The sequence below is a fragment of the Bacillus cereus group sp. MYBKT111-2 genome (assembly GCF_051915205.1).
Lineage (GTDB): Bacteria > Bacillota > Bacilli > Bacillales > Bacillaceae_G > Bacillus_A > Bacillus_A paranthracis.
In genome coordinates, this window is record NZ_JBQAEG010000003.1 from 634385 (window position 1) to 675174 (window position 40790).

Here is a 40790-nt window from a genome sequence, read left to right on the forward strand (position 1 = left end):
ATCCCTTTGAGTTGATATCCCTTAACGGTTCTTTTATCATTTTCATCAATATGGTAGTTAGTAATGATACCCACACGTTTTTCATCAATTAAAACGAAGTTGTCTTCAAATAATGTAATTGCATATTGTGCATCGTTAGGAATTTTCAACTCGAATGTCCCAACATCTTCCCACACTCTCTTGAAATTCAACGATTCATAATCATTAATTTCTCCGATTTTTTCTAGGTCTGGTGTGTATATAATCATATAAGATTTCTCCTTTCTATACTCCTGCTGGCCTAAAGGAAACAGGACCCATAATCATCGATGCTGTTGTACTGGAAAAAACAGCTGTAAACACTAACATTCCATTCGACTTTAATTCCATAAATTGTGGCTTACCATCAACTGAAGTTGTTGAAAAATATAGATTACCTTCTGGTCTATAACCTTCATCAAGTTGTAATACAGCAATCTGATTTCCGTACATACCACCCCATGCGGACCCTTGCATATGGACCATTCCAAAATCATCTTTCCAATATCGGAATTTCTCATGCGCTCCCCCAATGTATTCAACATAATCTACCCATTGGTTGTAGAATTTTGGTGTTTTTCGAGGCTCTAACTGTTTCTTTGCATACAGTCCAGTCTGCCCTTGTAAATCTCCATATTTTCTTTCGTCAGTAATTTGAGTCACATCAATAAATGATTTCCCTTTTGTTATACGAACCTGTGCAAGGCTAATCTCATAAACAACTCCACCTCCCCACCATATATCATCCTGCTGTAAACTTGGAGGTACTGGAAGTCCTGCTGGTACGCCTTTTTTAACAAGCAATTCCATTTTTCTTGTGGCAAGATTCATTTGTATAACTACTCGATCTATACGATCTAGTGTTGCGTGTGCCGTATCATGAGTAAGTAGGAATGCTTCATCATTTATATACCCCTTACCCATTATCGTTGCGGCTCCAGGGCTTATAATAGTTTGCATGGTATTACCGAAGTAAGGAGAAACTTTTAAATCATTTATATATCCTTTAGAAACCCCGGTCCCAAACCACATATCGAATAATCTTGCGAAATCAGAAGAATTATAATCTTTTCCATCCATAAAAAGTGCATGTTGCGTCATAATACCGTCACCTCATTTTCTATATACCTGCAAAACGCTCTCTAAAACGTATCATTACTGTAGTGCTATCTTTTCCAATATCTGCGCTATAATCTAAAATATTTAACCCTCTTTGAAGTCGAAACTCGTTAAGTCTTACTCCTGGAGCTATCCAGTTGTATGCGTTTATTCTCGTTCCATCACTTTTTATTAGTTCTACTGTGTTATGCCCATATGTTGTATCAATTTCTAACCTCCACCCTGCTGGAACTTCTCTTTCTACCTTTATAGATTGCATGGTTGTTAAATTTGTAATTACTGGGGTCGTACAAGGTCCATAAATTGTAATATGCAATGGTGTTTCAACATCTCCATCATTTGTTGCAAATTTTTGTTCACCTTTTACCCCAAATTTAACAGTTGGATCAAAAGAAAAAGGAAACCTAAAAGTTGGTTTCCATGAAATCAATGGTATTTCTCTATCCTTTTCATTCTTCCAGTATGGATCAGGTGTATTAATATGGAGTAATCCTTGCTGTAAAATTTTATACTGTTCATCTTCCACACGATACTTTGGTAATGATTCTATAACAATCTCATTTTGAAAAGTTCCGTGCGGTAAAGTGATGGTTAAAATAAATGGACCTAGTTTTGGATTTAATATCCTATTTAAATGTCTGCGATATCCATAAACATCTGCAAGACTTTCTCCCTCAATATAAAATTCTAGTGGATATTGCATCTCCCTCATAGTAACAGCGCCTGTTGTAACACCGTCTTGCATATACCCTTGTGTACGAACTATATCTGCTTCACTTCCAGAAAGGTCGATTGAAACTAGTACATATGGTGGGAATGGTCCGAATTCTACTTTTTCACCTAAACGATTTTCAATCACTACACGTTTTCTCACATCGACCCTCCTAACATGAAAGCAATATCATTAATTGCTTTTTTCTGTTGCCTAATCACTTCAGATGTATCTTGATTATAAAAATGATTTACGATTTGTGCCGGCTGCCTTGTTGGTTTATCCTGATTATTGTTGCTCTGTCTATATTGAACAACATTCGGGTTATCGGATAATACTTTTCTCCATCCAGACAGATTACCCAAATCATTGATTGAAAGACCTTCAAAACGCTCCATTTGACGCCCGATTTCCGATACCATCTTGCGCATACTCTCAGGAATGTGTGTTATCCAATCGTTTTGCCAATCTCCATCTTCAAAAATTGCATTAAAATACTTTGTTAGTGGATCATCACCTTTAAAACTAAATATTTCTTCTGGTTTAATAGAACGAATACCATCCATAGCATCCGATACTGTATCTTGCAAAGCATCTCGTACCACAGAATATTGGCTTTTAATTCCCGTAGCAATTCCTTGCACCATTTGAACACCAGCAAACGCTAAATTATTAGTATGTAGCGTATTTACAAGGGACTTATGGGCATTTTCTCCAAGAGTACGACTCTCATCTTCTGCCATGTAGGACATTTTTCTAATACCAAGCGCGAATCCCTCACTAAAAGGCTTACCACCCTGATCACGTGTTAATCTCGATGGAGAGTTTACATGAAGTGTAGCCTTTAAAGCCGAAAATGCACTTTGAGCTAAAGCTGATGCTACATTTTTAACATTCCATTCTCCATTAGAAATACCTCGAGCAAACCCACTAGAAAATGCTTCGCCAGGGCTAATAGAACTAACACTTTTCAGACCAGAATTACCGCTTTCCGCTACATTAGAACCACTTGATCTCGCTTGACCTTTTGTATTTTCCATACCTTGGGCAAACTGGCCACCACCTTTTTGACCTTGTGGAGTACCATTGATTGTATTAAAACCAGTATGAGCCGAATTAACAGCCTCTAGAGCACTGCCCCTGATATAGCCTTTTTGATTAACAATACCGCTTCCAACACCTTGTCCACCTTGATTTCCTGCTGGGTTTCCGTTAATAGTACTAAAAGCTCCATGAGCGCTAGCAACAACCTGTAAAGCACTCCCTTTGATATAACCATCTTGACTTATTATTCCTTGTCCTAATTGACTACCACTCTTGTTTCCACCGCCACCATCTGTAGTACTTCCCATAATACTTTCCACAGCTTGTTTCTTTCCTGTTGCCGCATTCTCAGGAGATGTATTACCAGAAATACCATTAGCTTGTGTTTGACTAATATCAAATCCAACTTGCGTTAAATCTAACTTTGCACCATTTTTAACTAGTAAAGCTATTGCTTTCGCCGCAAGTTCAGCATTAATAGATCCATTCTGCATTCCTTGAACGAGTGTCTGCACATTAAATTGTCCAGATTCCCCCAAATCCACTTGAACATTACTTTTAATGTCTAGTCCCATTGTTTGTGCAACTTGTGGTATAGATAACGCGCCGATTTGCATCCCGTTAATTAAAGTTTGAATGTTATTCTGACCTTCTTGAGTTGTATCTACATTCACACCATTTTTCACTTGCTGTTGGAAGAACTGAAATACAGTATCAAAAGATAAGGTTCCGGTTTGAAGTCCTGTAATCCATGAATCCATTGTCATTTGCCCGTAGATTCCTAAATCAATTGTGGTATTACCTTGCATGTTTTTACTTAGAAACTCTCTCACTTCACCAGTATCTTTTGTTTTAATACCATCAATCCATTTTTGCATAGACTCAATACCACTTTGTGATAGGTCCACTTTATAAACTTCTTTCAGTTTATTGGCATTTGCTATTGCTACAGCTGAAGAATCTAATTCTCCCTTTTGAAGCTTCTGTAAAAATGTATCAATTGTGAATTGTCCAGCCGGTCCTAAATCAATTTTCATTTTGCCGTCAATTTCCTTTGCCATTGATTCGGCTAATAATCTTGATGATTCTGTACCCTTTTGCAATTCAGAAAGATACATCCCTATGCTCTCAATTTTAGATTTACCATATTGCAACTCGTATCGAAGTAACTTATCTTGATAATCTTTTTCAGCTTTTTCTTGATCACTTCTAAAGCGCTGCTCCAAATCAGCCGATTTTTCACGGAATCCATATGCCGCTTTGAACCTTTCGCTCCACCCTTTATCCTCTGCTTCTATCCTTTTAGCTTGTGATGCTAAAACCTCTGAATCTTCTTCTTTCATATGTTGCTGTAACACTTTAAATCCATCATTTCTGATAGTCTGTAAGTCATTTACATGCTTTGATTCATAAAGTGCAATAGCATCTAGTGTAGCTTTTCTTTCTTCAGGTTTAATTTCACCTAATTTAAACGCTTTTTCTACATTTTCACGCCAACCTTTTGTTTGTTTTTCTAAAGATTTAACACCATCTTCATATACTTTTATTATACTTTCGAATCGTTTTTTTCCAGCATCTAAAGATAGCATTCCGCCAGCTTCAATTTCTTTTGAAATAGACGTGATTTCCTTCGCTTTTGTATAGAATTGTTGAACGTTTTTATCAGCAACCTGTAAGGCTTGTTCAAATTTTTGAGCAAAATCTTTTGGCATTTTCATAGTATCTCCTTGATACCTTTTAATGCCCTCTTCTAAAATCTTTTCCGCTTGTGTAGCAACTTCAATCTCTTTATTAATGGATTCAATGACATTATTCTTAACTTGTTCTAAGGTTTGTTTTGCACCCTCAGGGACAGTACCCATTAACTGACTAAACATTTTATTAAAATCATTTTTCTTTCCTTCTAACTCTTTAATGACTTCATTTGTCATCCTTTGAAAAGCTTTAATAGTTTCGTCAGCTGCTTTATTCGCTTCTTCACCTGTTTTGAGTTTTAAATCCATCATATTATTAATGGCTTTATCTTTTAAATCAACATAAGCACCTGCCGCTTTACTTGTTGCATCACTTACATTCTGACCAAATTTAGCCATATTTGTTTGAGCTTGATTTGATTTTTCATTTAAATCAACTATCGCTATACCTAACGCACCTACCGCTAAAACAGCGCCTGTTATAGCTAGAGCAATCGGGTTCGCCAACAACGCCCCTATCCCCATAGCTAAGAACCCTACAGCTGTAGTTACGCCAGCTATACCAAAAGCTAACAAAGCACTTTTGGCGATCATTTGTTGCGTGGATTCGTCAAGATTATTAAACCAATCAACAACACCTTGCACACCAGATACTACATCAACTAAAATAGGTAACAACGCATCACCAAATGACTTTTTCAGAGTATCTACAGCGCCGCCTAATTGTTCAATTTTTCCTTTAGTTGTATTCATTTTTGTCTCAGCAACTTCTAATGCTGTTACCTTCGACATTTCTGTATACATATTTTTAACGCCATTAGCACCCTCTTTATAAAGTATATTAGCTGCACGAATAGCATCTGATCCAAACAATGTATACATATACGACTGTCTTTGCTCAGCCGTTAATCCTTGCATTGCCATTTGAAGAATTTCAGCAATATCGGACATTTCTTTCAAATTACCATTTGAATCGAAAAAGGCATTTGTCATAATACCCGTTTCAAAAGTTAATTTTTGAAACGCCTTCTCTGCTTTTTCAGACCCCGCCTTCACACCGGCTTGTTTTGCTGCGTATTCAGATAAAGCTCCAGTTACATCTTTAAATGAATTTGAAGTTGGTTTAATACCTTTTTCTCCAAGAAACTGCATTGCTTTTCCAGTATCGATTGTTATTAATCCCAAATCACTAAACATATCATAAGCTTCATTAGATTTAGGGATTAAGTTTGCCAGCATAGTTTTTAATGAAGTACCTGCATCGGAACCTTTCAAACCATTCTGTGCAAATAACGCTAAGGCTGTAGTTGTATCTTTAAAGCTAAGTCCAACACCAGCCGCAACCGCTGAAACCATTGATAACCCAAACTTCATTTCTCCAACACTAGTTGCTGAAGCATTTGCTGCACCAGCTAATAGATCAGCTGCTTGAGCTACTGATAAATTATCATCTTTAAATGCATTTAGAGCTGTAGAAGCAATTTCTGCTGCATCCCCCAATTCTAATTCCCCAGCTGTCGCTAAGTTCAAGGCACCTTCTAAACCGCCATTAATAATGTCCGTTAGGCTTACCCCTGCTTTAATTAGCTCCTCAATACCTTGCCCTGCTTCTACGGATGAATATTTTGTTTTTTCTCCCATCTCTACAGCAAGTTCGCTAATTTTCTTCATTTCATCGCCAGTTGCGCCAGAAACTGCTTGGATATCAGCCATTTTCTGCTCGAAATTCATAGATTCTTTTACAGCCATCGCAAGTCCAGCACCAATAACACCAGTCATGGCCGCAAAGGTAGTTCCAACTTGCCCGCCAACATCCTGCATTTTATTTCCTGTATCGCGCATTCGCTCTCCAGTACGATGAAGACGATTCTGTTGCTCGGCTAATTCGCGGTTAGTTTCTCTTATTTCATTTTGAATCCGCTCCTGAGCTGTTTCAGCACGATTCATAGCAATTGTATTGTTATCGATTTGTGTATTTAATCGCTGTAATGCCTGACCATTTGATGTGTATTCAGCTTGAAGTTGCTTCAATTCTTGTTTCAACTGTTTAGCTTCTTGTGAATTACGTCCAAAGTTTTGTACAGCTTGATTATATTGTGTTTCAAGCCTTTCCATCGATGCTGCCAATGTTAAATTGGATGCTTGTAATTGTTCTTGCTTTTGTCTTGCTTGTTCAATTTTTTGACGGTAATGTTCTACCTTTTGCCCTTGCAAAGTGAATTTTTCATTCAGATGCGTTAATTTGTTTTGTAGCTGATCTACAGAACTCCCAAGTAACCTTGCACGTTCACTCGTTAAATTGAACTCTGAATCTATTAAACGTAAACCGCGATTAATACCTGCAACACCATTTTCAAATCGTTGGGTGTCAAGTGTGACCCTTGCACCAATTTCCATATCTCCAGCCATTTATTTCACCTACCTTTATAACCAAGCTGGTGCTTGATCAGCTGTTCGAACAACATTTTTATCTTCTTGCTGGTGCTTGTATCCCATTGTTTTAAAAAAGAGAACTAAATCCATTTGATTTATATCCGTTTGAGATATACCAGAATCTTGAAGCATACTATAAATACCCAACATCATTTCTGTTGGTTTGAATGGCTCCTTCTGTTTCGTGGTTTCTTTTTTTTTGATGAATTTGTCTTCGAATCAATTGCATTGATAATAGCAACCGCTTCAGCAATACGTCCTACAATTGCTAGACAAATAGAGTAAATAATTGACGTTAGAAACCAAGCATGTATGCCATCAAGAAACTCCTCTACGGTGAAGCGATTACCAAATACTTTAACCACAAATTGAGTAGCCTCTTTTAACAAATCAAACGGAACAGTTTCAGCATTTAGCTTTTCTGTCCACTCTGCCGCTGCAAACGCATCAGTAGCCGAAATAAAATTAGGTAGAAAGAATGTTTTTTTACCAATAGATAGATTTAAAATTAATTTAAACGTTTCTGTTTTTTGTGTTTCTTGCATAATTGAGTCTCCTTCCATAAATAAAAGGCACAGCGTTATGCTGTACCTTTTTTATTAATTTATTAAGCGCTAGCTGGTGGGCTTGGTACCGTTTTGAACCAATTGGATGCAACTGATACATCGTAACCAACTTCTTCTTCATCTAAACGATGTCTCCAGTTCCCATCTGAACGTTGAATCGCTTTACATTTAATTTTAGCTGATTGGAAAGTTGGTTTATCTTCAGCTGTCTTGTGTTCATCTTCAGGAATTTCAAATTTAGTTTTATAGTAGCAATAAAAACGGTTTTTCCCATTATCTTTTGGAAGACGATATAATAACGCTACATATGGAGCAACGTCATTTACATTATCAATTACTTGACCTTTAATTATTTTTTTTCCTAATAATTCAGCGTAAGTAGATAATGAAATATCCGCCGTCTCTAATTCTATTTCTACACCACCAAAGGCACTAGCTGTTGCTAGTGGTCCACCTTCTGCATAAAAAGTTACAGATTCATTTTTAGGGGATGCTTTACCACTTACCGCATCTCCAATTTTCTTAGGTGTTCCATACGTAAACTTACCATCTGGTGTTTCTGTCAAAGGTGCATAATGCAAATCTCTAAAATCTACTGCAATTGCCATATTTGTTTTCCTCCTAAATTTTTAATTCCGTACGAAACCTCATACCATAATGATAGATTTTCGTATCTGGTTCATATAAATTTGCTGTTGTAATACGCTGAAACCCTATATTTTTCATAGAAGTATTTACTGCTTCTTTTAGATCACCCTTAACAGGGCTAAACGACCAGATATCTACTTGAAATAAAACAGTGCTAGCAGATTCCGCACCCTCCGCGTATCTGCTAGCACTGTTATCTAATTCAGAATAAGTAATCCATGTCTTTCCGTTATCATCACCACGAACCATATTGTAGATATATTCTCCACCAATTTTCTCTACAATAAAAGGATTCGTAAGAGCGCGTAACACATCTCTTTCTAAAAATCTCATACGATATGCAATGCCGATGCAAAGACATTTCGCATCTCATGAACTGCCTTTACTTCCGTGTGAGTTACTGTCTTTTCTATAAATCCTTTATGTGGTGGATGTGGCATTTTACTGGTTCCCCAGTTTTGGAATTTCATATAAAAGTGTGGAGAATTATCATCTTTCTCCCACCCCACACTAATTGATTTAACCCCATTCCGATTTTTTATTTTTCCGACAAGCACTTCGTCCTTTGCGTGTTTACCTGTTCTCCATGATTCTTTTGGTGAAGATGGTTTCGGATGCGCACTTACTGGACTTTCTACCTCTAAAGCATCTCTTACTACCTCAGCACCTTTCTTTAATGCTGAGTTTTCAATTGTTTTTACACTTCTTCCTAAAGCTTCAAAACGTTGAATTGCTTCTTGTATTCCAAAGGTTGTTACTTCTGCCATATAGATCGCTCCTCGCACACCAAGCATGTCTCTTGATGTTGTTCATCAACATCTACAACAGCTTTTATTTCAAAGAGTCGGTCATCATATAAGACTCGCATTTTCGAATCAATTCCCTTACGAAATCGCATAAAAAAATTCACTGTACGCACGGCATTTTCAGTATTTCCAGCAAATATTTCATAGTTAAATCCCTTTCCAAATGGTGTTTTTGCTCTTGCCCAAACAGTGACAACATCTTTCCATTCTGGTGGAATTGGATTCCCTTCTTCATCTTTTTTATTTGTAATTTCCTTTTGAATTGTTATTCGTTTATTTAATTTACTTGGATTCATGATTATCACCGTTATTATAGTCCCTTAATTGTAATATGGTAGTTTCTAATGACTGTTTTAACGCAGGGACATTTAATGATTTATCTTGATTCTCATAGTTTAATAAAACATGTGTAATTATCGCTATTTTGTAAAGGGCCTTTTCACTTTCAGGAACACCAGAACCTAGTAAAGCTTCTTTTGCTCCATCAATTAGAAGTTGAATAATCGTATCCTCTTCATTCCCATCAATTTTTAATTTTCCTTTTATAAGCTCCAGCATGCTATCACCTACGATCCTGAAGCACTTGTTTTCGCTGATAATTCATTGCTTAACGTTGAACTTAATCCGTTATTCCCAACAGCTTTCACTTGATAAGAATATGTTGTATCACCTGTTAATCCTGTATCTTTATAAGTTGTTGCTACTGACGTTCCTACTTGTTTACCATTACGTAATATTTGATATTCTCTAATGCCCCCATCATACACAACAGGAGACCAACTAATGTTGGCCGTTGTTACTGTTGTAGAATCAACTTTTAATCCTGTTGGAGTTTGGGGTGGATTAGGGTGTAGTCTGTACTTCTGCAATACGGAATGCGGATTTTAGTTTGATTTTATGGTCAAACCAAGCTGTTAACACAAATAGTTCAATACCTGTTTTCACATCTTTATCGCGATCATAAATCATATTTGGATCATAGTTGAAGTGGGAATATCGAAAATCACCCACAATAGGATTCACTGCTGAATCACAGAACTTAACTGGTTTTCCTAAAACTTGTTCTGGTTGAGCATTATATAAGGTTGCACTGCCATTAGCAAGCGTTTCAATTATTTCTAGATAATCTGCGTAGCGCATTTTAATAGTTGCATTCGCACGGAAATCCTCATGTAAATCTGCAACTGCTGACTTAATAGCTTTATATAAAGTTGCACCTTTAACAGCTTTAATACCAGCTTTATAGAATGACATAGACTCTTCCCCAGATTTAGGTGTTGTAGCGAATGCCACTTTCTTCTCTTTTGCTGCTAAACCACTTTCTAACGCTTGATCTACAGTTTGTACCAAGTTTGTATCTGTTGCTGCTAAAATAGTTTCCGAAATAGGTACAAACACCTTGAATTTATTACGTCCGAAGGTTACAACATCACCTTCCGCTTTTAATTCCTTTGCTGTTTCTGTATCAGCAATAAAATCATCATCATCTAATGTAAATGTAACTTTAGGGATTTCAAGATTCGTTACACTTGTAAATGTAGATACTTCCCTTAATGGATTTTTAACAAATGGTTCATGTAATAATTCATTCGTCATTGTGCTTGGGAGAATTTTTTCTCCACCTGTTGAATTCTTATCACCAAGAGCCGCTCGTGCTTCTTGTGATAAAGTACCACCGCGAATTGTAGCACGAACTAATTCTGCTTTCGCTGCAATTACCTTTTGTTTTGGATCTTCGATAGATTGTAAACCGGTTTGAGTTTGAAATTGTGCTTTTTGTTCAGCTTCCATCGTGTCATGTTGTTCTTTAATTACATTGAAACGCATTTGTAGGTCTTTCTTGGATTGTTGTAACACTTGAAGACTCTCCATAGTTGCGGATGGATCAATCGCCTTCTGAGAAAGTTCATTCTCTACTTTTTGGAGTTGCTGACCAATAGTAGATAAATTTTGTTTTAATTCAAATAATGTATTTTTTGAAAAGTATTGAAAGTTACCAAGAGATAATCGAAATTTATTTTTCATTTTCATGAATGAATTCCCCCTAAAATTGTGTTTATATAGTCCGCATTAGCTTTCGCTTCTTCGGCAATTTTTTGTCGTTCTAACATTTCGTTTGATGGTATGTTTGCTTGCGCATTAACTAGTTGTTGTGGAATATTTTTGTATTCCTTCATCCACTTTTCATCTAGACATGCTGCTGCATTATTTGCTGAGATAATTTCATCACAAAGTCCATACTCCATTGCTTCTTCAGCTGATAACCACGTCTCTGCATCTAGTAATTGTTTTAATGTATCTTCATCTAACTTGTCACCAGCACGAGTTAGATAGTGTTGTACCATCGATTGGTTAATACGTTCAATGTCATCCGCTGCTTTACGTAGCTGATTGGCATTTCCTGATGCGTATGTCCATGCATTATGAATCATCATCATTGAATTAGCATACATAATGATTTTGTCTGAAATCATTGGTAATACTGACGCACATGAAGCTCCTATTCCATCAATATAAGAGATAACCTTTGCCTGATGTCTCTGTAACATGGCGATAATAGCCATCGTTTCAAAGACAGATCCACCTGGACTATTGATGTAAAGGTTAATTGTTTCAATATCGTTACCTAATTCATCGAGTTCATTTTTGAACGTAATAGAAGATACTTCTCCATACTCTTCCCATGCATACTTTGTAATTTCTCCATAAATAAAAACATCAGCCGTTTTACCATTGGCGGATGCTTTCATTTGAAAAAACTTATTCTGTTTGTTCTTTGCCACCGTTTTTCACCCCCTTCCGTTGAGTTGGATCCATATCAATTGGATATAGATCACCACTTACCCAAAGTTTTGAAGCATTACCACCTACAGGTGGTTCATCTTCTTTTTGACGAACATCATCTTGTGATAACCATCCACTCCTAATTGCGGCTTGATAATAAGCTGTTCTTGAAGCTGTATCACCTCTTAACAGCCCTCCAAGGTTGAATTTAAAGTAGTGGCCTTCTTGCCGTTCCTTTTTATTCAGCAACTTACGGTTCATTTCTTGCTCATACTGACGAACAATAGGAGTCAAAGTCATTTGAACAAACTGAATCATCAGCTGTTCATTACTGCTATAACTTTGTCCTTCCGTATCATTTAAAAATGTAACCGGAACATTAAAAACGTTAGCAACTCGCGAACGAGTGATTCGTTCTGATGCTAACGTATCTGAAGCGAAGTATTTCCGCTGCATTTCTTCTATATTCACACCTGGTTCCCTGAATAAAATACCACCGTTCTCTTGATAAAATCTTCTAAAATCATCAATGATTTTTTGTCTCTTATCATTATCTACCTGTGTTGCATAATCCAAAATAAAACTATCTTTCTTCTGCATTTCTGACAAACTAAATTCTTGTACTGCCTTATCATATTCAAGAGTATTTCTCAAAACATCAATTGGACAAATACCTTTCCATCTTGAAATACCTGTGATGTGTTTGACATGAAACATGTTCATATTGTGGATGTAATATGTACCTTCAATCCCACGTACCTCATACCACAAATTATTATCATCCGTGTTTAAAAAAGGCGTTACATAAGCCGATTCAATAGGGATTAATGATTCCACTTGAAATCGAATGTCACGGATGATAGCTGCATAACCATTCCCAGTCTCATTTCTTGAAACTTCAATTTTATTTATCCATTCAAATCCGGTCATATTCGGATTAGGTTCATTCATCACAACATCAGACACTTGGTTAAAAACCGTATCATAATCCTTATAAAGCTTTAATGGCAAAGATGCTACTGTATTAGATAATCTACTAATCACACTGAAAATTGTCTCATTTGTAGCTAACTTTGCATTATCAATTCCCCAAAACTTCCTTCCAAACCAAGAAGTGAAGTTATACCCAGCACCTTTCCATCCCAATGAAGCTCCTTTAATGGCTCCCTTAAAACGATTAATCAGTTTCAATTTCTCACCGCCTTTCTATTTAAAAAGATCGTTAACTGATATAAATTCAATATTTCCATCACCTTGTAATTGAGATAACATAGGGATTACTTCTGTGTGAGCATTTAAAAACGCTGCAAAACCATCAATTTTTCGATATTTACTCTGTTTAGATGGTAAAAAGTTCCCGTTCCTGTCTTCCACAAGCTTTACATTGTTCATATACCAACGGAAAAGACGGTTTTTATTACTAATTATTTTTCCATCCAACAACAATTCTTTTACATCTTTTAATGCTGGGCTTAACGTTAAATGACCTTGCCGAACTGGTTCAGTTTTAAATCCATATACTTTCAAATCTTCATTTAAACGATAAGCATTTGCTGGATCATAAGTAATTTTCTTTATGAAATAGTGTTCAGATTGCTCAACAAACCAATCATAAACATACTCATATTTCACATACTCACCAGGGATAATAGTGAGCCATCCCTTTTCTTCAAACTCTTTAAAGCTAATATTCTCGTTATCACGATCAACTTTAGCCTGCGGAACCCAACTATGAGATAGTACAAAAACATTTCCATCATCTAAAGGAAACTCTAAACAAGCACTTGTAAAATCTTCTGTTGCAGATAAATCATAACCTGCAACACATTCTTTACCAGCTAATTCCTTTATATCAATAACTTCTTCATTCCTTTTTAATATCTCAATACCAACAAAGGACATTTCATCATTATCAACAAAGATGTTAAATTGTTTTGTAATCCAGTCATTCTTTTCAGCATCCGTATGCTTGTCTGTATTCCAATCATCAACAAGCGATGGAAGGTCTAGCGAAACTCCCATATTAGGGTTTGCTTTAATCCATAGTTCGGGATTCTCAATTTCATCTACACTATCCATTTCAGCCATGAAATAAAACTTTCTATCTTGGTCGATAATCCCTTCCAAAACATCCGTTGCAATTTCATAGTATTGAACAAGTGGTCCTTCAAGCTGATATCCTGCCGTAGTGATATAAACAATCATTGGTTGTTTACGCGCACCACGTGATTTTTTAATAACATTAATTAACTTAAAGTTTTTAAATTCATGTATTTCATCAAAAATACCAAGGTGTGTATTTAATCCATCTAGTTTTTTACTATCTGATGCACGAGGTTCAATTTTAGAATGCGTTTTATCATGAAAAATCCCTTTCTGATTTTCACGTAAATGTTTCCGAAGAAAGGGTGATTTTTGAACCATTGCACGACTTTCATCAAACAATTCTCCAGCTTGTTGTTTTGTGTTTGCTAAAACATAAACACGGGCACCTGGCTCATTATCTTTAGCAACAGCATAATTAGATAAACCAGAAATCATTGTTGTTTTTCCGTTTTTACGGCCAATAAAAATAAGTCCCTCTCGAAAGCGCCTATAACCTGTATCTTTATGAACCCATCCATACAAAGAACCTATAACAAAGTGCTGCCATGGTTGTAGAACTAACCTTTTATAGTCACCTTTTGACGGGCGACAGAACTTTTCGATATATCGTATAGGTCGATGAGCTTTTTCTTCATCGAATATCCAAGGGAACTCCTCAGTACCCTGTCTCTTCAAATCATTTAGATGACGTTGACAAGACAAGACATTTTTCTTACTAGCTTTTATGTTTCCATTAACAACTTGTTCTGCATACCAAGTTGTTCTTAGTTCAGGAGATGGATCTACTAAAATATAAAAATGTTGTATCTGTTCATTCCGCCAATTTTCATACCACTTTGCTATTTCAGATGGCTTAGAAGTCGTCGAAATCATCATCAGAATCTCCAGTTAACTCTTCCTGAAGTTTTTTACGGCTTGCCCCAGTCAACCCTAGCTCACCTAAATATTGACGGATTTGTTGTAAATACTTAGGTATCTCTGGTATCAAAGTGTGCTTAGTCAGATTTGTAGCACCAGCTTTATTTGTATACTCCATCGTCAGACCTTCTTTTTTAACATTAGCTGCCATCTCTCTAAACATTTGATAACTGAAGGCAATCGCTTCAACTACAATAGGATCATTGATATCAGCCTTTCCTTCAACTTCTAAAACAGACCAAATACGAATCCAAGTATCTTTTCCTACCTTTTTTAAATGCGTAGGCGGTCTCCGTTCAATTAATCCTTTATCCACGATATCACCTCACTTACATTTTATGGATAAAAAGTGCTGATTCCGAAATAAAAATCTCTTATTTTCAGACTTTACCCCCCTTTAGAAACATCACTTGTGATACCCACGAAGGAGGCGTCCGGTCTGGACGGAAACGGCTCTGAACAATAAAAGGAGGGGGGCTATATAAATTCTTTGTTCGCTTTTACTTTTACGAACTGAATCTTTCTTTTATTTTTCTTTTTCCCTCCACCCTTTTCAGGATGTTCTTTGTTGTGACATGCATTACATAAACTAATTAAGTTATCTAATGTTAGTGCAAGTTCAGGATATTCACTTCTTTCTTTGATATGATGTACCATATCAGCTGGTACTGGTATCAATGGATCATGCTTCATGCACTCTTGGCAACGATAGCTGTCTCGCATCAGCGCGAGCTCTCTACACCTCCGCCAGGCTGTGCTGTCATAGAATTTCTTTGCTTCTTTATCACGATTGTATTTATCGTAGAACTTACGTTGTTGTTTGATTTTGTTTTCAGTCATTGTTTTGAAGTATCTCTTGAGCTATTAATTCACCATCACAATATAATTCATTAGTTTCAACTACTCCTGTATACTTGTTCATAACCTTTTCTAACTTCTCGAATGCACTTACACATTCATTGATAGCTAATGTAAGTTCTTCAATATTCGCTTTCGCTTCTGTCGTATCAATATCGATTTGAGCTGAAACAATATTTTGTTCTCCCATTCTTCAACACTCCTTAATTGTTATTTGTTTAATCATTATTCTACTGATAATCCTAACTCACGCTGAATTCCTGAGAGCGAATAGCCATACGCATATCCAACAATACGAATACCTGGAGCATATCTATGTTCTAAATCCTCATTGTACGTCTTCTTGTAATACTCCAATTTTGATTCAATGTTATACTTATCATTAATAATTACTTCATCGCTAGGAAATCCATCCATTTCAATCTGAACAGCTACATAATTCGCCTCTTCATCTAAAGCCTCATTAAAACATTTTCCTAGACCTTCTAATGTTAAATCCATTTTTCAGCCTCCTTCAAAATAAAAAGCACCCAGTCGGGTGCTTCCTTCTCAATTATTAATTTGTTTTTCAATTGTGGTACGTGAAGTTTTATTCTTTTTCCAATCACCTAATGTTGTTACATTCATGTACACCAATATTATTAGGTAACTGGAAGAAGAGCAAAAGCTCTCCTTATTAACGGTAACATTCAATCAGTACCATCTGCTGGTTTCGGATTTTATGTGCCGTCATTATGAAGCCGTTTAGATTTTTAGAAACAACATAGTGAGTTGTGTTTTCCGCCACTTCTCACAATACAAATATATCATGTTAAAAACCAAAACGTGTCCGTAAATAGTTCACAAATAGTTCACGAATAGTTCGCGCTTTTCATTTTCTCTTTTTCCACCTCTTCCAATTCTTCTGCTGCGATTTATTCTTTTTAACAGATATCCTATTTCTTTTCTTACTAAAATCCCTATACGTAATATCGATATCATTCATTTTCCCCATAAATGAATCTACTATCTCACTACCAATCTTTCTAAAAAAATCCGAAGGTCCAGTAGCTTCTTTTTGAATCCTTTGTAATTGATGTTTATTTAAATAGATCATATTTCAGCCTCTTTTCGCACAGTTTTGATTAGATATGGTCTTTTATTCTTTAAAATGAATTAGCTATAAACTAGAGTGTGTTAAATTCACCTGTCCGCATTTATCTCATATGTATCAAGCTTTTATGTATTATAACGGAAATGAATTTGACACGTTCAGTTTGTAGCTAATTCAAAAATTGATAAAAAAAGAAAGAAATTAGATTTTAAATTTCCTTTGATAATCATTTAATGTATCTTGTTCAATTCCGATATACCTTAATGTTTCTTTTTGCTCTGTATGATTTAGCATTTGTTGTAAAACGGCCACATCTCTAAACTGTTGATAATGATGATATCCGTATGTTTTACGTAAAGAATGTGTTCCAATACGATCTAACCCAAACTCTTGCGCCGCTTGATTCAATATCACATAAGCCATTGCCCTTGTGATTGGTTTATTTTTCCCGTTCCTACTTTTAATCAAATACTCGTTTTTTGGCTTTCCTTTTGTATAATCACGAATTGCCTTCTTTAATTCAGATGGCATCTTGATATCCTTTATTTTCTTTGTCTTCTTTTCACGTATAACAATATTCCATCCTTCTACATCACGAACACGCAAGCGTAATATATCTGATATCCTAAAGCCTGTATTAATACCAAGAAGAAACAGAATGTAGTTCCTCTCATTCTGTTTCTTATAGAACTCTTTTATTTCTTGGATGATTTCTTTATTTCGAATTGGTTGTACAATGTTCATACCGTTTCTACCTCTTCACCTTGCGCCTTTTGTTTAAACACTTCTTTCCGCAAACTGAAAGCTAAACGTAATAAAGCTTTTCCTTTCACTTTGTAATACGTGGTTCTACCTAATCTCACTTCATCCATAATGTCTGGATCGTAACCCTTATCTTCCTCCATATAATACATATGAATAATTTGTCTTTCTCTTTTTGGTAGCCTGTTAACAGCTCTATGAACCCAATTCATAAATTTATCTCTAGCCATCTCATATTGTAACCTTTCAATCGCTATGTTTTCTGTAGAACTGTTGAATTCATTCGTTACAGATGGAGGAACAATTGAATATGATGCGGTTACTTTAGGTAAAATGTCACTTGGCATTTGAGATAAATACATACGATACTCCTCAAATACTTTTTCAACTTCATTCTTTGTCTCTTCTTCATCTAAAACAGGCATTTTAAATGATAATTGTTTATTCATATTAAATTCCTCCATTGTTATTATTTTTGTCTTAATGCTCCACGTCTACGTTCATAACGTGGCCCATGAATTCCCATTAAACCTTCAATATCACGAGTGCTTAACTTCTCTTTTCGTTTCTTTTTAGCTTTCTTTTTCTCTTGATTCGATTGCCTTTTCCATTCACGTAGCTGATCCTTTAACACCTTCATTTCCCCATCTCCCTTTTCAAAATAAAAAGGACACCTATTCCTAAAACAGCTTTAATTGCTGCTTCAATGAATTGGTGTCCTCTAGTTTTCTAGCCGGACTATATTCTGTTTGCATTCACTTTAAAATACCAGCTTGTACAAAAATATTTCTCCAAGCTTTATTCACTTGATACTTTTCCACATCTTTTGCACGACGAGCAATTGCTTTTCGAATTTTTCTTTTCTTCAAAGCTTTCATTCTCTCAGCCTCACTTTCTATTTCATTTGTTCTTTGCAACCTTCAAGAAAGTCAATAACTTCCTGAACATGCTCCTTTGTTGCCATACTTTCCAATACGTATCCTGCATCGTTATAAACATTAACCTTATTTCCTGTGAACTCCATTCCACACATTCCATCTGCACCTAATAGCTTTACGTTATCTTCCATTCTTTTAACCTCACTTTCTATCCAAAGGATTATTTTGTTGAGTTTTATTCTTTGTACTCTGTTTCAACAGCCTCAGCGACTTCAATTTCTTTTTTTACTAAGTCCTCTAAAAAATAAAACGCTGCCGCTTCGCCTTCTTCCGCTCTTACATGCTCAAACTACTCTCTTTGCTTATCCTCTAACTCATATTCAAATGTTACTTTCATTTCCCACTACCTCCTAGTTTATTAATGACGAAAAGCAATGTAATTTGGATTCACTCTATTAGTTACAAATGATTCGCAATAAAAATACTTTGGTTTAACATGAAACCTTCTGCATAGTACTTGTATTTGATTAAACGACGGAATGATTCTTGACCGCTCTATCTCAATCAACCTCTGGGTATCAACCTCCAACAATTCAGCAGCTTGCCCTTGAGTCATTCCGAATAAATGCCGAAGTTCCGTTAATTTTTGACCGTTGAATTTACTCATTTCTCTCCCCCCCCGAATAAAACTCAATATTCCGTCAATACTGTAGATGGAGGAATTTTTATATACCCATTTTTATTCCTCCCTTTCTCTAAAGGCTGGACAGTTAGCTTTCACTAGCTGTCCTTTATTAATTGGAATAATTAGCACAACTTTGTGCATACTATCTATAAGCTGCTTTCTTAACAGTGTTGGCAGCCCGGAATCTTTTGTCAAAAGGAGCAGTTAGCTTTTGCTAGCTGCTCTTTTATATTCCTGTAATTCCTTCTCGAGTCTTTCAATATGTTCATCCCTTATTTGAACATCATCTTTTAAAAACTCAATTTCCTCTTTAAGTTTCATCCGTTCATTAAACAATTGGCGACATTCGTGTATAGATGAGTCACGACCTGCTCTAAGAAGTTCAATTTCTTTATTTCTCAGTTCAATTTGTTTTACAGCATGATCGAAATCATCTTTTAATAGTTGATACTTTGTAGAGCCTTTCATCTGAGCACCTCATTTTTCTACAAAATGAAATTTTTATAAGCTTGTCACCATTTTGATAATACGAGCATATATTATTGTAGAGAAATCCACCTTAAAAAGAGCACATCTGTGCATATGCTCTTTTTCGGTTAACCAACATAGTTATTAAAAAAGCACATATAATATAGAGAACTACCCACCGGTTCTACATATTGAACACTGTTAAACAGTGTTCTTTTTTGTTTAAATTAGCGTTTTTGTTCAAAATAATACTCCTATCCATTTGGACACATTTACCAGTATTTTTACCAAAAAATTCATGATATGGTTATTTAGTCGAGTACGTCATTACTTGACAATTACCCTTAGGAACTCCGCAGACAAACGGGGTTTCTTTTATTTAAATAACGATTTTGTTTAATTTCTAACTTTTATCACATTAGTTTTAAATGCTTCACCCTTACGGTTAAAAGATACAATATTCATACCATGATAATCTCTGTGCCACCGGAAAGTTGGATCTAATCTATTATTAAACTCTCCATCAAACTTTCGTATCGTTGAAATTTTGATATTCTTCATTCCCATAAAATTTTCTTCACCTATTTTTGTCATTTGTCTATTTCTTGTATGTCTCATCCGTTCCATTCCCCTCCATATCTTTTATCACTAAATGTAAATATTAAGTTGTAAATTTAATTTACTTAGTGCTATAATTCGAGAGATCGATAGTTACATTCACTGATCAACCTCATGTAATTTTAATAAAAGTTCTCGAGATTCAGCCCCTAACAGCGCACCGTTAGGGGCTGAATTCTTTCCAAATAAAGATTTTATTGTACAACTACACATACCTAAACAACATGCATACATTATGGTGTGTATTCATTCAATATAAGTTTTGGTAAGAGAGTTCTTTGGCAAGAGCTCTCTATTTTTAAAATAAGAATTTTGTTAAAAAATTAATAAATTCTCCAGCATGGTGCACTCTATACCCAAAAGGACTAATTATGAAAATTCTAAAATACATTATCCTTACATTTGGCTGGATTATATATGCTGCATTTTTATATGCAATATTCTTTTTATAATTATTCTTCCTGTCCATAATTTTTAAATTTATATAGCACTTAAATTTTCCATCTTCCCAAAATAACGCTTTGGTTAAAATTTTTGATTCTGCCATTCAGTAATACAAGCTGGTTCAATTTCTTCAAATTCTTGTGTTTCTACATCAAGATCAATGACAGAATAGCTAGGTACTACTAAAAATTCTTTTCCGCAAACGTTACAAGTAGGATCATCAAGTGCATAAACTCCTTTAATTGTGTCAGGATTTTGCAAATCAAAATCAGCATTTTCAAAAACTACAAGACCATTACATCCTTTAACGTTACATTTATGTGCTTCAATAGCCATTTCTCATTCCCCATTTCTTAATAAAATTCAAATTTGGTCTTTATCAAAAACTTCAATATCATGTAAAACCTGCGTAAAGATTACATTGATTCACCCTATCTACCCAATAAACGTTATATAATGAACTTGCAAATACCCGATTTGCACAATACTTGCTTTCCATGCGACTTATGCTTGAGTGCTAGGAGAAATCCTAGCCTTTTTCATTTCACATCGACACGTGCTTGACTTGCTTCCCGACTAAATCCATCTGGATATCTTTTAGCCAATTTTGCTATGTTCATTTCAGCAATATCTTGTAACGTATATCCCAGTTCGTGTGCCATAATTGATACATAATATATAATGTCCCCTAGCTCTAATGCTAATTTATGAGTATTTCCATCCTCTTCTCCTGGGCCATGCGATGGTTGAAATCCATGACCATGATAAATTGCTTTTTTTACAATATCGGCAACTTCACCAGCTTCTCCTGTAAGCCCTAAAGCTGCATTTGAAACGCGTCCTCCAAAATCAGTTTTGTTATTCCAAGTACGTAATGTTGCTTCCTGATAATCATTTAATTCACCGATTGACAAGATACTTGCAATCTGTAAAACAGTAGCTTCTTTTATAACTTGCTCTTCTTTGTTTGCTTCACTAATTAATTTCGTTGCTTCCAATACACCATTTTCCATAACGTTCATTTTGTTTTCCCCTTCCTATTTAGCAAATTCCTAATCCTGTCGGACGATTTTTAATTAAATACTTATCAGCCTGATCTATTACAAGGAGCGCAACTTCCGCTTGGTGTCTCCTTAGTACTTCCGCCATCTCTGGTAAACTCATACCTTGATTCCACATTTCACGAAAACGAATTACATCTCTTTCATCCCAAATGAAGTTAGCTTCTTCTAAAGCGATGTAAATTTTCAATCTCGATTCCTTCATCGCCTCATGATTTCTTGCTACACTCATAAGCGAACCTACTTTCTAAAAATGATTATTTTATCTTTTCAGTAAACTTAGTATCCACACGATCAACTTTACCGTTTACCCAAACCGCGACTTGTTCACCAAATCCGCTCATTGGTGGATTTACTGCTGTTACATTTCCATCCTTTACTATTAAAAGCTTGTTGCTACTAACATCAATTTCTATTTTTTTCATATGTCCCTCTCCCTTTTACTACCGCATGTACTCGACAACATCAGGTTTAAATCCACTTCCTAAATAAATCCTTACCGGGATAATTTCTTTTTTATCCCTTGCTGCCTTACATAACTCTTCCGCTGTATCCCAACTAAAAAATTTATCTACAGCGCGTTGGAATCTCCAAATTGCCATTACATATTGTTCAAATATGTCATAGCGATCATCTTGTTTAGTTGTACGTGGTAACTCATCCGTACCCTTTGCATTTCTTGGAACTTGGACACGTACATCTGTATATGTAACGCGTCCATTTCCTTTTTTTACATTGGCTTTCATTACATCAAACTCACAAATTGCTGGCTCTACATCAAAAATATTTAGTTGCTTAGGCATGTACCTTCACGCTCTTTTCAAGAGCATTAAGTAACTCATTTGCTCCCGCCTTACTCAAAAACATTCGACCACCTAACAATTCCATGTTTGATTCAGAAACTTCACCTGTTACAAAACATGACTTTTCATGTTTTCTTAAAACGATGTTTTCCCCATCAACATGAAAGTTTAATGCTGTTCCTTCAGCAATCCCCAAAGTTCTGCGTAACTCTACTGGAATTACTACACGCCCTAGTTCATCTACTTTTCTTGCAACACCTGTATTTTTCATAGCTTTCTCCCCCTTGTTAACTAGCTTTTTGTTGTTTGTTTCTTTCTAATTCTTGTTTCATTGATTCGAATTTTATTAGCCATGCTTGCCAACGCTTATCGTTTTCTTCTTGCTGTTGCTTTGCTATTTCACAATTACAACCGTTCGTTTCAATTACTCCCGGATAAGTTTCTTTACGAATAATTCCTGTATCATGACATAATACACACATGTTTATTCCTCCTTAGAAACCAATATCTAAATTTAGAATCCTTTTATCTGTCGTTGTTTTAAATACGATTGTTTCATCTTTTGATACTCCATTTAACAACCTACTCGCTAATTTCGGATCATACTTTTGAAATAGCTGTTTGCTTGATAAATTTGATGTAGTAATTGTTGTTTTGTTCGCTCCTTGCCGCCCATTAGCAACACCATAAAGTATTTTATGAACAAAATCGCTCGCCTCTCCGTTTCTATTCATAGAGCCACTTTCAGCTCCTAAATCATCAATAACCAGAAAGTCCGCTTCAACCATTAAGCTAATACAATAATCCATCGTGTATTTTGACTCTTTATTTCGAAATGAGTCTTGTATTAAACGAATAAGTTTTTCTATCTCTACAAACAAGCAACTTTTCATTTCCTTAAATGCGTATTCATCATTAAGGGCTTCGCCATCAGAAATTGTCCAATAATGCCTTACCAGTTCATATAGCATTGCGTAAGCTAAATGGCTTTTTCCTACACCTTGAATTCCTGCAATATACACGTTTAGAGTTTCGCCCTTTTTAATACGCTCCAAAATTGCTATAGCTTTTTTCTTATTTGCTTTAGTTTCTGGACAATCCGTTTCATAGGATTCTAACCTTGATTCTGTAATTGATTGATTTTCAATAACACTATGTTTAAAAAGAAGATTCTTCTGCCGCTCTCTATTGATCTTCTTGTAATAGTTGTTGGCTTGTTGGAATAAGACTGAATCCTGCTGTTCTACTTTGCATCTTGGGCAATAAATCGAACCATCATTTTTATCAATCATCTTTCTTACTGGCTTTACAGTTACTTGTCCACCTTTACTAAATGTATGGCTTTCGCAATATTCATCTGCAAATTCTAATGCCGCTATCTTTTCAAATGATTTCTGCATTTTTTGCATTTCCGTTCACCTCGTTAAAATGGCATATTTCCTTTAAACCCCGGAATATCTATGTGATTACCGTATTGCTGTTGATTAGATTGAGGTTTGCTAACCGTTTCATTCAAATAATTATCGAAATGTTTTTGAGCGAATAATGTGCTTGGTCTTAAATACTGATCAAGAGGTTTTCCTTCTTTATCAAACTTTCCGAGCCATTGTGATACCTTGTTGTCAATGACGGTTTTGAAGTTTTCAACTGTATAACCTTCATTCCATCTAGCTCTAATTAGTTTTCTGTGACTTTCCGCTTTATGATTAAAGTTCTTATCCGCTTTTTCATTTAAGTAATTTAGGATTTCTTGATAAGGAATTGATACTTTTGTATCTGATTCGTCAGAAGAAGATGTATTATTTATTTCTAATTCTTTTTCTTTATCTAATTCTTTATCTTCTTCTATATCTGTATCGTCACGTGACGTCACGGCAACGTCACTTTCACTGCCCTTATTTTCTAGTGATAATTGCTGTTGTTTCTTACGCTCACGGTACTTTCTATTCCGTTCTGCATTTAATTGTTTTACACGTTCTAGACCATCAACATTCTGGTGTTTCTCCCAATTCGAAATACAAATGTACTGATCCTCTGTTATCTCAATCATTCCAAATTGCTGAAATGTTTGAAGCGCCAACCTTACTGTCGCAATTGGTCTATTGAATAGAGTTGCAAGCATTTCATCTGAATAAGGAATGTTTTTACTAAGAAAAATGTACCCACTCGCATTTGTTTTCCCGGCTTGCGCTAATAATCTAATCCATATAATTAATAAGGTATCAGCTTCAGGCATGCTCTCAATTAAACGTATTTTTTCATCCTCAAACATACTTGTTGAAAGCTTTATCCATTTAACTTCTGCCATTATATTTACCTCCTCGTACAAACTGCCACATATGCTTGTCCACTTTTGATTATTCGTTGAATTTCATAATGCGGATAACCAACTTTGAAATACTGTTCAATCATTTTCTTTAATTCATCTTTGCTCTCTGCTAAATTCCAGAATTTATTAGGTAATAGCACTTGATATTCAGTTAAACGCATGTACTATTTCCCTACTTTCCGTGATATACTTATAGAAACTTGTTTTTTTTAAGGGACCCACTGCCATGGGTCTTTTTATTTTCTTTAACATCACTCCAAGCCCATTGTTTTATTGGTTCGTAAGTGATGTATCCTAACCCAACACTACATGCGATAAACATTGCGAATATAACTAACGATGTTGTATCTTCCACTAGATCACCTCCTTATCTTTCAGATAGCCATTGCAACAGAAACTCTTTAGCTTTTTGAGATGGAAAGTACCATTTTGAACCAACTTTAAATTTTGGGAACCTTGGATCAAAGAAAAATTCTTTTTGAATTGTGTTCCAACTCATACATGTTCTTCTTTTCAATTCGTTCGTGTCCCAAAATACCAACTCCGCATCGATAGTCCTTACTTTTTCTTCGACTTTTTCTAAGTAGATTTTTCTAACTTCTTTTTCATCAACTTGTACGCTAATCATTTTTCACATCTCCTTTTCTATAAAGTACCTATTAAGAAATGAAATCATCTAATGCGACAGGTCTTTCTGGCGGATACCATCCTGCGATAAATCGCATAGCATTTTGATAATATTTCCTTGGGATTTTATCGTATTTAGCTACACCAAAATGTCTTTTCAGTGCTCCATATATCCCCTGATACGATGCATTGACATAACCTTCTTTTTTAAGTTCAAAAACACGTTGTTTTACCTTACGTTGCACAGCACCTTTATGTTGCTCGGTAAGCCATAGTTCGTTATCTACTAAAAGTTTCATTTTGCTCATTTCTTCTTCTGTGTGATCTTGTCGTGATTTTATTTGTTTGAGTTCAGTCATACTATAGATAATTGCATCTTCAACACTTTTAGGTTGTTGCTGTAACTTTTGGATGTACTCTTTCATTCGCTTAAATTCTTGTAAGAACTTAATTTTCATTTTCATTGCTTCTGGTGTTATGTAACTCATTGCAACAATTGCGAATGCATCTTCTGTAAGATTAAATTTTGGATACCACTGTTTATTTTGATAATGCTGGTATTGGGTATGCTCAAAGTTGAGCTGCCCCCATTCCATTTCATTTGCTTCAGCCAATTTTTCTAACTGGACCTCAACATCTCGAATTACATTTTTATGTTCTTTCCCAAACATTTGAGCCATTGTTAAACTGTCTGTAACAACTTGGTTTCCTTCCATAAAAACAAACTCACTTACCGGATGGTGCAAAACTTGTAATTGTTTCATTATTCTTCTCCTCTCTCTATGCGGTTAAATTAAAGTTAACCTTTAATTAAAAAAATAAGGTAACTATTGGTTAGCCTACTAATAAATCATCAACTTTTATTTCATATAACTTAGCTAACATCCCTAATTTAGATACACTTGGTTGCCTGTCTCCAGATTCTAGAAGCGAATATGCACCTTTGTGTGTATAACCTAGGTATTTCGCTACAAAATGTTGACTATAACCATGTTGTTCCCTTAAGGATTTCACCTTCTCTGTATTAAGTTTTATCATGTCATCACCTTTTGTTTAATTCGTTAATTTGAGTATACATAAAGGTTAACTTAAAGTAAACCCCTAAATGTAAAAAAATTTAAAGGTTGTCTTAGAGTTAACTTTTCTGTTACATTTTATATAGAATATTACTGCAGTACTATTACAGTAAAACACAATATCGGAGTATCTACGTTGCTGTAGAAGGGGAGAATTTTATATGAATCATGAACTAATTAGTCGGAGGGTAAAAGAAATTAGGACTGAAATATTAAAGATGAGTCAAAGAGAATTTTCTGAGGCATTAGGGGTTAGCAAACCTCTTATATCTATGTGGGAAAATATTAATAATGAAAAAGGCCCCTCTAAAGAGATGGCGATTAAAATAGCAAGATTGGCAAATATATCGGTAGCTTACGTACTGGGAGAATCCGATGAAAAGAACTTTATTACGAGTGTTCAAGATGAATTCGAAGAACTAATAACTCAATTTAGAGAAAAAGATCCCGAAAAACAAAAAGAAATCATGAAATTATTTAAAGACTTAATGAAAATAACAGGCGATTAATAGCTTTAACAGCTACTGATCGCCTGTTTCATTTTTAATATTATTTTAATGGATTTTTCATCACCTTCGTGCGCTGCTTTCATTACATCCAATAATTGTGATTCAAATTCCACAACTTCTTTTAATGTTACGTTCTCTAATTTCTCTTTTCTCATCCCTAAGCCCCCAGTATTCTTATATAGTTTGTGAATGTTTCACAAACTATAACTATTTTTCAAATTCGAAATTTAGTTAAGAGTCCTATAAACGACGAATGCGATTGCCTCTTTATGAGACAATCGCATTCAATCTATTTGTATAACCTTGAAACTTTTGAGTTAACCCATTCCTGTTCCAGGGTCCATTTTAAGCATAATTTGAGTTTGAGCTTCCTTTGCTACTTGTTTAGGTTGCTCTTTTTGATCTTTAGTAGGAGTTACATATAATACTCCAGCCAAAGCCAAAATTGTTACTATAGATAATACTTTTTTCATTTAACATCACCCTTATATATTATACCATTTTTATTAATATCTACCAATATCTTTCTAGGTAAATAACTATAAAATTTACATCCTTGTGAATAAAATAATTCAATTGATTTTTTCAACAATTTTTCATCTTCTAAAGCCATTCCTAAATAACATAACTTCATTGGAGAAAGACTACCATTCTCTTTTTCGTAATTTCTTAATATAGTAACCGCCTGTTCCTTCTCTCCCTTTACTATATACCAGAGTGCTTCTTCACCTACGTCAAAAATTTGTAAATCATGCATATCTTTTTGATGGATCATTCTAAGATAAGACCTCATATTTAAAAATTCTTTTTTTCGATTGTCAGCCTTCTCAAAATACAGTTGATCTAGTATTTCAATCCCCTTATTTAAGTACCACAAGGATTGTTCGTAATTTTTAACATGCGATTCTCCTAAATATCCTAGTGCGGAAACCTTAAGTAATCGTAAATAACCACACTCGTCATTAACGTTTAAAATACTGTGACATAAATCTCTGGCCTTCTCTATTTGATTATCCATTAATAATGCATAAGCTAACCATTCTTTGATACGATTGCTATATAAATCTTTTATAAATTGATTAGAAACTTCTTCAATTTTTGCTTGCAATGTTTCTGTGTACCCATTCAAAAAATTAAAATCTCTACAATCATACATTGAATATAAAGTCAAAATATCATACATTATTTTAGTTTCTTTATTTTTAAGTACTTTACTCTTTTTTCTGTTTTCAGTTTCCTCTAAAAATTCATCTGTCTTCAAGATTTTCTTAGCTCTTAACCATACAAGTTCATATACATGTGCCCATTCATAGGTTTTAGCATTATTAGATTCGAACCCTCTTTGAATAGCTATTCTAAGTAATTCTAAATCACCTAAGGCATTTCCATACTCCATTGCTATTCTTATATTTTTTTTACTAGTTGTCTTTTTACAAAACTCATGAATCATATATTTTATTTCTAACGAATCTTCATATAAGTCCTCAACTAACTTCACCATATTCAAAAAATCTAATTCACTCTTTCCAGATAAATTCTTTGAGAATGCAGGTCCACTAATTCCTAATGACTTAGCTATTTTTTCTCTACTTTTCTTTTGAAAATCAATTTTATCAATAATTTTAGCTAACCAATATTTCATTTTGCTCCTCCTTGTCGGAACAAAAAGACACGTAAACCCCATTTTGTTACATATAAAGGAAAACGTGTCACTCTCAATCTAAGGTGTGTTATAATAGTTATGTACAAGATCCGCGACAATGTTCCCTAGGTGGATTAGGGGGCAGTGTAAGAGTGTTACCAGCACTACTTACACCGTGGGTCTTTTTTTGGTCCGTTTATTTTATTATTATCATAATATCACATTTTTTCCAAAATTCAGTCGTGTTGTTATCAGATAATTATTGAGAAAGTTGAAAAAGTGCTATATATCAACATATCTCAAATTAAATAAAAATAAATATGCAATTATACATTTAACGTATGAAGACCTCATATGCATATTTTACCACAAAACCGAACTTTTGTTCTATTTTATTTCAAATTAAAATAGATTTTCTATCAATACAATATAAATGACAGTAAATCTATCATTTATAGTATATCGATATGTATATAATTATACTTGTACTATGAAAACATTTAGTGAAACTTTAAAAGCGTTAAGAAAAAGTCGTTCATTACGGCAAGAAGATTTAGCTCACGAACTAAACCTTAGTAGAAGCCAAATAAATAATTACGAAAATGGTTTTTCTGAGCCTGATCTCACTACATTATTTCGCCTCGCTTCCTATTTCAATGTAACACTAGATGTACTTACAGGATACATTGATAATTCGGATGATGAAATGTTACATAATACTTTGCTTGGTGTTCAGAAAACATATGGGGTGTTATCTGAACATCAAAGAAAAAATTTCTGCAAACAACTAGATTATTATGTGCGTTTCCTTGGTGAGAATAATGAAATATTATGATTTGATTTCATCATAAAAGAAATCATTTCCAATTTCAAATTGTAAAATATTCTTTTTTTTACAATTTGAGCAAGAGAGCTATTCAGCTCTCTTTAATCCGAAAATAAAAAGCACTCATCAGAGTGCTTTTTAAATACCTAATAATTGCTTTTTCTTTTCCTGAAACTCTTCTTCAGTAATAATACCTTGGTCTAACAATTCTTTATACTTCAATATCTCATCCGCTCCACTTATAGTTGCTGCAACTTGCGACTTACCTTTATTAGCTAAGAAACCTTCAATGTATTCTTTAATTTCATCAGCCATTTTTTGTTCTTTTTTTACAAACATAACTGTATTTTCATCTTGAGTTGCTGCAAATACACCTTTTTTACTTTCTTGACTTCCCATGAAAATGAATTGTATATAACCACTTGTAAATCCAGCCTTTTTGACTTGAATTCCAGTTAGGTTATTAATATCAATAGTTTTTTCGCCGTCCAAACCATGATTCATAAAGTTAACAAAACCTTTTCTCTTTATACGGATAAAGTTTCCATCAATAGTAATAATAGATTTCCCAGAACCTTTAAATTCAAACGTTTTATTCATACTTTCATCCCCTATAAAATATATTATTTCATTAACATTATAACCCAATTTCTAAAATCCGGCTTTATGAATAGTGATATATATCCAAAATACTGATTTTATTTATAACAAAAAGACACTTTTAAAGTGTCTTTTTGTTATACCCCAGTGACGGGTCCAAATAACTTTTGTTTACCCATTCCACCACCTGGTCCATATAAAGATGACCATCCTCCTGGATCAGCTGTTTCGTGACCACCTGGGTCACCAATAAAACTCTTCATCTTTCCATTCCCCTTTCTTATTCTGAATAAGAATTATTTTAGCACGTACGTTCTATATGTGTAAGTTTTCTTTTACAGTAATTAGGTTAACATGCTATTATTCAATTACAATTAATGTACAATCTGTATGTTAACTGTAATTTTATATAAGGAGGATTATTATGGCTAGCTTTAGAAAAGTGAGCAATGGTTGGCAATATAGAATTAAGTTCAAAGACCCCTATACTCACCAGTACAAAGAAAAAACTAAACGTGGCTTTAAAACAAAAAAAGAAGCCCAAATTGCGGCTGCTGAAGAAGAGCAAAGGATATTGAATGGTTTTGAAATTGAAAATGTTCCAACGTCTTTAAAGTACTTTTTAGAAGATTGGCTTAAAGTGTATAAAGAAAATACCGTTAGAAAAAACACGTTCATCCTACACAAACGAAACATTGAAAAACACATCATCCCGTACTTTAAAAATATTAATTTAAAAGATTTAAAACCGATGATGTACCAAAACTTTATTAATCATCTCACTGATCAAGGATACAGCAAGGGAACTGTAAAAATAATTCATCGAACTATGAATAATGCAATGTGTAAGGCTGTTAGCTTAAAAAAGATTGGAACAAATCCTTGTGATGATGTTGTAATTTCGAATAAAAATCAAAAAAAAGAGGAAGGTCTCAAGTATATGCGTACAGAAGACATTCCACTATTCTTAAAAGCATCTTATCAATATAATTATATCTATTATATCTTTTTTAAGACACTTATCAATACTGGAATGCGAAAAGGTGAAGCTGCCGCACTTCAATGGAGTGATATTGATTTTAAAGAACAAACGATAAATATTACAAAGACATTAGATTTCACAGCTAAAGATGATGAAGAACTATTCGGTGACACAAAAACATTTTCATCTAGACGAACAATTATGATTCCAGCTCCACTCGCTAAAGATTTGTTAAATCATAAGAAATGGCAAAATGAGAATAAATTAGTATTACAAGAAAGTTATAAACATAATTTAGATTTAGTTTTCACCCGAACAGACGGTAATTTTTTACCAAAATCAACTTTATTTAATGCCTTTTCAAGAATTTTGAAAAAGGTTAACATACCTAGTCTTGATATCCATTCTTTAAGACATACGCATGCTGTTTTGTTATTAGAATCCGGTGCTAACTTAAAATATATACAAGAACGATTAGGTCATAAAAGTATCGAAATGACATCTAATGTCTATTCACATATTAGTGATAAAATCAATAAAGATTCTATTTCTGAATTTGAAAAGTATATGAGTAATGTTTTAGAGTAGAATTTTTTTTGGTGTTTTTCGTGGCTGTTTTGTGGCTGTTTTTCATTTCGCAACCACATAACATTGTGACGAGAGGGGAATAAAAAACCCTTGATACCAGTTGTATCAAGGGTTCAAGCCTCTTAGTAAAGAGACATATATTGATCGCGTTCCCATTGGTGAACTTGCGTTCTAAAGATATCCCACTCAATTTCCTTCGCTTCGATGAAGTGCTCAAGTAAGTGATCTCCTAATGCGTTACTAATTACTTCGTTAGATTGTAATGTAACTAAAGCTTGCGCTAATGTTGCTGGTAAGTCAACGATACCTGCTTCTTCGCGCTCTTCTTTTGTCATTACGTAGATGTTACGATCTACTGCAGCTGGTGGAGTTAATTTGTTTTTAATTCCATCAAGACCTGCTGCTAATAATGTAGCCATTACTAAATATGGGTTTGCAGCTGGGTCAACACTACGTACTTCTACGCGTGTACTAATACCACGAGATGCAGGGATACGTACTAATGGACTACGGTTTTGTGCAGACCATGCTACGTAACAAGGAGCTTCGTATCCAGGTACTAAACGCTTGTAAGAGTTTACAGTTGGGTTTGCCACCGCTGTAAATGCCGGTGCGTGTTTTAAAATACCTGCGATGAAGTGACGAGCATCATCACTTAATTGTAAGTCACCGTTTTGATCATAGAATACGTTCTCACCATTTTTGAATAGTGATAAGTTACAGTGCATACCTGAACCGTTCACACCGTATAATGGTTTTGGCATAAATGTTGCGTGTAAACCGTGTTTACGAGCAATTGTTTTTACAACAAGTTTGAATGTTTGAATGTCATCACATGAACGAATTGCATTTGCATATTTGAAGTCAATTTCGTGCTGCCCTGGAGCAACCTCATGGTGAGACGCTTCAATTTCAAAGCCCATTTCTTCAAGTTCAAGAACGATATCACGACGACAGTTTTCCCCTAGATCCATCGGCGCAAGGTCGAAGTATCCACCGTTATCGTTTAATTCTAATGTTGGATTTCCTTTTTCATCTACTTTGAATAGGAAGAATTCTGGCTCTGGTCCAAGATTGAAATCTGAGAATCCTAAAGCTTCCATTTCTTTTAATACACGTTTTAAATTGTTACGTGGATCCCCTTCAAATGGAGTTCCATCTGCATTGTAAATATCACAGATCAATCGAGCTACTTTACCTTTTTCAGCTGTCCAAGGGAAAATCACCCAAGTATCTAAGTCTGGATATAAGTACATATCAGATTCTTCAATACGTACGAAACCTTCAATAGAAGATCCATCAAACATCATTTTGTTATCAAGAGCTTTTGTTAATTGGCTCACTGGAATTTCTACGTTTTTAATTACCCCTAAAAGGTCCGTAAATTGTAAACGGATATACTTTACATTCTCTTCTTTCGCCAAACGGAAAATATCTTCTTTTGTGTACCTAGCCATTATAAATTCCTCCTTAGTCCCTCTAAACACCTTCAGAATCAGTTCTCTTTAGTGAAAAAACCTTGAAATATCACCTTGTCGCAATGAAGTTCGATTAAATCTACCTGTATGTTGTAGTTCGTCTCGAAGTATTTTGCGAAGCTCAGTTTTTGAAATTTCTTTCGTTTCTTCTTTTACTTTCACTGCTTCTGTTTGATTTTCTTTCATTAGTAACACTTGTTTAATACCAGCCATATTCAAGCCTTGATCTAATAAATCTTTAATCTCTAACAACTTATCTACATCGTTAAATGAAAATAATCTACGATTCCCCTTTGTACGGGTTGGAGAAACAAGATTATGCTCTTCATAGTAGCGAATTTGACGTGCAGATAATTGTGTTAAATCCATAACAATACCAATAGGAAACAGCGGGGCAGAACGTCTATCTTCTTTCATCGTTTCAGTTCCTCCTTCGCCTTAACTGCTTCTCATTTTATACCATGTTATGTTTGATGTCAATAGATGTTAGCTTTTCTTACATGATTTTTTAAAAAGTTTTTTCATTCTTTTTTCTAATGAAATAAATCATTACTTTCACGCGAAAAAAGCTGTCGAAATCGACAGCTTCCCTTTAAGAAATTGTTAATAATTCTTTTTCAATTAATGCATCAATTGCAGAACAAATCGCAATCTTCACATGCGAATAAGTTAGCCCACCTTGTACGTAAGCAACATAAGGCGGACGAATTGGACCATCAGCCGACAATTCAATACTTGCACCTTGAATAAACGTTCCCGCAGCCATAATTACATCATCTTCATACCCCGGCATATAGTTGGCATATGGAGTGAAGTGAGAGTTAATCGGAGATGCATATTGAATTGCTTGGCAGAATGCAATCATGCGATCTTTGTCATCAAATTGAACAGATTGAATTAAATCTGTTCTTGGTGCATTCCACGCTGGTGATGTATTCATTCCTAACTTTTCTAAAAATGCAGCTGTAAAAATCGCACCTTTTAGCGCTTGTCCTGCTACATGCGGCGCTAAGAAGAAACCTTGATACATTTCTTGCAGACTGTATAAAGATGCCCCTGCTTCCGCACCGATTCCTGGAGATGTTAAACGATAGGCGCACGCTTCAACATACTGTTCTTTACCAACAATGTAACCACCAGTTTTAACAATTCCCCCGCCCGGGTTTTTAATAAGCGAACCTGCCATTAAATCTGCACCAACATGACATGGCTCTTGTTCTTCAATAAACTCGCCATAACAGTTATCTACAAACACGACAACATCCGGTTTAATTTCTTTAACAAACGCTATCATTTCTTTAATTTGAGAAATAGTAAAAGACGGACGAGTAGCATAACCTTTTGAGCGTTGAATTCCAATCATCTTCGTATTACTATGAATGGCAGCCGCAACAGCTCCTAAATCAACAAGCCCCTCTTCAGTAAGCGGAACTGCATTATAACCAATATTATATTCTTTAAATGATCCTACACCTTTTCCGCGTACACCAACGATTTCTTCTAACGTATCATACGGCTTACCAGTGATGTACAATAACTCATCTCCTGGACGTAAAATACCGAATAGCGCTGTAGAAATAGCGTGAGTACCTGAAATAATTTGCGGACGAACAAGACCAGCTTCCGCTCCAAATACATCCGCATACACTTTCTCTAACGTATCACGACCAATATCGTCATAACCGTAACCTGTCGTCGGAATAAAATGTGAATCACTAATTTTATGTTTACGAAAACTTTCTAATACACGAAACTGATTACTTTCAATTACTTCATCCGCACGTTTATGTACTTCTGTAATTTGGCTCTCTACTTCTTTTACGATTGGAGCAATTTTTTCTCCATTTTTCAAACGATCAAACATTTTTATTTTCTCCTTCTTCCACTAAAAATCTCTTTAATTGCGCATTAAGTGATGAATGAGCAAAAATATACCCTGCGCAATCATACACAAATTTATCTTCCAAAAACTCCATTTTTGTTAATAGCGTCTCCGTCTTTAATAGAGTTAATAACTTACCTTCACTCGGAGGAATCTCCACTTGATAACGATTCATTTCTTCCTTCATTTTCGTTTCTATCGCTTCTTTTATATGTAATAGATCCTTTTCTTCAAAAGCACTAGTCATTAAGAAGTCATTTTTCGGAAACGGAATAAAGTTTTGATGTAATTCATCTTTTTTATTATATAACGTAATAATAGGAATATGATTTATTTCGAGTTCTGACAATAATTGTTTTACTGTTTTCTCATGCCCTACATAATTAGGATCTGCAGAATCCACAACATGTAAAATAACATCCGCTTCACCAGCTTCTTCTAAAGTCGAACGGAATGCAGCAATTAATGACGTAGGTAAATCTTGTATAAAACCAACTGTATCAGTTAGTAATACTGTATAACCAGAAGGTAGCGGCATCTTCCTTGTTGTCGGGTCTAGTGTTGCAAACAACAAGTTTTCTTCAAACGTATCAGCTTCCGTTAATCTATTAAACAGTGTAGATTTTCCCGCATTCGTATATCCTATTAACGAAACTTGAAATACTTTATTATCTTTTCTTCTCTCACGATATCTTTTTCGATGTTCCACAACAACTGCAAGTTGCTTCTTTATTTCATCAACGCGCGCTCGAATATGACGACGATCAGTCTCAAGTTTCGTTTCACCTGGCCCTCTCGTTCCAATACCACCACCAAGACGTGATAAAGACAATCCTTGCCCCATAAGACGCGGCATTGTATATTGCAACTGAGCTAATTCTACTTGAAGCTTCCCTTCTCTCGACTTCGCACGTTGCGCAAAAATATCTAATATGAGTTGCGTTCGATCAATTACCCTCGCATCTAATACTGCGGATAAATTCCGAATTTGACTCGGTGTTAATTCGTTATTAAATACGATAACATCCGGTTCTAGTTCTTCAGTTAACATTGTAAGCTCTTCTAATTTACCTTTACCTATATAAGTCGCCGGATGAAACTTCGGTCGTTTTTGCGTTGTAGACACTAACAATTCTGCTCGTGCAGTTTTCGCTAATGATGCAAGTTCTTTCATGGAATGCATAAATTTTTCATCATCATCTTGCGGCAATTGACAGCCCACTAATATGACTTTCTCTTTTTCTTCCATCAAATATATTCACTCATCCTTTTCGAAATTTAAACCTTCTAATATAATAGCAGAGGAAGCACATTTCATCTAGTTAGCGGGGGAGAAAATTCATGGCATGGGAGATTTTTAGCATCATAGGCACAATTGCTTTCGCATTAAGCGGGGCTATTGTTGCAATGGAAGAGGATTATGATATTTTCGGGGTGTATATTTTAGGAATGGCAACCGCATTTGGGGGAGGTGCCCTTCGTAATTTATTAATCGGTTATCCGATTATCGCGTTTTGGCAACAAGACATGTTATTCCAAATCGCACTTTTATCAATGACGATTATTTTTCTTTTTCCAAATAAATTAATTAGACACTGGAAAAAGTGGGAAAACATCACTGATGCTATCGGCTTATCAGCATTTGCCGTACAAGGGGCATTATACGCTCAAAAATTAAATTTACCAATTAGCGCTACAATCGTAGCAGCCGTTTTAACTGGCATTGGAGGCGGTATTATCCGCGATCTTTTAGCTCGTAGAAAACCTCTCGTTCTTCGAGCTGATGTATATGCTTTTTGGACGATTCTGGCAGGTTTCTTAATCGGCGCTCAAATTATTGTTAGCGATTGGGCTCTATACACCTTATTCATTTTAATTGTTTGCTTCCGCATGGTTTCTATTCATTACAAATGGCATTTACCGCATAGACGCATCGACACAAACGAACGTTCAATGCATAAATAGCAATCCAACCTCTTTACAGATCGTAAAGAGGTTTTTCTTTTCTAACGAGTTTTTCCTTACATAATGTTTATACTAATTCTCAAAGTGAGGTGAACACAAATGACAAACCATGTGAATAAAAGGGCTCAAAAAAGCTCACTAGATCAAATTGGACATGATCCTAATTCTGCACACGAAAAAAGCGCTAAAATGGAACGTTTCCATAAATCTTATCAAGAAAAAGCAAAAAAATAGTAAAGCACTTATATAAAAAACAGACGCACAGTTTACGTACTGTGCGTCTCCTCTTCAAGCATCAAATCACTACTTGATATTCCAATCAAATCATATTTATCATACGCATCCTCTTGTAACAACCGCATAGCTTGTGTACGAATTGATTTTTCAACAATATTCCGGACATATCGCCCATTACTAAAGGATGTAATTTGCGATGAGTACTTTACAGCATGTAAATGATCTCTAAATTTCCATTCAGCCTCTTTCGATAACTGATATTCACGTTCTTCATACATCCTCTTCCCTATTTCTAACAGCTGATTTACTGAGTAATCCGCAAACTCAATTATAAACGGAAAACGAGATTGCAGTCCTGGATTCAATGAAAGAAAGTGATTCATCTCTCTGGAATATCCAGCTAAAATCAATACAAAACCGTGTTGTTTATCTTCCATATGTTTTACGAGCGTATCAATTGCTTCTTTTCCAAAATCTTTTTCTCCCCCTCGTGCTAATGAATAAGCCTCATCAATAAACAAAATTCCCCCCATTGCTTTTTTTATTAAATCTCTTGTTTTTTGAGCCGTATGACCGATGTACTCTCCTACAAGATCTGCACGTTCAGCTTCAACTAAGTGCCCTTTTGATAGAATATTCATCTCAAATAACAATTTTCCTATCATTCTAGCAACAGTTGTCTTCCCTGTACCCGGATTGCCTTTAAACAACATATGGAGTACTTGTTTCTCAGACTTCAATCCTATTTCTTGTCTTTTTTTATTCACATAAATCCAAGCATATATTTCTTTTATTATCTTTTTTATATCATCCATCCCAACGAGTTTTCCCATCTCTTCTTCAATTCTTTGCAGCATCTCATGTTTCGTAGTAGTTTCATTTGAAATTACTGTTTTATTTTCTGCAGCCGGTAAAGAAATTTTCTTTCGATGATTTAACACAATGTTAATTTGATTATTATTTTTCTTTCGCATCGATTGTTCCATACAATCACCTCATTTTATCCACTCACCAAATATTATTATTCTTGTCTCCTTTGCAAATGACTATTTTCAGAAAAGTTTGCTATAATAAAAGAAATAATGAAGGTGGTGGGACTATGGAGACAACGGAATTCCATGATACAATACAAGCCTTTTCTATTTTTTTATTGAATAAAGGCCGAAAACCTTCAACCATTAAACGTTATGTTTATGACATTGAAGATTTCGGACATTGGTTAGAAAAAAACAAAAAGCTCCCTTCCAGTAATATATGGGCTACACTTTGTACAAAAGACTACGAAGATTACTTTTCCGACTTAAAAAAGAATCGACATTACTCAGAGAAAACGATGCACCGTGTATTCATTGTATTAAATCGAATGCATCACTTTCTAAATATTCCCAACCCATTAAAGAACATGGAAATTTCTATTCAACCAGACCGAACACTCCGCAATGAAGATTTCATTTCATCTGATGAAGAAAAAAGATTAAAACATATAGTCACTTCATTAGAAGGACTTTCAGAAAAACAACGTCCTGTACGCCCTTTATTGATGGATCGTAATATCGCTATTTTAAATTTATTAATTGACTATGGATTATCCTTACAGGAACTTACAGCATTAACTATGCATCACGTCCACTTTGAAACTAACACATTATCTATACCTGCAACCGCAGGAGTAGAAAGAACAATTACTTTAACTAGCGAAGACAAAAAACAACTATATACTTATTACAAAAGCATCCCCGAACCCGTTCGTCCAAAATATCATAGTAATGACCCATTATTTGTCGCATTCGATTTTAATCGCGGAACATATAGATGGGTATACGAAAATGATGCACCGAAGGGATTAACAGAAATCGCTATCCAAAAAATGATTCGCCTTGAAGTATCCAGAGCTAATTTACGCAAAGGAATCTCAGGACAACACTTTCGTAACACCTATATTTTAAACTTAATAAAAAAAGAAACTCCGGAGTCAGAAATTATAAAGCTAGCTGGCTTCAAATCAAAGATTTCACTAAAACGATATTATCAATACGCAGAAAATAGAAAAAACGCCTTATTATAAGGCGTTTTTTCTATTTTTTCTTCAAACAAACGATTTTACTATGACCATTTAACTAATTTTTGCATCTACTATGATGAGTTTCGTTCATATCCTCATTAGAAAGGAGAGATTTAATGTCTCATTATAACGACAGTCAGAACAAATTCTCCAAACCATGCTTTCCAAGTAGCGCTGGACGAATTCCAAATACTCCATCAATCCCAGTTACTAAGGCACAACTTAGAACATTCCGCGCAATCATTATCGATTTAACAAAAATAATCCCAAAACTTTTCGCAAATCCATCTCCCCAAAATATTGAAGATCTAATTGATACATTGAACCTACTAAGTAAATTTATTTGTTCACTAGATGCTACTTCCTCCCTGAAAGCACAAGGGTTAGCTATTATTAAAAACTTAATAACTATATTAAAAAATCCAACTTTCGTAGCAAGCGCTGTATTTATCGAGCTTCAAAATCTAATTAATTATTTACTATCCATTACAAAACTATTCCGAATTGACCCTTGCACACTTCAAGAGCTTCTTAAATTAATCGCAGCATTACAAACCGCTCTAGTTAATTCTGCTTCATTCATTCAAGGACCTACTGGACCTACTGGGCCAGCAGGGGCTACCGGTGCTACTGGACCTCAGGGTGCTCAAGGTAACACGGGGGCTACTGGTGCTACTGGCGCTACTGGACCTCAAGGTGCTCAAGGTAACACAGGCGCTACCGGTGCCACTGGGCCTCAAGGCGCTCAAGGTAACACAGGCGCTACTGGTGCCACTGGACCTCAAGGTGCTCAAGGTAACACAGGCGCTACCGGTGCCACTGGGCCTCAAGGTAACACAGGTGCTACTGGTGCCACTGGACCTCAAGGTGCTCAAGGTAACACAGGCGCTACTGGTGCCACTGGACCTCAAGGTGCTCAAGGTAACACAGGCGCTACTGGTGCCACTGGACCTCAAGGTGCTCAAGGTAACACAGGTGCTACCGGTGCCACTGGACCTCAAGGTAACACGGGCGCTACTGGACCTCAGGGTGTTCAAGGTAACACAGGCGCTACCGGCGCCACTGGACCTCAAGGTGCTCAAGGTAACACAGGTGCTACCGGTGCCACTGGACCTCAAGGTGCTCAAGGTAACACAGGTGCTACCGGTGCCACTGGACCTCAAGGTGCTCAAGGTAACACAGGCGCTACCGGTGCCACTGGGCCTCAAGGTAACACGGGCGCTACCGGCATAGGAGTTACCGGACCTACTGGACCTTCTGGTGGGCCTCCTGGACCTACTGGACCTCAAGGACCAGCGGGTGCTACTGGTGCCACTGGACCTCAAGGTGCTCAGGGTAACACAGGTGCTACCGGCGCTACTGGACCTCAAGGTGCTCAGGGTAACACAGGTGCTACCGGCGCTACTGGACCTCAAGGTGCTCAGGGTAACACAGGTGCTACCGGCGCTACTGGACCTCAAGGTGCTCAG

60 protein-coding genes (1 of these 60 cut by a window edge) are annotated in these 40790 nt (G+C 35.4%); 7 read left to right on the plus strand and 53 right to left on the minus strand.

The features are described 5' to 3' along the window. The 43 genes from ACTFNE_RS11970 to ACTFNE_RS12180 all read right to left on the minus strand — a co-directional run. On the minus strand, positions 1–248 hold the 5' end (the start) of the coding sequence (locus ACTFNE_RS11970) for a siphovirus ReqiPepy6 Gp37-like family protein (RefSeq protein ID WP_270705982.1). It extends 874 nt beyond the left edge of the window; 248 of the gene's 1122 nt are visible here — the first part of the coding sequence; it begins with the start codon at positions 246–248; the stop codon falls past the left edge of the window. 16 nt (positions 249–264) lie between these two features. Next, a complete protein-coding gene (locus ACTFNE_RS11975; protein WP_073540821.1) occupies positions 265–1119 on the minus strand; it encodes a hypothetical protein in 855 nt (284 codons plus the stop codon). Positions 1120–1138: 19 nt separating this feature from the next. Further along, positions 1139–2011 carry a phage distal tail protein gene (locus ACTFNE_RS11980; RefSeq protein ID WP_088339411.1) on the minus strand — a complete coding sequence of 291 codons (873 nt, stop codon included), beginning with the start codon at positions 2009–2011 and terminating at the stop codon, positions 1139–1141. Next, entirely contained in the window at positions 2008–6996 is a 4989-nt protein-coding gene (locus ACTFNE_RS11985) for a phage tail tape measure protein (RefSeq protein WP_270705981.1), read from the minus strand. The genes ACTFNE_RS11980 and ACTFNE_RS11985 overlap by 4 nt, the downstream gene beginning before the upstream one ends. Positions 6997–7011: 15 nt before the next feature. Then, complete coding sequence (locus ACTFNE_RS11990) at positions 7012–7152, minus strand: LysR family transcriptional regulator (RefSeq protein ID WP_046941685.1); 141 nt, start codon at positions 7150–7152, stop codon at positions 7012–7014. Positions 7153–7169: 17 nt separating this feature from the next. Continuing rightward, positions 7170–7565, minus strand: coding sequence for a phage tail assembly chaperone G (gpG, locus tag ACTFNE_RS11995; protein ID WP_046941683.1), 396 nt, complete (start codon positions 7563–7565; stop codon positions 7170–7172). Between the two features lie 62 nt (positions 7566–7627). Next, the gene (locus ACTFNE_RS12000) at positions 7628–8194 is read right to left on the minus strand and encodes a major tail protein (protein ID WP_046941682.1); all 567 of its coding nucleotides are present in this window, start codon (positions 8192–8194) and stop codon (positions 7628–7630) included. 13 nt (positions 8195–8207) lie between these two features. Further along, complete coding sequence (locus ACTFNE_RS12005) at positions 8208–8567, minus strand: structural protein (RefSeq protein ID WP_046941681.1); 360 nt, start codon at positions 8565–8567, stop codon at positions 8208–8210. Next, positions 8564–9001 (minus strand): HK97-gp10 family putative phage morphogenesis protein, encoded by a 438-nt coding sequence (locus ACTFNE_RS12010; RefSeq protein WP_073540813.1) that lies wholly within the window; start codon positions 8999–9001, stop codon positions 8564–8566. Before ACTFNE_RS12010 ends, ACTFNE_RS12005 begins: the two co-directional genes overlap by 4 nt. After that, complete coding sequence (locus tag ACTFNE_RS12015; RefSeq protein ID WP_001069938.1) at positions 8989–9336, minus strand: phage head closure protein; 348 nt, start codon at positions 9334–9336, stop codon at positions 8989–8991. The genes ACTFNE_RS12010 and ACTFNE_RS12015 overlap by 13 nt, the downstream gene beginning before the upstream one ends. Next, positions 9323–9598: a head-tail connector protein gene (locus tag ACTFNE_RS12020; RefSeq protein WP_000891188.1), complete on the minus strand. Its 276-nt coding sequence runs from the start codon at positions 9596–9598 to the stop codon at positions 9323–9325. The genes ACTFNE_RS12015 and ACTFNE_RS12020 overlap by 14 nt, the downstream gene beginning before the upstream one ends. An 8-nt stretch (positions 9599–9606) precedes the next feature. After that, the gene (locus tag ACTFNE_RS12025) at positions 9607–9909 is read right to left on the minus strand and encodes a fibronectin type III domain-containing protein (RefSeq protein ID WP_073540811.1); all 303 of its coding nucleotides are present in this window, start codon (positions 9907–9909) and stop codon (positions 9607–9609) included. Continuing rightward, positions 9884–11071, minus strand: coding sequence for a phage major capsid protein (locus tag ACTFNE_RS12030; RefSeq protein ID WP_073540809.1), 1188 nt, complete (start codon positions 11069–11071; stop codon positions 9884–9886). The genes ACTFNE_RS12025 and ACTFNE_RS12030 overlap by 26 nt, the downstream gene beginning before the upstream one ends. Beyond that, positions 11068–11823, minus strand: a complete 756-nt coding sequence (locus ACTFNE_RS12035; protein WP_073540807.1) for a head maturation protease, ClpP-related — start codon at positions 11821–11823, stop codon at positions 11068–11070. The genes ACTFNE_RS12030 and ACTFNE_RS12035 overlap by 4 nt, the downstream gene beginning before the upstream one ends. Continuing rightward, complete coding sequence (locus tag ACTFNE_RS12040) at positions 11801–13015, minus strand: phage portal protein (protein WP_073540805.1); 1215 nt, start codon at positions 13013–13015, stop codon at positions 11801–11803. The genes ACTFNE_RS12035 and ACTFNE_RS12040 overlap by 23 nt, the downstream gene beginning before the upstream one ends. A gap of 15 nt (positions 13016–13030) precedes the next feature. After that, positions 13031–14803 carry a terminase large subunit gene (locus ACTFNE_RS12045; protein ID WP_088339415.1) on the minus strand — a complete coding sequence of 591 codons (1773 nt, stop codon included), beginning with the start codon at positions 14801–14803 and terminating at the stop codon, positions 13031–13033. After that, the gene (locus ACTFNE_RS12050; protein ID WP_088339416.1) at positions 14784–15164 is read right to left on the minus strand and encodes a phage terminase small subunit P27 family; all 381 of its coding nucleotides are present in this window, start codon (positions 15162–15164) and stop codon (positions 14784–14786) included. Before ACTFNE_RS12050 ends, ACTFNE_RS12045 begins: the two co-directional genes overlap by 20 nt. A gap of 161 nt (positions 15165–15325) precedes the next feature. Continuing rightward, positions 15326–15688, minus strand: a complete 363-nt coding sequence (locus tag ACTFNE_RS12055; RefSeq protein ID WP_088339417.1) for an HNH endonuclease — start codon at positions 15686–15688, stop codon at positions 15326–15328. After that, the gene (locus ACTFNE_RS12060) at positions 15681–15896 is read right to left on the minus strand and encodes a hypothetical protein (protein WP_088339418.1); all 216 of its coding nucleotides are present in this window, start codon (positions 15894–15896) and stop codon (positions 15681–15683) included. Before ACTFNE_RS12060 ends, ACTFNE_RS12055 begins: the two co-directional genes overlap by 8 nt. 35 nt (positions 15897–15931) lie before the next feature. After that, entirely contained in the window at positions 15932–16207 is a 276-nt protein-coding gene (locus ACTFNE_RS12065) for a hypothetical protein (RefSeq protein ID WP_088339419.1), read from the minus strand. A gap of 370 nt (positions 16208–16577) precedes the next feature. Further along, entirely contained in the window at positions 16578–16802 is a 225-nt protein-coding gene (locus ACTFNE_RS12070) for a hypothetical protein (protein WP_088339420.1), read from the minus strand. Positions 16803–17000: 198 nt separating this feature from the next. Beyond that, positions 17001–17543, minus strand: coding sequence for a tyrosine-type recombinase/integrase (locus ACTFNE_RS12075; RefSeq protein ID WP_088339421.1), 543 nt, complete (start codon positions 17541–17543; stop codon positions 17001–17003). Next, on the minus strand, positions 17540–18010 hold the full coding sequence (locus ACTFNE_RS12080) for an ArpU family phage packaging/lysis transcriptional regulator (protein WP_088339422.1): 471 nt from the start codon (positions 18008–18010) through the stop codon (positions 17540–17542). The genes ACTFNE_RS12075 and ACTFNE_RS12080 overlap by 4 nt, the downstream gene beginning before the upstream one ends. Positions 18011–18030: 20 nt before the next feature. Then, positions 18031–18201, minus strand: coding sequence for a hypothetical protein (locus ACTFNE_RS12085; RefSeq protein WP_088339423.1), 171 nt, complete (start codon positions 18199–18201; stop codon positions 18031–18033). Between the two features lie 115 nt (positions 18202–18316). Next, the gene (locus tag ACTFNE_RS12090; protein WP_000645582.1) at positions 18317–18439 is read right to left on the minus strand and encodes a DUF3983 domain-containing protein; all 123 of its coding nucleotides are present in this window, start codon (positions 18437–18439) and stop codon (positions 18317–18319) included. Between the two features lie 17 nt (positions 18440–18456). After that, positions 18457–18630, minus strand: a complete 174-nt coding sequence (locus ACTFNE_RS12095; RefSeq protein WP_163258359.1) for a hypothetical protein — start codon at positions 18628–18630, stop codon at positions 18457–18459. 227 nt (positions 18631–18857) lie between these two features. Next, entirely contained in the window at positions 18858–19106 is a 249-nt protein-coding gene (locus ACTFNE_RS12100) for a helix-turn-helix transcriptional regulator (protein ID WP_000033082.1), read from the minus strand. Positions 19107–19328: 222 nt separating this feature from the next. Then, positions 19329–19592, minus strand: a complete 264-nt coding sequence (locus tag ACTFNE_RS12105; protein WP_100632400.1) for a hypothetical protein — start codon at positions 19590–19592, stop codon at positions 19329–19331. A 396-nt stretch (positions 19593–19988) separates the two neighbouring features. Then, on the minus strand, positions 19989–20210 hold the full coding sequence (locus ACTFNE_RS12110; RefSeq protein WP_001216585.1) for a hypothetical protein: 222 nt from the start codon (positions 20208–20210) through the stop codon (positions 19989–19991). A gap of 525 nt (positions 20211–20735) precedes the next feature. Further along, complete coding sequence (locus ACTFNE_RS12115; RefSeq protein WP_000963458.1) at positions 20736–20990, minus strand: hypothetical protein; 255 nt, start codon at positions 20988–20990, stop codon at positions 20736–20738. A 203-nt stretch (positions 20991–21193) separates the two neighbouring features. After that, on the minus strand, positions 21194–21676 hold the full coding sequence (locus tag ACTFNE_RS12120; protein WP_001102009.1) for a nucleoside triphosphate pyrophosphohydrolase family protein: 483 nt from the start codon (positions 21674–21676) through the stop codon (positions 21194–21196). 19 nt (positions 21677–21695) lie between these two features. After that, a complete protein-coding gene (locus ACTFNE_RS12125) occupies positions 21696–21947 on the minus strand; it encodes a hypothetical protein (protein ID WP_000109486.1) in 252 nt (83 codons plus the stop codon). A 25-nt stretch (positions 21948–21972) separates the two neighbouring features. Continuing rightward, complete coding sequence (locus ACTFNE_RS12130) at positions 21973–22140, minus strand: DUF3954 domain-containing protein (RefSeq protein ID WP_000717826.1); 168 nt, start codon at positions 22138–22140, stop codon at positions 21973–21975. Positions 22141–22158: 18 nt separating this feature from the next. Next, complete coding sequence (locus ACTFNE_RS12135; RefSeq protein WP_001125952.1) at positions 22159–22518, minus strand: hypothetical protein; 360 nt, start codon at positions 22516–22518, stop codon at positions 22159–22161. Further along, entirely contained in the window at positions 22511–22789 is a 279-nt protein-coding gene (locus ACTFNE_RS12140) for an AbrB/MazE/SpoVT family DNA-binding domain-containing protein (protein ID WP_000799086.1), read from the minus strand. The genes ACTFNE_RS12135 and ACTFNE_RS12140 overlap by 8 nt, the downstream gene beginning before the upstream one ends. Positions 22790–22805: 16 nt before the next feature. Beyond that, positions 22806–23000 (minus strand): hypothetical protein, encoded by a 195-nt coding sequence (locus ACTFNE_RS12145; RefSeq protein ID WP_088339426.1) that lies wholly within the window; start codon positions 22998–23000, stop codon positions 22806–22808. A 12-nt stretch (positions 23001–23012) separates the two neighbouring features. Beyond that, positions 23013–23927: an AAA family ATPase gene (locus ACTFNE_RS12150; RefSeq protein ID WP_001171109.1), complete on the minus strand. Its 915-nt coding sequence runs from the start codon at positions 23925–23927 to the stop codon at positions 23013–23015. 14 nt (positions 23928–23941) lie between these two features. After that, entirely contained in the window at positions 23942–24826 is an 885-nt protein-coding gene (locus tag ACTFNE_RS12155) for a phage replisome organizer N-terminal domain-containing protein (protein WP_048540321.1), read from the minus strand. Between the two features lie 5 nt (positions 24827–24831). Beyond that, positions 24832–25008 carry a hypothetical protein gene (locus ACTFNE_RS12160; RefSeq protein WP_048540319.1) on the minus strand — a complete coding sequence of 59 codons (177 nt, stop codon included), beginning with the start codon at positions 25006–25008 and terminating at the stop codon, positions 24832–24834. Between the two features lie 29 nt (positions 25009–25037). Continuing rightward, positions 25038–25202, minus strand: coding sequence for a hypothetical protein (locus ACTFNE_RS12165; protein WP_000390301.1), 165 nt, complete (start codon positions 25200–25202; stop codon positions 25038–25040). A gap of 12 nt (positions 25203–25214) precedes the next feature. Continuing rightward, positions 25215–25475 (minus strand): group-specific protein, encoded by a 261-nt coding sequence (locus ACTFNE_RS12170; RefSeq protein ID WP_048540317.1) that lies wholly within the window; start codon positions 25473–25475, stop codon positions 25215–25217. Positions 25476–25506: 31 nt separating this feature from the next. Beyond that, positions 25507–26238 carry an ORF6C domain-containing protein gene (locus ACTFNE_RS12175; protein WP_048540315.1) on the minus strand — a complete coding sequence of 244 codons (732 nt, stop codon included), beginning with the start codon at positions 26236–26238 and terminating at the stop codon, positions 25507–25509. A gap of 70 nt (positions 26239–26308) precedes the next feature. Further along, positions 26309–26488 carry a helix-turn-helix domain-containing protein gene (locus ACTFNE_RS12180; protein ID WP_270705980.1) on the minus strand — a complete coding sequence of 60 codons (180 nt, stop codon included), beginning with the start codon at positions 26486–26488 and terminating at the stop codon, positions 26309–26311. A 223-nt stretch (positions 26489–26711) separates the two neighbouring features. Between ACTFNE_RS12180 and ACTFNE_RS12185 the strand changes: the two genes are divergently transcribed. Next, positions 26712–27059, plus strand: a complete 348-nt coding sequence (locus ACTFNE_RS12185; protein WP_048540313.1) for a helix-turn-helix domain-containing protein — start codon at positions 26712–26714, stop codon at positions 27057–27059. A 5-nt stretch (positions 27060–27064) separates the two neighbouring features. On the opposite strand, the gene ACTFNE_RS12190 is transcribed toward ACTFNE_RS12185, so the two are convergent. From ACTFNE_RS12190 to ACTFNE_RS12200, 3 genes are all read right to left on the minus strand, one after another. After that, positions 27065–27214: a hypothetical protein gene (locus ACTFNE_RS12190; protein WP_001224393.1), complete on the minus strand. Its 150-nt coding sequence runs from the start codon at positions 27212–27214 to the stop codon at positions 27065–27067. Positions 27215–27376: 162 nt separating this feature from the next. After that, positions 27377–27532: a hypothetical protein gene (locus ACTFNE_RS12195; protein ID WP_163257910.1), complete on the minus strand. Its 156-nt coding sequence runs from the start codon at positions 27530–27532 to the stop codon at positions 27377–27379. Then, positions 27529–28701, minus strand: coding sequence for an AimR family lysis-lysogeny pheromone receptor (locus ACTFNE_RS12200; protein WP_048540311.1), 1173 nt, complete (start codon positions 28699–28701; stop codon positions 27529–27531). The genes ACTFNE_RS12195 and ACTFNE_RS12200 overlap by 4 nt, the downstream gene beginning before the upstream one ends. 490 nt (positions 28702–29191) lie before the next feature. Between ACTFNE_RS12200 and ACTFNE_RS12205 the strand changes: the two genes are divergently transcribed. Further along, on the plus strand, positions 29192–29536 hold the full coding sequence (locus ACTFNE_RS12205) for a helix-turn-helix domain-containing protein (protein ID WP_000847491.1): 345 nt from the start codon (positions 29192–29194) through the stop codon (positions 29534–29536). Between the two features lie 129 nt (positions 29537–29665). On the opposite strand, the gene ACTFNE_RS12210 is transcribed toward ACTFNE_RS12205, so the two are convergent. After that, entirely contained in the window at positions 29666–30127 is a 462-nt protein-coding gene (locus ACTFNE_RS12210) for a DUF4429 domain-containing protein (protein WP_048540309.1), read from the minus strand. 137 nt (positions 30128–30264) lie between these two features. Next, entirely contained in the window at positions 30265–30390 is a 126-nt protein-coding gene (locus tag ACTFNE_RS12215) for a hypothetical protein (protein WP_254916610.1), read from the minus strand. A gap of 161 nt (positions 30391–30551) precedes the next feature. Here ACTFNE_RS12215 and ACTFNE_RS12220 point away from each other — a divergent pair, with 161 nt between their 5' ends. Next, positions 30552–31697: a tyrosine-type recombinase/integrase gene (locus ACTFNE_RS12220; protein ID WP_088339428.1), complete on the plus strand. Its 1146-nt coding sequence runs from the start codon at positions 30552–30554 to the stop codon at positions 31695–31697. 122 nt (positions 31698–31819) lie between these two features. Here the strand turns inward: ACTFNE_RS12220 and glnA are convergent, their stop codons facing one another. From glnA to hflX, 4 genes are all read right to left on the minus strand, one after another. Continuing rightward, complete coding sequence (gene glnA / locus ACTFNE_RS12225) at positions 31820–33154, minus strand: type I glutamate--ammonia ligase (protein ID WP_000135330.1); 1335 nt, start codon at positions 33152–33154, stop codon at positions 31820–31822. Between the two features lie 48 nt (positions 33155–33202). Continuing rightward, a complete protein-coding gene (gene glnR, locus ACTFNE_RS12230) occupies positions 33203–33592 on the minus strand; it encodes a transcriptional repressor GlnR (protein WP_000656783.1) in 390 nt (129 codons plus the stop codon). A gap of 175 nt (positions 33593–33767) precedes the next feature. Then, the gene (locus tag ACTFNE_RS12235) at positions 33768–35039 is read right to left on the minus strand and encodes a methionine gamma-lyase family protein (protein WP_000460300.1); all 1272 of its coding nucleotides are present in this window, start codon (positions 35037–35039) and stop codon (positions 33768–33770) included. Further along, a complete protein-coding gene (gene hflX / locus ACTFNE_RS12240; RefSeq protein ID WP_000391388.1) occupies positions 35032–36306 on the minus strand; it encodes a GTPase HflX in 1275 nt (424 codons plus the stop codon). Before hflX ends, ACTFNE_RS12235 begins: the two co-directional genes overlap by 8 nt. Before the next feature lie 92 nt (positions 36307–36398). Between hflX and ACTFNE_RS12245 the strand changes: the two genes are divergently transcribed. Further along, positions 36399–37022 (plus strand): trimeric intracellular cation channel family protein, encoded by a 624-nt coding sequence (locus ACTFNE_RS12245; protein ID WP_270705979.1) that lies wholly within the window; start codon positions 36399–36401, stop codon positions 37020–37022. Positions 37023–37121: 99 nt separating this feature from the next. Then, a complete protein-coding gene (locus ACTFNE_RS12250; protein ID WP_270705978.1) occupies positions 37122–37256 on the plus strand; it encodes a hypothetical protein in 135 nt (44 codons plus the stop codon). Positions 37257–37288: 32 nt separating this feature from the next. Here the strand turns inward: ACTFNE_RS12250 and spoVK are convergent, their stop codons facing one another. Continuing rightward, entirely contained in the window at positions 37289–38245 is a 957-nt protein-coding gene (gene spoVK, locus ACTFNE_RS12255; protein ID WP_000438181.1) for a stage V sporulation protein K, read from the minus strand. 113 nt (positions 38246–38358) lie between these two features. Here spoVK and ACTFNE_RS12260 point away from each other — a divergent pair, with 113 nt between their 5' ends. Together ACTFNE_RS12260 and ACTFNE_RS12265 are read left to right on the plus strand one after the other, a co-directional pair. Next, positions 38359–39324, plus strand: coding sequence for a tyrosine-type recombinase/integrase (locus ACTFNE_RS12260; protein WP_000450313.1), 966 nt, complete (start codon positions 38359–38361; stop codon positions 39322–39324). Between the two features lie 113 nt (positions 39325–39437). Next, on the plus strand, positions 39438–40790 hold a 1353-nt coding region (locus tag ACTFNE_RS12265), incomplete at its 3' end, for a collagen-like repeat preface domain-containing protein (RefSeq protein WP_439998043.1).

Coding starts and splice junctions, on each gene's coding strand:
- hflX (WP_000391388.1), bottom strand. CDS start 36,306: ATGGAAGAAAAAGAGAAAGTCATATTAGTGGGCTGTCAATTGCCGCAA.
- ACTFNE_RS12005 (WP_046941681.1), bottom strand. CDS start 8,567: ATGAGATTTTTAGAAAGAGATGTGTTACGCGCTCTTACGAATCCTTTT.
- ACTFNE_RS12065 (WP_088339419.1), bottom strand. CDS start 16,207: ATGGATTTAACATTAGAAGGTCTAGGAAAATGTTTTAATGAGGCTTTA.
- ACTFNE_RS12045 (WP_088339415.1), bottom strand. CDS start 14,803: ATGATTTCGACGACTTCTAAGCCATCTGAAATAGCAAAGTGGTATGAA.
- ACTFNE_RS12075 (WP_088339421.1), bottom strand. CDS start 17,543: ATGAACATTGTACAACCAATTCGAAATAAAGAAATCATCCAAGAAATA.
- ACTFNE_RS12175 (WP_048540315.1), bottom strand. CDS start 26,238: ATGAAACAATTACAAGTTTTGCACCATCCGGTAAGTGAGTTTGTTTTT.
- ACTFNE_RS11985 (WP_270705981.1), bottom strand. CDS start 6,996: ATGGCTGGAGATATGGAAATTGGTGCAAGGGTCACACTTGACACCCAA.
- ACTFNE_RS12170 (WP_048540317.1), bottom strand. CDS start 25,475: ATGATTAGCGTACAAGTTGATGAAAAAGAAGTTAGAAAAATCTACTTA.
- ACTFNE_RS12250 (WP_270705978.1), top strand. CDS start 37,122: ATGACAAACCATGTGAATAAAAGGGCTCAAAAAAGCTCACTAGATCAA.
- ACTFNE_RS12110 (WP_001216585.1), bottom strand. CDS start 20,210: ATGAGACATACAAGAAATAGACAAATGACAAAAATAGGTGAAGAAAAT.
- ACTFNE_RS12145 (WP_088339426.1), bottom strand. CDS start 23,000: ATGTGTGTATTATGTCATGATACAGGAATTATTCGTAAAGAAACTTAT.
- ACTFNE_RS12060 (WP_088339418.1), bottom strand. CDS start 15,896: ATGGGAGAACAAAATATTGTTTCAGCTCAAATCGATATTGATACGACA.
- ACTFNE_RS12100 (WP_000033082.1), bottom strand. CDS start 19,106: ATGAGTAAATTCAACGGTCAAAAATTAACGGAACTTCGGCATTTATTC.
- ACTFNE_RS12120 (WP_001102009.1), bottom strand. CDS start 21,676: ATGAACGTTATGGAAAATGGTGTATTGGAAGCAACGAAATTAATTAGT.
- ACTFNE_RS12195 (WP_163257910.1), bottom strand. CDS start 27,532: ATGAAAAAAGTATTATCTATAGTAACAATTTTGGCTTTGGCTGGAGTA.
- ACTFNE_RS12140 (WP_000799086.1), bottom strand. CDS start 22,789: ATGAAAAATACAGGTGTTGCAAGAAAAGTAGATGAACTAGGGCGTGTA.
- ACTFNE_RS11975 (WP_073540821.1), bottom strand. CDS start 1,119: ATGACGCAACATGCACTTTTTATGGATGGAAAAGATTATAATTCTTCT.
- ACTFNE_RS12185 (WP_048540313.1), top strand. CDS start 26,712: ATGAATCATGAACTAATTAGTCGGAGGGTAAAAGAAATTAGGACTGAA.
- ACTFNE_RS12260 (WP_000450313.1), top strand. CDS start 38,359: ATGGAGACAACGGAATTCCATGATACAATACAAGCCTTTTCTATTTTT.
- ACTFNE_RS12205 (WP_000847491.1), top strand. CDS start 29,192: ATGAAAACATTTAGTGAAACTTTAAAAGCGTTAAGAAAAAGTCGTTCA.
- ACTFNE_RS12085 (WP_088339423.1), bottom strand. CDS start 18,201: ATGAAGGTGTTAAAGGATCAGCTACGTGAATGGAAAAGGCAATCGAAT.
- ACTFNE_RS12215 (WP_254916610.1), bottom strand. CDS start 30,390: ATGAAGAGTTTTATTGGTGACCCAGGTGGTCACGAAACAGCTGATCCA.
- spoVK (WP_000438181.1), bottom strand. CDS start 38,245: ATGGAACAATCGATGCGAAAGAAAAATAATAATCAAATTAACATTGTG.
- ACTFNE_RS12200 (WP_048540311.1), bottom strand. CDS start 28,701: ATGAAATATTGGTTAGCTAAAATTATTGATAAAATTGATTTTCAAAAG.
- ACTFNE_RS12015 (WP_001069938.1), bottom strand. CDS start 9,336: ATGAATCCAAGTAAATTAAATAAACGAATAACAATTCAAAAGGAAATT.
- ACTFNE_RS12235 (WP_000460300.1), bottom strand. CDS start 35,039: ATGTTTGATCGTTTGAAAAATGGAGAAAAAATTGCTCCAATCGTAAAA.
- ACTFNE_RS12000 (WP_046941682.1), bottom strand. CDS start 8,194: ATGGCAATTGCAGTAGATTTTAGAGATTTGCATTATGCACCTTTGACA.
- ACTFNE_RS12105 (WP_100632400.1), bottom strand. CDS start 19,592: ATGAAAGGCTCTACAAAGTATCAACTATTAAAAGATGATTTCGATCAT.
- ACTFNE_RS12055 (WP_088339417.1), bottom strand. CDS start 15,688: ATGACTGAAAACAAAATCAAACAACAACGTAAGTTCTACGATAAATAC.
- ACTFNE_RS12095 (WP_163258359.1), bottom strand. CDS start 18,630: ATGGAAGATAACGTAAAGCTATTAGGTGCAGATGGAATGTGTGGAATG.
- ACTFNE_RS12115 (WP_000963458.1), bottom strand. CDS start 20,990: ATGGCTATTGAAGCACATAAATGTAACGTTAAAGGATGTAATGGTCTT.
- ACTFNE_RS12030 (WP_073540809.1), bottom strand. CDS start 11,071: ATGAAAATGAAAAATAAATTTCGATTATCTCTTGGTAACTTTCAATAC.
- ACTFNE_RS12020 (WP_000891188.1), bottom strand. CDS start 9,598: ATGCTGGAGCTTATAAAAGGAAAATTAAAAATTGATGGGAATGAAGAG.
- ACTFNE_RS12010 (WP_073540813.1), bottom strand. CDS start 9,001: ATGGCAGAAGTAACAACCTTTGGAATACAAGAAGCAATTCAACGTTTT.
- ACTFNE_RS12245 (WP_270705979.1), top strand. CDS start 36,399: ATGGCATGGGAGATTTTTAGCATCATAGGCACAATTGCTTTCGCATTA.
- ACTFNE_RS12220 (WP_088339428.1), top strand. CDS start 30,552: ATGGCTAGCTTTAGAAAAGTGAGCAATGGTTGGCAATATAGAATTAAG.
- ACTFNE_RS12210 (WP_048540309.1), bottom strand. CDS start 30,127: ATGAATAAAACGTTTGAATTTAAAGGTTCTGGGAAATCTATTATTACT.
- gpG (WP_046941683.1), bottom strand. CDS start 7,565: ATGCAAGAAACACAAAAAACAGAAACGTTTAAATTAATTTTAAATCTA.
- ACTFNE_RS12150 (WP_001171109.1), bottom strand. CDS start 23,927: ATGCAAAAAATGCAGAAATCATTTGAAAAGATAGCGGCATTAGAATTT.
- glnA (WP_000135330.1), bottom strand. CDS start 33,154: ATGGCTAGGTACACAAAAGAAGATATTTTCCGTTTGGCGAAAGAAGAG.
- ACTFNE_RS12090 (WP_000645582.1), bottom strand. CDS start 18,439: ATGAAAGCTTTGAAGAAAAGAAAAATTCGAAAAGCAATTGCTCGTCGT.
- ACTFNE_RS12135 (WP_001125952.1), bottom strand. CDS start 22,518: ATGCCTAAGCAACTAAATATTTTTGATGTAGAGCCAGCAATTTGTGAG.
- ACTFNE_RS12160 (WP_048540319.1), bottom strand. CDS start 25,008: ATGCGTTTAACTGAATATCAAGTGCTATTACCTAATAAATTCTGGAAT.
- ACTFNE_RS12125 (WP_000109486.1), bottom strand. CDS start 21,947: ATGAGTGTAGCAAGAAATCATGAGGCGATGAAGGAATCGAGATTGAAA.
- ACTFNE_RS12080 (WP_088339422.1), bottom strand. CDS start 18,010: ATGAATAAACAATTATCATTTAAAATGCCTGTTTTAGATGAAGAAGAG.
- ACTFNE_RS12070 (WP_088339420.1), bottom strand. CDS start 16,802: ATGATCTATTTAAATAAACATCAATTACAAAGGATTCAAAAAGAAGCT.
- ACTFNE_RS12155 (WP_048540321.1), bottom strand. CDS start 24,826: ATGGCAGAAGTTAAATGGATAAAGCTTTCAACAAGTATGTTTGAGGAT.
- ACTFNE_RS12130 (WP_000717826.1), bottom strand. CDS start 22,140: ATGAAAAAAATAGAAATTGATGTTAGTAGCAACAAGCTTTTAATAGTA.
- glnR (WP_000656783.1), bottom strand. CDS start 33,592: ATGAAAGAAGATAGACGTTCTGCCCCGCTGTTTCCTATTGGTATTGTT.
- ACTFNE_RS11990 (WP_046941685.1), bottom strand. CDS start 7,152: ATGCTTCAAGATTCTGGTATATCTCAAACGGATATAAATCAAATGGAT.
- ACTFNE_RS12190 (WP_001224393.1), bottom strand. CDS start 27,214: ATGAGAAAAGAGAAATTAGAGAACGTAACATTAAAAGAAGTTGTGGAA.